This is a genomic window from Streptomyces sp. NPDC055287 (assembly GCF_053646035.1).
This window is the reverse complement of sequence record NZ_JBSHNE010000002.1, coordinates 453,633-509,910: the sequence shown is the minus strand read 5'-3', so window position 1 is coordinate 509,910 and position 56,278 is coordinate 453,633. Positions and strand designations below refer to the sequence as shown.

Here is a 56,278-nt window from a genome sequence, read left to right as displayed (position 1 = left end):
CGACCGCTACCGCCTGCTGGTCGCCCTCGCCCAGCGCAGCGTCACGATGCAGGGCATCAAGGAACGCCTGGCCCCGGTCCGCAAGGAGTGCGTCGACCTGCTCCGGCGCGGCGCGGCCGACGGCGTGTTCACCTCTCCGCTGCCCCCGGCCGCCCTCGGCTACGTACACGAGCAGACGCTCTTCGGCCTGATGGAGGCCGTCAACGACGGCGAGCTGGACGCGGCCGACGGCGGCCGCGCGGCGGCGTCGACCGCACTGCTCACGGCGGGTGTTCCGCTGGAGCGGGTGACCGGACTGCTGGCCTCGATCGAGCAGTAGAGCCACCGGAACGCGTACGGCGCAAGGGGCCCGGCCGTCACCGGCCGCGCCCCTTGCGCCGTAGGAAATCCGCCTGGAGTCCGGCTAGACCTTCACCTCCGCCTTGTCGCCGTCCCGCGCCTCCGGCAGGTCCTTCGGCTGTTCGCCGGCCGGACCGGCCGGGGCGTGGTCGTCGACCAGTGTCTTCTCGTCGAAGGGGACCAGGCCCGCCAGTACCTGGTCGACCCTCTCCTTGTCGATCTCCTTCGTCCATGTGCCGACCAGCACCGTCGCCACCGCGTTGCCCGCGAAGTTCGTCAGGGCGCGCGCCTCGCTCATGAAGCGGTCGATGCCGACGATCAGGCCGATGCCGTCGACCAGTTCCGGGCGGTGCGACTGGAGGCCGCCGGCCAGGGTGGCCAGGCCGGCGCCGCTGACACCCGCCGCGCCCTTCGACGCCACGAGGAGGAAGAGCAGGAGCGGGATCTGCTCCCCGATCGACATGGGGGAGCCCATGGCGTCGGAGATGAACAGCGAGGCCATGGTCATGTAGATCATGGTGCCGTCGAGGTTGAAGGAGTAGCCGGTCGGAACCGTGATGCCGACCACCGGCTTGCTGACGCCCAGGTGCTCCATCTTCGCGATGAGCCGCGGGAGGGCGGACTCGGAGGACGAAGTGGACAGGATCAGCAGGAACTCACGGCCGAGGTACTTGAAGAACGTGAGGATGTTGAGGCCCGCGACGAGGCGCAGCAGCGCGGCGAGCACGATGAAGACGAAGAGGAAGCATGTGACGTAGAAGCCCAGCATCAGCACCGCGAGGCTCTTGAGAGCGTCCAGACCGGCCGAGCCGGTGACAGCCGCGATCGCGCCGAAGGCACCGATCGGCGCCGCCCACATCACCATGGCCAGGATGCGGAAGACGAGCCGCTGGATGTGCTCGACCCCGCGCAGGACGGGCTGCCCGGCCGGGCCCATGGCCTGCAGGGCGAAACCGGCGAGCAGCGCCACGAGGAGGGTCTGCAGGACCTCGCCCGTGGTGAAGGCGGAGACGAACGTGGTCGGAATGATCCCGAGCAGGAACTCGACCGTGTCCTTGGCCTCCGCCGCGACCTGGCCCTGACCCGCCTCCTTGACCGCGTCGGTCACCGCCAGGCTGTCACCGGGGTGCAGCACGTTGCCGACGACCAGACCGATGGAGAGGGCGACCAGCGACATCACGGTGAAGTAGCCGAGTGCGATGCCACCGACCGCGCCGACCTTGGCGGCCTTGCGGACCGAGCCGATGCCCAGCACGATCGTGCAGAAGATGATCGGCGAGATCATCATCTTGATCAGATTGACGAAGCCGGTGCCGAGCGGCTTGAGCTCGACGGCCACACCGGGGGCGGCGAAGCCCACGGCGACGCCGAGCACTACGGCGACGATGACGGCGATGTACAGATAGTGCGTGCGGTCCCGTCTTGCGGCTGCTTTCCCTGCCACGGGGTCCTCCTCGGATTGTCCTGCGTTACCCACGTCCCGTTGGGTCCCGGCGACTATCCATCACGCTGTGACGGCCGTCACCGTTGCGTGCATTTCGTTCACGAGTTTTCGGCCACGCGCCCTCAGGCACACTTGCCGCATGCGCCTTCCCCGACCCCGCAGCCTGGCCGCCCAGCTCTTCGCGATGCAGGTCGTGCTGGTGGCGGCGATCGTCGCGGGGTGTGCGGTCTTCGCGTACGTCTCGGACCGGTCGCAGGCCGAGGAGACGGCGCGGCGCCAGGCCTTCGCGACCGCCACCGCCGTGGCGAAGTCCCCGGCGGTGATCGAGGCGGCCCGGTCCGACCACCCGACGGGTCTCCTCCAGCCGTACGCGGAAGCCCTGCGCAAGGAGGCCGGCGTCACCTTCGTCACGATCATGGCGCCGGACGGCACCCGCTGGACGCATCCGGAGGCGCAGCAGATCGGCAGGACATACCTGGGGCACACGGGCCCCGCCCTGGCGGGCCGCACGTTCGACGAGACGTACGTGGGGGTGCTGGGGCGGTCGGTGCGCGTTGTGGCACCGGTACGGGACACCGGGGCCCGGGGCGGGCGGATCATCGGCCTCGTCAGCGCGGGCATCACCATCGAGACGATCAGCGCGCAGATGCGGCAGCAGGTGGCGGCGCTGCTCGGCGTGGCGTCGGGCGCGCTCGCCCTGGGCGGCTTGGGTACGTACATCATCAACGCCCGGCTGCGGCGGCACACGCACGGCATGAACGCCGGCGAGCTCAGTCGGATGCACGACTATCACGAAGCGGCGCTGCACGCGGTGCGCGAGGGGCTGCTGATGCTGGACGGGCACCAGCGCATCGCGCTGATCAACGACGGCGGGCGTGAGCTGCTCGGGCTCGGACCGGACGCGGTCGGCCGCCCGGTGGCCGAAATGGATCTGCCGGGCCCACTGACAGCGGCGCTCCTCGCCTCCGAGCCGCGCGTGGACGAGGTGCATCTGACGGCGGACCGGGTGGTCGTCGTCAACAGCCGCCCGGTGAGCGGCGGGGAGAAGCGCGGTACGGTCGTGACCCTGCGCGACCACACCGAGCTCCAGGCCCTCTCCGGCGAGCTCGACTCGGAGCGGGGATTCACCCAGGCGCTGCGCTCGCAGGCCCACGAGGCGGCGAACCGCCTGCACACCGTCGTCTCACTGATCGAACTCGGTCGCGCGGACGAGGCGGTGGACTTCGCCACGGCGGAGCTGGAGCTGGCTCAGGCCCTGACCGACCAGGTCGTCGGCGCGGTCGGCGAGCCGGTCCTGGCGGCGCTGCTGCTGGGCAAGGCGGCGCAGGCGAACGAGCGGGGCGTGGCGCTCGTACTGGACGAGGACAGCATGATCGACGACGGCCTCCTGCCGGGCACGCTCCCCGCCCGCGACCTGGTGACGATCCTGGGCAATCTGATCGACAACGCCGTGGACGCGGCGCAGGGCAGCGACGGCGCCCGCGTCACGGTGACGGCCCGCTCCGACGAGGCCGGTGAGATGCTGCTGCGCGTCCGCGACACGGGGCCGGGGGTCGCCCCCGCGTCGGCGGACGCGGTCTTCGCCCGCGGCTGGTCGACGAAGAGCCCGGGGCGCGGGTTGGGGCTGGCGCTGGTCCGGCAGGCGGTGCACCGCGCGGACGGCACGATAGCGCTGACCGAAGCGCCGGACGGCGGCGCGCAGTTCACGGTACGCCTGCCGCTGCCCGCGGCGGCGAACGAGAGGGTGCATCCATGACTGCCGGTGCGCCGCCCCCGATCCGTGTCCTCGTCGTCGAGGACGACCCCGTCGCGGCCGACGCCCACGCCCTGTACGTCGGCCGCGTACCCGGCTTCGGCGTCGCCGGGGTGGCGCATTCGCGCGCGGCCGCCGTCCGGGCGCTCGACCGCGGTCCCGTCGATCTGCTGCTCCTCGATCTGTACCTCCCCGACGGCCACGGCCTTCAGCTCGTACGTTCCATCCGGGGCGCGGGCCACACCGCCGACGTCATCGCCGTCACCTCGGCCCGCGATCTCGCCGTCGTACGCGAAGGGGTGTCCCTCGGCGTCGTCCAGTACGTACTGAAGCCCTTCACCTTCGCCACCCTGCGCGACCGCCTCACCCGTTACGCCGAGTTCCGCGCCGCCGCCGGCGAGGCCAGCGGCCAGGACGAGGTGGACCGCGCGCTCGCCGCGCTCCGCACGCCCCAGCCGGCCGCGCTCCCGAAGGGGCTCAGCGCCCCGACGCTGGAGGCGGTGACCCGTGCCCTGCGCGAATCGCCCGCCGGGACCACCGCGGCGGCGGCCGCCGCCGCGCTCGGGATCTCGCGGATCACCGCCCGCCGGTACCTGGAACACCTGGTCTCGGCGGGCCGCGCCGAGCGCAGTCCGCAATACGGCCAGGTCGGGCGCCCTGAGCTGCACTACCGCTGGATCGCCGTACGACGAGGGCAAGTTGACGGCCCGCACGGGGATTGAGGGTGTTCCCGCGCGCCGCCCGCGGTCGCGCCGGGTGGAGCGGAAGGGGTGACCGGAGGGTAACCTGAGGGTGGCAGGAGCGATCGTAGGAACGTAGGACGTTCCTACGAGTTGTGATCTTGGGTGAACGCACCGTAGTCAAAGCGGCCCTCCCCTCCATACGGTGTGCCCGTGCACCCCTCTCCGCCTTTCAACTCTCTCGCCGCGCGCCAACTGCGCGAGGCCCTCGGCATGGCGCCCGGCCATGTCGCCTACGGACTCCGTGCGCAGTACGGCCTGAACATCGGCCCCGACCTCGTCGTCGCCTGGGAGCGCGGACAGCGCGCACCGGGCATGCAGGAGATCACCGCGCTCGCCGGAGTTCTCTGGTGCGCGGTCGGCGACCTGATCGCCGCCCCGGGCACGCTGCGCGAGCACCGGATGGCGCGGGGCCTGGCGGCGCCGGACCTCGCGCGGATGGTCGGCGTGGAGGCGAACGCGTACCAGCGCATGGAGGACGCGGGACGCTGGCGGGGCAACGAACGGCAGTCCGCGGCGCTCTCCGAGGTCCTCGGCCTCACGCCGCAGGAATTCGTGACGGCGACGGGCCGCGACGAGGACCTGGCCGAGGTGCTGGGCAGCGCGGTGACGACGCGCTGGCAGGCGTACGTGCGGCCGGCGGCCAAGCTGGTTCCCGTGCCGCGCCACCAACTGGAGGACGCGCTCCAGCGCTTGCACTCCGACTACCAGTCACGGATGGTGTCGACGCTCAGCTGGAGCGGCGGGGGCTCGGGGGACGGGGCGAACGGCCGGGAATTCATCGACGAGATCGTCAGCCACTTCTGGAAGCTGATGCCCTGACGGGCGGCCCTGATCGTCCACGAGGGGGTCGCAGGGACGCCCGGCCGGTGCGGCAGGCAGGTGGGCCGGCGAGGGCGGCGCGGCTCAGAAGACCGATTCGGCCTCGTACATCCGCTTCTCCGGAACCGTCTTCAGCTCCTCGACCCCCGCCGCCAGCGGCACCATCGTGATCTCGGTGCCGGTCAGCGCCGCCATGTTGCCGAAGTCGCCACGGTGCACCGCCTCCACCGCGTGCCAGCCGAAGCGGGTGGCGAGGACACGGTCGTACGCCGTGGGAGTGCCGCCGCGCTGGACGTGACCGAGGATGACCGGCCGGGCCTCCTTGCCGAGGCGCTTCTCCAGCTCGCTGGCGAGCCGGTTGCCGATGCCGGTGAAGCGCTCGTGGCCGAACTGGTCAATGGCGCCCTTTTCGTACGGCATGGAACCCTCCGCCGGACGCGCGCCTTCCGCGATGCAGACGACCGCGAACTTCTTGCCGCGCGAGAAGCGTTCCTCGACCATCTTCACGAGGTCGTCGACCTCGAAGGGCCGCTCGGGCAGGCAGATGCCGTGCGCGCCGCCCGCCATGCCGGACTCCAGCGCGATCCACCCCGCGTGCCGGCCCATGACCTCGACGACCATCACGCGCTGGTGCGATTCGGCGGTGGTCTTCAGACGGTCTATGGCCTCGGTCGCGACACCCACGGCCGTGTCGAAGCCGAAGGTGCGGTCGGTGCCGTTGATGTCGTTGTCGATGGTCTTCGGTACGCCGACGACCGGCATCCCCGCGTCGGACAGCATCCTGGACGCGGTGAGCGTGCCCTCGCCGCCGATCGGGATGAGCGCGTCGATGCCGGAGCGCTCCGCCAAGTCGTGCCAGTTCTCTGCCGCTTCGCGCAGCCGGTCGCGCTCCAGGCGCGCGGAGCCGAGGATCGTACCGCCGCGGGCGAGGATGCCGCTGACGGCGTTGAGGTCGAGGGGGCGGTAGTGGCCGTCGAGCAGTCCCTTGAAACCGTCTTCGAACCCGATGACTTCGTCGCCGTGACCCGCCACGGCACGGTGCACGACCGACCGGATCACTGCGTTCAGGCCGGGGCAGTCTCCGCCTGCGGTGAGAACTCCGATACGCATCGTGCTGTGTCTCCTGCTCGCTAGTGGTACATGTGAGCCAGAATCCGATTGTTTCACGGCTCGCATGGGCTCGGCGCTTTCGGCCACTCCTCATATCGGGGCCCGTCCCGGCCCGTCCGGAGACGCTTTGGAGACCGTGGCGATCCGCCCTTGCGAGGCCTGCGGTCCGGGGCCTCACAGGCCCTCCGCCCGGCGGGCGCCCTATCCACCCACACAGGTATTGTCAAGAGGGCAAGACCACCCTATCTGGACGGAGAGCACGCGTGACGCGCAGCGTGTACGTGACCGGGATCGACCGGGGAGACGGCCGGCAGGTCATTGAGCTGGGAGTCATGGAGCTCCTGACGCGCCAGGTGGACCGGGTGGGCGTGTTCCGCCCCCTGGTGCACGACGGCCCGGACCGGCTCTTCGACCTGCTGCGCGCCCGGTACCGGCTGTCGCAGGATCCGGCGACCGGGTACGGGATGTACTACCAGGAGGCCGCGGCTCTCCAGGCCGAGAAGGGTACCGACGAGCTGGTCGCGCGTATCGTCGACCGCTTCCATCAGGTGGCGCGGGACTACGAGGTCGTCCTCGTCCTCGGCACGGACTTCGCCGACACCCAGCTGCCCGAGGAACTGGCCCTCAACGCCCGCCTCGCCAACGAGTTCGGCGCCTCGGTGATCCCCGTGGTCGGCGGCAGGAAGCAGCCCGCCGACGCGGTCCGCGCCGAGACCCGCAACGCGTACCGCGCGTACGAGGCACTCGGCTGCCAGGTCCTCGCGATGGTCGCCAACCGGGTGGCCCCGATGGACCGCGCGGAGGTCGCCGAGCGCCTGGAGGCCCGCCTCCCGGTGCCCTGCTACGTCCTGCCCGACGAGCCCGCGCTGGCCGCCCCCACGGTCGCCCAGATCACCCACGCCCTCGGCGGCAAGGTGGTGCTCGGCGACGACGCGGGTCTGGCCCGCGACGCCCTGGACTTCGTCTTCGGCGGCGCGATGCTGCCGAACTTCCTGAACGCCCTGACCCCCGGCTGCCTCGTGGTGACCCCCGGCGACCGCGCCGACCTGGTGGTGGGCGCGCTCGCCGCGCACAGCGCCGGGACCCCGCCCATAGCGGGCGTACTCCTGACCCTCGACGAGCGCCCCGGCGACGAGGTGCTCACCCTGGCCGCACGCCTCGCGCCCGGCACCCCCGTGGTCTCGGTGGCCGGCGGCTCATTCCCCACTGCGGGCGAGCTCTTCGCCCTGGAGGGCAAGCTGAACGCCGCGACCCCCCGCAAGGCGGAGACCGCTCTCGGTCTCTTCGAGCGGTACGTCGACACCAACGACCTGCTGGAGCGCATGGCGGTGGCCCGCAGCGGCCGTGTCACGCCGATGATGTTCGAGCACGAGCTGCTGGAGCGGGCCCGCTCGAACCGCCGCCGTGTCGTGCTGCCCGAGGGCACCGAGGAGCGCGTGCTGCGCGCCGCCGACGTACTGCTGCGCCGCGACGTGTGCGACCTGACGCTGCTCGGTGACGTCGACGTCCTGCGCAAGAAGGCCGCCGACCTGGGCATCGATCTCACGAAGACGCAGCTCATCGACCCGCAGACCTCGGAGCTGCGCGGCCGCTTCGCCGAGACGTACGCGAAGCTGCGCGCCCACCGGGGGGTCAGCGTGGAGCTGGCGTACGACGTGGTCGCCGACGTCAACTACTTCGGCACGCTGATGGTCCACGAGGGCCTGGCCGACGGCATGGTCTCGGGCTCGGTGCACTCCACCGCCGCGACCATCCGCCCCGCCTTCGAGATCATCAAGACCAAGCCGGACGCCAAGATCGTCTCGTCGGTCTTCTTCATGCTGCTCGCCGACAAGGTGCTCGTGTACGGCGACTGCGCGGTCAACCCGGACCCGGACGCGGTCCAGCTGGCGGACATCGCCGTCCAGTCGGCGGCCACGGCCGAGAAGTTCGGTGTGGACGCCCGGATCGCGATGCTGTCGTACTCGACGGGCTCCTCCGGCACCGGCGCGGACGTCGACAAGGTGCGCGAGGCCACCGAGCTGGTGCGCGCCGGGCGCCCCGACCTGCTGGTCGAGGGGCCGATCCAGTACGACGCGGCGGTCGAGCCGTCGGTCGCCGCGACCAAGCTGCCCGGCTCCGAGGTCGCGGGTCAGGCTTCGGTGCTGATCTTCCCGGACCTGAACACCGGCAACAACACCTACAAGGCCGTGCAGCGCTCGGCCGGCGCCGTCGCCGTCGGCCCGGTCCTCCAGGGCCTGAACAAGCCGGTCAACGACCTGTCGCGCGGCGCCCTGGTCCAGGACATCGTCCAGACGGTCGCCATCACTGCGATCCAGGCCCAGGACGCGAGCGCATGACTTCCACCCCGACCCGAGAAGGCGCCGTACCCGTGACCGCTGCCACCCGCATCCTCGTCCTCAACTCCGGCTCCTCGTCGGTGAAGTACCAGCTGCTCGACATGCGCGACAGCTCGCGCCTCGCCGCCGGTCTGGTCGAGCGGATCGGTGAGGAGACCTCGCGCCTGGTGCACAGCCCGCTCGCCGGCCCCGGCGCCGAGGGCGGGAAGCGTGAGTACACCGGGCCGATCGCCGACCACGACGCCGCGCTGAAGGCCGTCGCGGAGGAGCTCTCGCGCGACGGGCTCGGTCTGGACTCCCCCCAGCTGGCCGCCATCGGCCACCGCGTGGTCCACGGCGGCCTGAAGTTCAGCGCGCCGACCGTGATCACCGACGAGGTCATGGCGGAGATCGAGCGGCTCGTCCCGGTCGCCCCGCTGCACAACCCGGCGAACATCACCGGCATCCGCACGGCCCAGGCGCTGCGCCCCGACCTGCCGCAGGTCGCGGTCTTCGACACCGCCTTCCACACGACGATGCCGGAGTCGGCGGCCCGCTACGCGATCGACGTCGAGACCGCCGACGCCCACCGCATCCGCCGCTACGGCTTCCACGGCACCTCGCACGCGTTCGTCTCGCGCGAGACGGCCAAGCTGCTGGGCAAGGACCCGTCCGAGGTCAACGTCATCGTGCTGCACCTGGGCAACGGGGCTTCGGCGTCCGCCGTGCGCGGCGGGGAGTGCGTGGACACCTCCATGGGGCTCACCCCCTTGGAGGGGCTCGTGATGGGTACGCGCTCCGGTGACATCGACCCGGCGGTGACGTTCCACCTCGAACGGGTCGCCGGGATGAGCACGGACGAGATCGACGTACTGCTGAACAAGAAGAGCGGGCTGGTCGGTCTGTGCGGTGACAACGACATGCGGGAGATCCGCCGGCGTATCGACGAGGGGGATCAGCGGGCTCTGCTGGCCTTCGAGATCTACATCCACCGGCTGAAGAAATACATCGGCGCTTACTACGCCGTTCTCGGCCGGGTCGACGCGGTGGTGTTCACTGCGGGTGTCGGCGAGAACGCGGCGCCCGTGCGCGCGGCCGCGGTCGCGGGTCTGGAGGAGCTGGGCCTGGTGGTGGACGCGGATCTCAATGGCGTACGGGCGGACGCGGCGCGGCTGATCTCGCCGGAATACGCCCGGGTCGCGGTCGCCGTCGTACCCACCGACGAGGAATTGGAAATCGCCCGGCAGACGTATGCGTTGGTCAACGCCTGAGCGGCCTCCCGCCCATTTGTACATTCCACCAGACGGAATATTCCGCAGCGAAACAAACCGATAGGATCCGCCTCATGCGCCGTTCCAAAATCGTCTGCACACTGGGTCCCGCCGTCGACTCCCATGACCAGCTCGTCGCTCTGATCGATGCCGGCATGAGCGTGGCCCGATTCAACTTCAGCCACGGCACTCACGCCGAGCACCAGAGCCGGTACGTCCGGGTCCGCAAGGCTGCGGAGGAGACCGGCCGTGCGGTGGGTGTACTCGCCGACCTCCAGGGCCCGAAGATCCGGCTGGCGAAGTTCGCCGAGGGGCCGGTCGAACTGGTCCGCGGGGACGAGTTCGTCATCACCTCCGAAGATGTCCCGGGCGACAAGTCGATCTGCGGCACGACCTACAAGGGTCTGCCCGGCGACGTGTCCAAGGGCGACCCGATCCTGATCAACGACGGCAACGTCGAGCTCAAGGTCGTCTCGGTCGAGGGCCCGCGGGTCCACACGATCGTGATCGAGGGCGGTGTCGTCTCCGACCACAAGGGCATCAACCTGCCCGGCGCGGCGGTCAACGTACCCGCCCTGTCCGAGAAGGACGTCGAGGACCTGCGTTTCGCCCTGCGGATGGGCTGCGACATGGTCGCGCTGTCCTTCGTGCGCGACGCCGACGACGTCAAGGACGTCCACAAGGTGATGGACGAGGAGGGCCGCCGGGTCCCCGTCATCGCCAAGGTCGAGAAGCCGCAGGCCGTCGAGCACATGGAGGGCGTCGTCATGGCGTTCGACGGTGTGATGGTCGCCCGTGGTGACCTGGCCGTCGAGTACCCGCTCGAAAAGGTCCCGATGGTCCAGAAGCGGCTCATCGAGCTGTGCCGCCGCAACGCCAAGCCGGTGATCGTCGCGACGCAGATGATGGAGTCGATGATCACCAACTCGCGCCCGACGCGCGCCGAGGCGTCCGACGTCGCCAACGCGATCCTGGACGGCGCGGACGCGGTCATGCTGTCCGCCGAGTCCTCGGTCGGGGCGTACCCGATCGAGACGGTCAAGACGATGTCGAAGATCGTCGTCGCGGCCGAGGAGGAGCTGCTCTCCAAGGGCCTCCAGCCGCTCGTACCGGGCAAGAAGCCCCGTACGCAGGGCGGTTCGGTCGCGCGCGCGGCCGCCGAGATCGCGGACTTCCTGAACGGCAAGGCGCTGGTCGCCTTCACCAAGTCCGGCGACACGGCCCGCCGGCTGTCCCGCTACCGCGCGGCGCAGCCGATCCTGGCCTTCACCACGGACGTCGGCACCCGCAACCAGCTCGCGCTGAGCTGGGGGGTCGAGTCCTTCGTCGTTCCGCACGTCGACAACACCGACGCGATGGTCGACCTCGTCGACGCCGAGCTGCTCAAGCTCCAGCGTTACAACAACGGCGACACCATGGTCATCACCGCCGGCTCGCCCCCCGGCGTACCCGGCACGACCAACATGGTCCGGGTGCACCACCTGGGCGGCGCGGAGCGGGCGTCGGACTGACGCCCGGCTCCAGCGGTACACGTACGGCGGTGGCCCGCCCCCTCGTTGCAGGGGGGCGGGCCACCGCCGTTATGACCGGTTCGCGGTACGGCCGCGCTCTCAGCCGGTGTAGAAGTTGTGCAGCCCGGGGACCTTCAGCGTGCCGCCGAACTGGCCGGCCTGGGTCACCTTGACCTTCGTGAACATGGCGATCGGGACATTCAGCGGGGGTGGGGTCTCCGGGCTGAACGTGATCGGGATGAGGCCGAAGAGGTTGCCCTTCAGCTCTTCCGTGTACATGGTCACCGTGCCGTCGCGGAGGGTCGAGGTGGACCCCTGCGCGGCCTGGACGTGGGCCGTGGTGCCGTTGGGGCCGACGACCTTCTGGTGAAGGTCCTTGATGTCGGTTTCCTTGGCGGTGAACTTCAGGACCTTCTTGATCTTGCCGCTGCCGGTCCGGACCTCGACGATGCCCTTGTAGTCGAGCCCGCGCAGGGTGAGCATCGAGCTCTCCAGGATCCACGGGTCGTCCGGCAGGTCCGGGATGCCCTGTTCGAGCTCGGCGTTGGCGAGCGCCTCGGGGTCCGCCGTCGGGCAGGGGAAGGGCTCCTTGCCGTCGGCGGCGGGGTCGTCCGCCTTGCCGTCCGCCGCGTCGTCCGCCGCGTCCTTTGCGTCCTCCGCGGTGCCCTTGGCCTCGTCGCCGAGCTCCTCGACCTCGGCGCCCGCCTTGTCCGCCGCGTCCCTGATGGCGTCCGCGGTCTTGTCGGCCGCGTCGCCCGCCGGGTCCTTCGGCTCGTCCGTGTCGGACTGCGCGTCGGGCTTTTCGGCGGCGGGCTTCTCCGGGGCAGGCTCGTCCGTGTCCGGCTCGGCGGCCGCACCGCCACCGTCGGCGGCCTCCGTCTCGGAGGGCTCCGGAGCAGCGGTTTCCTCGTCCGGCCCGTCGAGTACGTCCTTGATCGCGTCGCCCACGCCCAGCGGGTCGAGCGGGTTCTTGGTCTCGCTCTCCGTCGGATCCGGCGTCGGTGTCGCCGTCGGCGTCTTGGCCGTCGCCGGTTCCTTGGTGGGCTCGGTCGCCGGCGCGGTGGTGGTCGCGCTCGCGTCCGGGGTCTCGCCGGGCTTCGGCGTCCCGCCCGCATCCGGCGTCTCGGCCGGCTTGTCCGGTGTGGTGCCCGCGCTCGGGGTGGCCGTCGGTGTGGGCTTGGCCGAGGGGGACTTGGACTCGGAGGCGTCCGGGTCAGGAGTGTCCGAGCGGGTCACGCACGGGCCAGGGGCGAACGGGTTCGTCACCTGGTCGTCGGCGAGTGCCAGCTTCGGGGTGAGCCCCATGCCGACGAACACGGCCGTGGGCATCGCGGCCAGGGCCATCGCCTTGCCCGCGGGTATCTGCAGCTTCGTCAGCAGCGACTTCCTGGGGGCCGCGTGACGCGGCCCGCTTCTTTCACGGGTCCGGTCGCCTCCGGCCGCGGTCAGCTCCGCCTCGTCACCCCGCACTGTTCCTCCCGCCATTGGCGTCAACAGATGTGTCGGACATGTACGTGTAGTCCGTGCCGTCGGTGCTGGCGGCCGGCTCGTCGCCCGCGGGCGGAGCCTCGCCGGTCCTGGCGCCGTACTCGCCCGGCGCGTCCGGCTTGGCCGGCGCCCAGGAGATGGACAGGGCTCCGCCGGTCAGCGCCAGCAGGAAGCCGACGGCGAAGCCGCCCAGGTTGGACACGGGGATCGATACGAGCGCCAGCAGAATCGAGGCGACGCCCGCGAAGATCCGGACGATGTGGTGGTACCACATGGTCAGGCCGAGAGTGACGAGCAGTACGCCGATGATCAGCGAGCCCGCTCCCGCGGTGGTGGCCATGGCCATCGTGAGGTGGCCGATCTTGATTTCGGCGTACGGAAGCCAGGCGATCGGCACGCCGCCCAAGACGGTGAGGAGGCCCGCCCAGAACGGCCGGCCGCCCCGCCAGGCACGGAAGCGCAGCCGCCAGTAGTGGAAATCGCGGCTCGGACCCGAGGACTCGGCGCTCATGGAAAACAGCTCCCTGGAACCGGTGTTGCTGTGCAGAGATGAGGGAGGGGGAGCGGGCGGGACGACGTGTCACGTGTCCCGCCCGCAGAGGGAGTGCTTAGTAGCACTCCTTGACGCCCTTGTGCAGCTTCATGCTCAGACCACTGAGCTTGAAGGTGCCGGCCGTGGTGGCCCAGGCCTTCTGCTTCACGTTGGTCAGCACGGCCGAGTCGGCCTGCTGCGAGAAGCCGTACGGGTTGGCCCTGGTGCCCGGCTGGATACCCGGTCCCTTGGTGGCCTTGCCCGCCGCCACGCCGATGTCGATGTTCTTGAACTCGGCGTCGGCGCCGAGCTCCTCGACGTCCAGGTACAGGTTCTCTGCCTTGACAGGCGTACCGTTTCCTCCAGCGGTGAGCTGGAGGGAGATGTTGCCGAAGATCGGGACGTTGGGCGTCACGACCGACTGACACATCTTGGTGATCTCGGCGGTCTTGAACGCCGACACGGCGACCGGGTGGGCAGCCTTGTTGCCCTCGAGGTCGGTGCCTTCGGCCATTCCTCCGTACTGGAAGAAGCCCTTACCTTCGAGCTTCTCCGCGCTGACCTTGAAGCTCTGGCCAGAAACGCTGAACGACGCCGCGAGCGCGCCCTGTGCGAGGGCGACACCTATCGCGGCCGTCGCGGCCACACTCGGCACCATGACGACGGCGAACCGCTTCCATCTGGTCCCGCCACGAACTGCAGACTCCATGACTTTCCTCCTTCTCGGACGTACATCTCCGTTACGGGCAGGGGCCCGCAGGGGGATGGGAGAAGTGCTACGTCCTCGGGAAGGAGAGCGCCCGTATCGGAGGCGCGAACGACTTCCGAAACACCGGCGATCACCCCCGAGCGACAACCACTGGCCACGCATTCGCGCAACCTGCTGGACAGGCCCCGCCGTTCGGCAGAGACCCCCCTGTCCACGGCCGGCAAAGCACTGCCGCCGGCCGACTCGGTGGGGACCCACGGGACCGCGGCACCGATTGGCTGTCGGGCTGGTGCGGTATTGGACCGAGCGTGGCCGATCGTGGTCCATTCGCGGCCGGGGCACAAGGGGGTTCGTTACTCGCTAGTAACGGCCGTATAACCGAAGCGCGACCGCCCGGCATCGACGGGCCACGGACGGTTCCGTCAAGTGACGGGAAAAACGCAGTGATTGTCGCCCAGAAACGGGCAGAATACCTTGATCGACTTACTGCAAGTAACAGCGGCCGCGATTACCAAGTTTTGGTAAAGCGCGGCCGCTTCTTGTCACTGTGTCGCCAAATCAACGAGGGCAGCACCAGAGGCACCACCGGTCGGAACACCGTTCAAACGCTGGTGGAACAGCGCTCAGAACAGCACCCTCGCCAGCGCGGCTCGCGCCGGCGCCACGCGCGGGTCGTCTCCGCCGATCACCTCGAAGAGCTCCAGCAGCCGTACCCGCGCGGCGTCGCGGTCGTCACCGACCGTGCGCCGCACCGTCTCGACCAGACGCCCGAAGGCGTCCTCCACATGACCACCGACCAGGTCCAGGTCGGCCGCGGCGATCTGCGCGGCCACGTCGGCCGGGTTCTCGGCGGCGTCCTTGCGGACCTGCTGCGGGTCGAGGTCCTGGACGCGCGCGAGGAGTTCGGCCTGCGCGAGGCCCAGCTTGGCCTCGGTATTGCCGGGGTCGTCGACCAGCACGTTCTTGTACGCCTGGACCGCGCCGCCGAAGTCGTTCGCGTCCAGCGCCCGCGCCGCCGCTTCGAGCAGCGCGTCGTACGGGCCGGCAGGCACCTCGGCCGCCCCGGCCGGAGCCTCACCGGCGTCGGCCGCCGGGTCGACGGCGATGCCGGTCAGACCGAAGCGCTCCTCCGCGACCTGGATCAGCTGGTCCAGCGTCTCGCGGATCTGCGCCTCGGGGGCCGCGCCCTGGAAGAGGGGCAGCGCCTGTCCGGCGACCACCGCGAAGACCGCCGGGATCCCCTGGATCCCGAACTGCTGCATCAGCATCTGGTTGGCGTCGACGTCGACCTTGGCAAGGAGGAAGCGACCGTTGTACTGGACGGCGAGGCGCTCGAGGAGCGGGCCGAGCTGCTTGCACGGCTCGCACCATTCGGCCCAGAAGTCGATGACGACCGGTACTTCGGCGGAGCGCTGGAGGACATCGCGCTCGAATCCGGCCTCGTCTACATCGATCACCAGACTCGTCGGGGCAACGGCTCCGCCGCCGCCCCCGTTCCTGGCGGCCTCGGCGCGTGCCTGCTCCGCCTTCTGCCGGGCTTCGCCGGCTGCCTTCACCGCGGCGAGGTCGACGACGCCGCTCATGGACATATTCCTAGGCTGCATGCGTACATCCTCCCCCTTTCGCGCGCGGTAAAGAAAAACTTGTGCCGGTCGGTGGCCTGTACGTGCCGGTTCGGCCGCCGCACTGACACCGGATACACGAACCGCGCCCGTCCGCAGCCCCCCGCCGGTTGCGGGGCGTACGGACGAACACGGCCCGGGGTCCCGAGGAGGACCGGGTTCGGCGCGGGGTCCCCACCCTCGCGCCAATGGCGTGTCGCTCTGGTTGTCGCTCTTTCGCTACTGGTCGTAGCGTAACTCGAAAGCCGGCCGGTCCGGTGGCTGTACACGGTGATCTCGCTCACGGCGACCGGACACCTACCGACCGGTATGGTCGCGTCATGCCGCCCAGCCACCCCCCGCTCCCGCCTCCCACCCGCACCGGACGCCCGCGCAGCGTCGAGGCCCACGCCGCGATCCTCGAGGCGACCAGGGCGGCGCTGGTGGAACTGGGCTGGTCGAAACTGACGATGGGCGACGTGGCGAGCCGGGCGGGCGTCGCCAAGACGACCCTGTACCGCCGCTGGGCGAACAGGAGCGAACTGGTCGTCGACGCCGTGGCCGTCCTCTTCGACGAGCTGCGACTGCCCGACCGGGGCAGCCTGATGGCGGACGTCGAGGGGGTGGTGCTCCAGTTCGCCGCGCTGCTCGACCGGCCGGAGGCCAAGACCGCGCTGATGGCGGTGGTCGCGGAGTCGACGCGCGACGAGGCACTGCGCGAGCGCATCCGCTCGGCGATCGTCGACCGCCAGAAGTGCCTGGTGCTGCTGGGCCGCGAACGCGCCCAGGCCCGCGGTGAGCTGCCGTACGAGGACGACCCCGCCCAGGCGGCCCGTAGCGCCGACCTGATCTTCGACGTCATCGCCGGCGCCGTAGTCCACCGGGCACTGGTGAGCGCGGAACCCGTGGACCCGGAGTGGGCGCGCGACTTCTCGGTGCTCCTGGTGAACGGCCTGACGGCCGGCGCCGCTACGCCGCCCGGCGTTTCGGGGGCGGGCGACCAGGGGAACAAGCCCGCCGCGGGCGCCCGGTCGTGACCGGGCTCACGGACCGCACGAGAGGACGATCCCGTGGGCGAAAACAAGCGCCGCATGCTGGCCGGCGACTGGTACCTCCCCGACGACCCCGAACTCGCCGCCGACACCGAGCGCCGCGCCCGGCTGTGCGCGGAGTACGACGCGGCCTCCACGGCCACACCCGCCGAACGCGCCGCGATCCTGAACCAGTTGCTCGGCAAGGTGGACGGGACGGTCCGCATCCGCGCCCCGTTCCACTGCGACTACGGCCACCACATCGCCGTCGGCGCCGGTACGTTCGTCAATTTCGGCGCGGTCTTCCTCGACGCGGCGCCGATCACCATCGGCACGGACGTACAGATCGGCCCGAACGTCCAGCTCCTCACACCCTCCCACGAGCTGAACGCCGCACGCCGCCGGGCCGGCTGGGAGAAGGCCGACCCGGTGACGATCGGGGACAACGTGTGGCTGGGCGGAGGCGTCATCGTCTGCCCCGGCGTGACGATCGGTGCGAACACCGTGGTCGGCGCGGGTGCCGTGGTCACCAGGGACCTGCCGCCCGGCGTACTGGCCGTCGGAAACCCGGCGCGGGTGGTCCGCACCCTGTGACCCCGCGCCGGTGACGGCCCGGCCTCAGAAGCCGGGCGGCTCGGTGTAGATCCCCCATTCGTCCCGCAGTACTCCGCAGATCTCGCCCAGCGTCGCTTCCGCCCGCACCGCCGTCAGCATCGGCTCGATCATGTTCGAGCCGTCGCGCGCCGCCGCCAGCATCGCGTCCAGCGATGCCCGTACCTTCGCCTCGTCCCGCGCCGCCTTGCGCTCCGCCAGCGTGCTCACCTGCACGCGCTCCACCTCGTGGCTCACCCGCAGGATCTCCAGGTCGCCCGTCACCGACCCGTGGTGGCAGTTGACGCCCACCACCCGCTTGTCGCCCTTCTCCACGGAACGCTGGTACTGGAACGCCGACTCCGCGATCTCACCCGTGAACCAGCCGTCCTCGATCCCGCGCAGAATGCCCGAAGTCATCGGACCGATCGGGTGCTTGCCGTCCGGATGCGCCCGACGACCCCGCTCCTTGATCTGGTCGAAGATCTTCTCCGCGTCCGCCTCGATGCGGTCGGTGAGCTGCTCGATGTACCAGGAGCCGCCGAGCGGGTCCGCCACATTCGCGACGCCCGTCTCCTCCATCAGCACCTGCTGCGTCCGCAGCGCGATCTCCGCCGCCTGCTCGCTCGGCAGGGCCAGCGTCTCGTCGAGCGCGTTCGTGTGGAGGGAGTTCGTACCGCCGAGGACCGCCGCGAGCGCCTCGACCGCCGTACGCACCACGTTGTTGTACGGCTGCTGCGCGGTCAGCGAGACGCCCGCCGTCTGCGTGTGGAACCGCAGCCACTGCGCCTTGTCCGTCTGCGCGCCGTACACCTCCTTCATCCACCGGGCCCAGATCCGCCGCGCCGCACGGAACTTCGCGATCTCCTCGAAGAAGTCCACGTGCGCGTCGAAGAAGAAGGACAGGCCCGGCGCGAAGTGGTCCACGTCCATGCCCCGGCTGAGGCCCAGTTCGACGTAACCGAAGCCGTCCGCCAGCGTGTAGGCCAGCTCCTGCGCGGCCGTCGCTCCCGCCTCACGGATGTGGTAGCCGGAGACCGACAGCGGCTTGTACGCCGGGATGGAGCGCGCGCAGTGCTCCATCAGGTCGCCGATCAGGCGCAGATGCGGCTCGGGCTGGAAGAGCCACTCCTTCTGCGCGATGTACTCCTTGAAGATGTCGGTCTGGAGCGTGCCGTTGAGGAGCCCGGGGTCCACACCCTGGCGCTCGGCCGCCACCAGGTACATGCAGAAGACCGGGACCGCCGGACCGCTGATCGTCATCGACGTCGTGACATCGCCGAGCGGGATGTCCTTGAACAGGACCTCCATGTCGGCGGCGGAGTCGATCGCCACACCGCAGTGGCCGACCTCGCCCAGCGCCTTCGGCTCGTCCGAGTCGCGGCCCATCAAGGTCGGCATGTCGAAGGCCACGGACAGACCGCCGCCGCCGTTCGCCAGGATCATCTTGTAGCGCTCGTTCGTCTGCTCGGCGTTGCCGAAGCCGGCGAACTGGCGGATGGTCCAGGTCCGGCCGCGGTAGCCGGTCGGGTGCAGGCCGCGGGTGAAGGGGTACTCCCCCGGCCACCCGATCCGCTCGAAGCCCTCGTAGGTGTCGCCGGGGCGCGGCCCGTACGCGGGGTCCACCGGGTCCCCGGAGAGCGTGGTGAAGTCCGCGTCGCGCTTGCGGGCCTTGTCGTAACGGGCCTGCCAGCGGCGGCGGCCTTCCTCAATCGCTTCAGCGTCCATACCTTCGAATTTACTAGGACGTCCTAGTAAATGTCGATGGCTGACCGCCACAAGCCGTGCTTGTGGCGGTCAGAACACGTGAACGGTCAGGCCTTCGCCGTCGCCGGGCGCGCGTCCGCGATCAGCGGACGGACCTCACGGCTGATCTTCGGCTCGACAAAGAACGAGGCCACAGGGATGCAGCCGGCCGCGAGCACCCACAGCAGCTTGCCGAACGGCCACTTCGCCTTGGTACCGAGATCGAAGGCGAAGACGACATAGATGATGAACAGCACACCGTGGATCTGCGAGATCAGCATGGTGTCGCCGACGTGGAACACGTACTTCGCGATGATCGCCACGGTGAACACGAGCAGCCACACGGCGGTGATGTACGCCATCACCCGGTATCGGGACAGCACATTCGACTTCATGGCGTCGAGCGTAGCGGGACGGCTCGGGCGATCTTCGCGCGGGCTGCCGGTTCTGGGCCGTTTCGCCCCCGCCGCTCGCCTGCTTCTCGCCCTCGCCTACTTCTCCTCGAAGTCGTGCGCCGCCACGCGCAGCGGTCGCAGCATGGCGAAAATCTCCGCGCACTCCTCCGCGTCGTACGCGCCCAGCCCGAAGTCCATCGACATCAGGTCACGGGTGGCCGCCTCCACCACCTCGCGCCCCTTCTCGGTGATCGAGGCGAGCGTGCCGCGGCCGTCGTTCGGGTTCGGGCGCTTGTCGACGAGGCCGGACTTCACCAGCCGGTCGACGGTGTTGGTGACGGACGTGGGGTGCACCATCAACCGCTCGCCGATCTTGGACATCGGCAGCTCGCCCTGCTTGGAGAAGGTGAGCAGCACCAGCGCCTCGTACCGCGCGAAGGTCAGTCCGTACGGCTTGACGACGGAGTCGACCTCGGCGAGCAGGATCTGGTGCGCGCGCATGATCGACGTGATCGCGCCCATCGACGGCACGGGTCCCCAGCGCTGCTGCCAGAGTTCGTCGGCTCTGGCGATGGGATCGAACGGGAGGCTGAGCGGCTTCGACACGGCGTCGACCTTACCGGCCGGTCATATCGTGAACATCCCCGTCTCGCGCTTCGGTCGAATCCGGCCCTTCCCCGAGCCCTTCGGAAACCCCGACTGCGGCTGCGGCTTGGGCTTCGGTACGCCGGACCTCCGCCAGCAGCGCCAGCACACACACCGTGCCCACGATTCCGAACCCCGCCACGACGTGATGTACGGGAAGGAACTCCGCGGCCAGGCCCGCGGCCGCCATCCCCACCCCCTGAACCGTCATCATCCCCGCGGTCATCACGGTCATGGCCCGCCCGCGCAGTTCCTCCGGCACGGCGTTGACGAACCACTGGTCCAGGCCGAGCGTGTACGCCGACGCCAGCCCCGTCAGAACCAGCGCCCCCACGGCCAGCGGCACCCCGGGGCGGACGGCGTACAGCGCCAGCGGCAGCAGGCACACCGCCGCCACCGGTACGACGATCCGCTCGCGGGTACGGGGGCCGAGCGCGGAGCCGGCCCACACCTCCCCCACGATGTGGCCCACCGGCATCGCGCACATCAGCAGGCCGAGCGCGACGGTGCCGACGCCGATCCGGTCCGCGTACGGCGCGGCGAGCGCTTCCGGCGCCACGACGAACATCGGCGGCACCCAGAACATCAGCATCAGCGCGCGGATCCGGCGGTGGGCGAAGACCGCGCGCGCACCGGCGAGCGAGTCGCGCAGCAGCGTGCCGCCCCGGCCGCCGCGCGCCGGGCGGCGCCGGGTACCCAGTCGCAGGACCACCGCCGAGCCGAGGAACGTCAGCACGGTGATGCCGATGGCCGCCCGCGCGGGCATCAGCGCGAGCAGCACCCCGCCCGCACCGAACCCGACGAGCAGCGCGCTCTGCGAGACGATGCGCAGGAGAGAGCGCCCGAGGACGAAGAGGTCGCCGTCGCCGAGGACGTCGGCGAGCGTCGCGATCCGGGTTCCGTGGAACACGGGAGACACGGCGGCGACCGCGCAGCGCAGGGCGAGAAGTCCGGCGACGGGGGTGGCGGGCAGCACCATCAGGGCCGCGCAGCCGGCGCAGATCAGGTCGCAGACGACGAGCACGCGGCGGGCCGGACAGCGGTCGGCCGCTCCGGCCAGGAGCGTGCCGCCGAGGAGATAGGGGAGAAGGCCGACCGCGAAGGCGAGCGCGCTCATGAACGGGGACCCGGTGAGGTCGTACACGAGGACGGTGAGCGAGATCTCGCAGACCACGACGCCGAGGAGGGACATGAGGTGCGCGGCGAAGACGGCCCGGAACTCCCGCATCCGGAAGACGGCGCGGTAGCCGGCGGGCGCGAGCGGGGCCTGAGGACGGGATGGCATGCGAGCAGCCTGGCCGGGGCCCGGGGGCGTCCATAGACTTTCGGCCGGTGCCGAATCTTTCGGCCGCACGGGGGGAGGGACGAGGCGGTGGCGTACCGACTGCATTGCGGCGAGGCCGATCTGCTGCGCTGCCGGTTCGCGGTCTCGCCGCTCTGGGAGACGCAGGAGGCGGTACGGACCCTCGCGCGCCCGGAGCGGCACGGCTACCAGTTGCCCTGGCTGCGCCGGATCCGCGAGGCCACGGCCGGTCTCGACCTCGCACCGCTGTGGCTTCTGATGCCGCGGCGCGGGCACACACCGGACTGCCTGGGGCCGCCGCCGATCGGCCCCGCGGCCACCTTCGAGGAGGAGATCGCGGCCGTACGGGCGGCCGATCCGGTGGCGGCGCGCGACGACATCGCGCAGTCGCTGGCCTGCACCCCCGGGGCGGCGGACAGCGCTGCCGGGCGGGCGATGCTAGCGGACCCCGGGCGCGCGGTGCGGGACATCGCGGCGCTGCTGGAGCGGGCCTGGCGCGCTCTCGTCGAGCCCGACTGGCCCCGGCTGCGGGCGCTGCTGGAGGCGGATGTGGCGTTCCATTCGCGACGGCTGGCCGAGGTGGGCCTGGAGCGGCTGCTCGGCGAGCTGAACCCCCGGCTCGCGTGGTCGGGCGACGGCCGCACGCTCACGATCGACCGGCCCGGGGAGCACGAGCGGACGCTCGGCGGGCAGGGCCTGGTGCTGATGCCGAGCGTGTTCTGCTGGCCGGACGTGGTGAGCGGGTTCGAGCCGCCGTGGCAGCCGACGGTCGTGTATCCGGTGCGCGGCATCGGCGGGCTGTGGACGCGGGAGGCGGAGCGTACGCCCCAGGCGCTGGCGCGGTTGCTGGGACGGGGGCGGGCGGATGTCCTGTGCGCGCTGGACGAACCGGCCTCGACGTCGGCGCTCGCGCACACGCTGGGGCTGGCGCCGTCGACGGTGTCGGAGCACTTGTCGGTGCTGCGGGGGGCGGGTCTGCTGGTCCCACGGCGCTACGGCCACCAGGTGCTGTACGAGCGAACGCCGCTCGGGATCGCGCTGACCACGGCGCCGTAGGCCTCCGGCCCGGGTTGCGGGAGGCTCCGCCCCCGTCCCGCTCGCCTTCCCCCGGCGGGAGGAAGACGCCCCCCGGATTCCGGTCCTCGACGCGGGACGGGCCCGTGAGTCACCCCGCGCCCCCTGTCGCAGCGGTGTCGCAGCCAAATGATATATGGGCGTTATGCAACGATTGCCCGGTCCCTGTCCTCGCCCAGTCGAACCGTTCAAGGGGGCTGGATGTCCGGCCGCAGACCGACCCGCTCGCTCACCGCCGCGGTCATCGCCTTCTTCGCGCTCGGCGCCGCGGGCTGCTCCGACTCCGGCAGCTCCGGGCCCGAGCCAGGGCAGGCGGGCGATTCGGCCGTCGCGCGGAGCCAGGCCCCGGTCCGCGACTCCTCCCCGTACTGGGTCGACCCGGAGAGCGACGCCGCCCGCCAGGTCAAGGCGTGGGAGGCGCAGGGCCGCAGCGCCGACGCGGACGTCCTGCGGCGTATCTCCGAGCGGCCGGTCGCCGACTGGCCCGCCGGGAACGACCCGGCACCGGACATCAGGAACGCCGTACGCGGCGCCGCCAAGGACGGCCGGACCCTGGTACTCGTCGCGTACAACATCCCGCACCGCGACTGCGGCCAGCACTCCGCCGGCGGCGCCGCGGACGCCGACACCTACCGCCGCTGGATCGGCTCGTTCGCCGACAGCATCGGCTCCGCCCCGGCCATCGTGATCCTGGAGCCCGACGCCGTGTCGCACATCGTCGACGGCTGCACGCCGGCGGAGGAGCACGACGAGCGCACCGGGCTCCTCTCCGAGGCGGTCGACCGGCTGAAGCAGCAGCCGAAGACCAAGGTGTATCTGGACGCCGGCAATCCGGCCTGGATCGACGACCCCGGCAAGCTCGTGGAGCCCCTCGAGCGGGCCGGCGTCGACCGCGCCGACGGCATCTCGCTCAACGTCTCCAACTTCCACAGGGACGACGCCGTCAAGTCCTTCGGTGCCCAGCTCTCCGCGCTGCTCGGCGGCACCCACTTCGTGATCGACAGCAGCCGCAACGGCAACGGCCCCCTGTCCGGCGGCCGCAGCGACGCCTGGTGCAACCCCACCGGCCGCGCTCTCGGTACGCCGCCCAGCGACCGCACCGGAGACCCGCTGCTCGACGCGTACCTGTGGATCAAGCGGCCGGGCGATTCGGACGGTGAGTGCCGCGGCGGCCCGGCGGCGGGCACCTGGTGGCCGGACTACGCCCTGGGGCTGGCCCGCCGCGCCAAGGTCTGAACCGCGGCCGGGAAAGCCGCGGCAGCCGGGGCAGCCGGGAAAAGCGGACTCAGAGTACGTGGATCCACTTCGCCTCCGACGGTGTCCCCTCGCCGTCCGTGACGAAGAGCATGTACCAGCCGGGCGGCACCAGCGACTTGTCGCCCGGCACCTTCACCGTGATCTCGCCCCTGCCCTTCCTCAGGCCCAGTTCGATCGAGCGCTGCTCGACGTCCGTGGTGTGCGTGACCGCGCTCGGCCGCATCAGCCTGGCCCGCGCGATCCGCTCCGGATGCGCCGTCCTGAAAGTCGCCACCCCGGACGCCGCCAGCTCGCGCGGCCCCGCCCCGAGCGCCGGTCGCAGCGCCTTGTCCCGGAAGAGGTACGGCGGCGTATAGACCTCCATCCGCTGTTCGAACTTGCCGAGCTTGGTGTTGTCCTTGTCGCCGTACAGCGAATCCGAGCCGAAGGTCACCACCCGGCCGTCGGGCAGCAGCAGCGCCTCCGAGTGGTAGTTGCGGCCCACCGTCGGCTCGGCCGCCTCCTTGAAGGAGTTCGCCTTCGGGTCGTAGAACTGCGCCCTGAGGATGTTGCTGGCGCCGCGCCCCCGGTAGTCCGACGAGCCGCCGCTGGTGAAGACGGTGTCGTCCGGCATGATGACGCTGTTCAAGTAACGCGTCCCCTGCGGGAGTCGGGGGCCGGTCTTGAAGGCCGGGCTCTCCTCGTTCAGGTCGATGATCGCCGTACGCCCGGTCGCCTTGCCGGACTCACCGACTCCGCCGCCGCCGAGGATCATCACCCGCTGGTTCTGCGCGGGCGGCAGGACCAGTGAGGCCGCGGTCTCGGTCTGGTCGAGTTCGGTGAGGCCGCCGACCTTCTTGAAGGTGTTTCTCTCCAGGTCCCAGATGCCGGGCTCGCGACCCTTGTCGGCCGGCCCGTACCCGGCGTTCGCGCCGGAGTAGAAGACCTTGCCGCCCTTGGTGAGGAAGAGCGCGGGGTACGTCGGGAAGTACCGGAAGGGCGCCTTCGACCACTTCTTGGTCTTCGGGTCGTAGTACTCGTTGTCGCCCGCGAGGATCGCGCCGACGTCGTCGAGCCCGGAGACGGCGAGCACCTTGCCGTTCTGGAGGGTGACCAGCGTCGGGTACCAGCGGGCCTCCCGCATGGGGTCGACGGGTATGTACTTCTCCGCCTTCGGGTCGAACTCGTACGCCGCCCTGATCCCCTGGAAGTCCTGCTTGTCCATGGTGATCGCCTCGGCGATGCCGTACGTGTTGTCGGCGTCCTCGCCCTTGAGCCCGACGATCTCGTACTGCGCCGCCCGCTTCGTGACCGCCCGCGGGCCCTCCTCTGCGGCCTCGACGAAGACCCGGGCCTCGGCCGCCTTGATGCTGGTCTTCCAGGGCAGCATGCGCCCGCTCCTGGCGTACGAGATCTTGAATTCGCGCTTCGCCTTCGGCACCGTCACGTCGAACCTCGACACGTACGTCACCCCGGAGGGCGAGCGGAAGCGGGTGCCCTTCTTGAAGGTGATGGGCTTGTCCGGGTTCTCGTTCTTGACCCGCATCCGGCCGCCGGCCCGCATGACCTTGTCGCCCAGCACCTCGTAGCGCGCGGTGCCGCCGGCCACCAGCAGCCGCCCGTCGGGAAGTTGGGCATGCCCCGCGCAGAAGAAGTCCTCGGGGGTCGGGACCAGCTCGAACGAACCGTCCCGCGGGTCCCACAGGACGGTCTCGAAGGTGCCCTCGTCGAACTTCTTCTCCTCGTTGCCCGAGCCCGCGATGATCAGCACCTTGCCGGTGTGGAGCAGGGCCGCGTGGATGGCGTTCGTGCGGTACTTCTCGGGAATGCCGACGGTCGACCAGGAGCCGTACTGCGCCTTGTAGGCGGGCTGGGCGATCTTGTACGCGTGGTACTTCTCCTCCGCGAAGGACAGCGCCGCCGGGGCGTTGAGTCCTGCGAGCACCACGACGGCTCCGCCGCCCAGCAGCGTCTTCTTGAACCTCTGCGTCGGCCGGTAGGCCATGGGTCAGTTCCCTCCGGTCGTCGAGGCCAACGCGGGCTCCGGCTCCTCGCCCGGCACCGCGCCGCTGCCGGCGCCCTTGACTGCCCTCGCCCTGGAGGCCCTGGTCGCGGCACGCTCACGTGCGGAGGTCCAGCACCACACCGCGACCGGGGCGAGTGCGATGACCAGAGCCAGTACGGCCCATGTGCGCATCGCCGCGTGGGTGTGACCGAGGTGGACGGACGCGACCAGCGAGGCGACCAGCACCGCCGCCCAGGACAGGTGGATGCGGAACGTCAGCAGCCGGTCGGCACTCGCCTCGCCGCCCTTGGGCGTGACCACGAACCGGCCCCGGGTGCGCAGCACCGCCGAGCCGAGGGACTTGGCGTAGATCGGCGCGCAGAGCGCGGACATCGCCATGCCGGCCAGGCCGCCGGAGCCCTCGGGCTCGTGCGGCGAGACGTTGTGCCGGCGGTTCCACAGGTACAGCCCGACCTGGAGGGCCGCCGCGTCGCTGTAGAGCATCAGCCACACCGACGAGGAGACCTGGGTGCCGGACGCCCCGAACCACAGGAACAGCACGCAGCTGAGGATGCCGAGCAGCCAGTTGACGGCCGTCATCGGGTAGTAGCCGAGCATCAGGGTGTAGGTGAGCAGCCGGCCCGGCGGCACCCGGCAGGGCGCCCTCCAGAACTGCTTGAACAGCGTCTCGTACGTCCCGCGCGACCAGCGCAGCTGCTGGGTGAAGAAGTCGGTCCAGGAGGCCGGGCCCTCACCGACGGCCAGCACGTCCGGGGTGTAGACGGACCGCCAGAAGCGCCCGGTCTCCCGGTTCCTCCGGCAGTGCAGCTCGAAGCCGGTGGCCATGTCCTCGGTGATCGAGTCGTACAGACCGCCGACCTGCTTGAGGGCCCGCACGCGTACGACGTTGTTGGTGCCGACGAACATGGGCGCGCCGTAGCGGTTGCCCGCGCGCTGGATCAGGGCGTGGAACAGGAACTGCTGCGACTCCGCGGCCTTGGTGACGCACCTGTCGTAGTTGCCGTACACCTGCGGTCCGACGACAAAGGCGATGTCCGGGTCACGGAAGTAACCGAGCATCCGCTCCAGGAAGTTGGGGAGCGGTACGTGGTCGGTGTCGACGGAGGCGAAGAAGTCGTAGGCGTCGCCGTGCATGGCGAGCCAGGCGTTGTAGTTGCCGTGCTTGGTCCGCGCCCGGTGCGGGCCCTTCCTGGTGTTCCACTCCGGTACGCCGCTGCGGCTGAAATGCCGTACGCCCAGCTCCGCGCAGAGCGCCCTCGCCTGCCCGTCGTTGCCCTCGTCGAGCAGCCAGACGTCGAGCGGCCCGTCGTGCCGGAGGGCGACCGCTCCTTCGAGCGTGGCGCGCACCATGGACAGGGCTTCCTTGCCCGGTACGTACGTCGTGAGGAACGCGACCCGGGTGCCCGGCTCGGGAGTCACCGGTACCGGGTCCCTGGCGACCATCGTGGCGTGTGCGATCGACACCACGTTGACCAGCATGAAGAAACTGATCAGGCCGATCGAGACCAGCATCACCATGTCGAGGTGGACCAGCCAGCGGTCCCCGCCCTCGCGTTCGGTCCAGTGCGTGGGCCAAACGAGGTAGACCAGCAGGAGCGCCGAGAGCAGCGGGGCCAGCGTCATCAGCAGTACGGCGCGTATTCGGTGCGGTTCCTGCGCCATCAGGCTCCGGTACTGAACCCGGTACGCGGTGGTGCCGGGTTCGGTGAGGGGCCCGGCGAGTCGGCTGTGGGTGTCGTAGTCGTAGCCGTCCGGCCGCACTGTACCTCCCGCAGTCGAGAGCGTTAGATACCCCCACATAAAAGGACATTTGGCGGTGTGTCGAACCGAGTCGTCCGAGCGGGCGATTTTCGGCCTCCGGCCGTTTGAACGACGGAGCCCCCGACCGCGGGGTGGCGGTCGGGGGCTGTCGGACAGTCGGATCAGGCACCCAGGTGGCGCTCCACCGTCTCGACCTTGGAGGTCAGGCCGTCGGTGACGCCGGGCCGGATGTCCGCCTTCAGGACCAGCGAGACGCGCGGGGCACGGGCCTCCACGGCGGCGACGGCGCGCTTGACGACGTCCATCACCTCGTCCCACTCACCCTCGATGGAGGTGAACATCGCGTCGGTGCGGTTGGGCAGCCCGGACTCACGGACCACGCGCACGGCATCGGCGACGTACTCCCCGACGTCCTCGCCGACACCCAGCGGGCTGACCGAGAAGGCGACGATCACCCCTTGACCACGCTCTCCTGGCGGGCGCGGCCGGCGATGACCGCGTCCTCGGCCTCACGCTTGAGGCGCTTGTCGGCGAAGAAGCCGCCTGTCGGCAGGACCGACATGGCGAAGTAGAAGGCGGCCGTCCCGAGCGACCACTTGGCCCGGTTCCAGGCGTCGGCCCAGAACAGGACGTACAGGACGAAGAGCAGACCATGGATCGCGCCCATGACCGGGACGGCGTTGAATTCCGTGGTGCGCTTGAGCACCGAGCAGACGAGCAGCAGCAGGAAGGAGACCGCCTCGGGGGCGGACACCAGGCGGAGGCGGCGGAGTGCGGAAGCGGTCTTGATGTCCACGGAGGGGCAACCTTCGTCGTCGCAGGGAACGGTCGTCGATCTTGCGCTCTGCCTTCTGGCGGAGGCACCCCCCGGACCCCCTGACGCACAAGCTCGCGCCCCATTGTGGCAGCCCGCCCCCGCTGCCCTTTATCAGGGTCGGGGTCACGGGATACCGTCACTCACGTGGCTCAGTTCCGACTCCAAGGCAGCAAGGTGCTCGCCGTAGACATGACCGGCGACGCCGTCAAAGCGAAAAACGGCTCGATGGTCGCGTACGACGGCCAGATGACCTTCAAGAAGATGTCCGGCGGCGGTGAGGGCATGCGCGGCATGGTGACCCGCCGCCTCACCGGTGAGCAGATGACCGTGATGGAGGTGAAGGGCCACGGCACGTGCTATTTCGCCGACCGCGCGAGCGAGATCAACCTCGTCGCGCTGCACGGCGACAAGCTGTACGTCGAATCCAGCAACCTCCTGTGCACGGACGCGGGCCTGCGCACCGGCACCTCCTTCACCGGCCTGCGCGGCGGCGCGACCGGCAACGGCCTGTTCACCACGACCGTGGAGGGAACCGGCCAGGCGGCGATCATGTCGCACGGCCCGGCCGTCGTCCTGCGCGTCTCGGCCCAGTACCCGCTCCAGGTCGACCCGGGGGCGTACATCGCGCACCAGGGCAACCTCCAGCAGCACTTCCAGTCGGGTGTGAACTTCCGCACGCTCATCGGCGAGGGCTCGGGCGAGGCGTTCCAGATCCGCTTCGAGGGCGAGGGGCTCGTCTACGTGCAGCCGAGCGAGCGCAACACCGTCGGGGGCGACGTCTGATGCCGTTCCGCGAGATCAATTCGAAGATGGTCGAGGCGCGAGTCGTGCCCGGCCAGAAGATGTTCAGCCAGCGCGGCGCGATGCTCGCGTACCAGGGCGATGTGTCCTTCACGCCGAACATCCAGGGCGGTCAGGGCGGCGTGATGTCCATGATCGGACGCCGGGTCGCCAACGAGTCGACCCCGCTGATGACGGTCGAGGGCTCGGGCACCGTCATGTTCGGTCACGGCGGTCACCACATCCAGGTGATCAACCTGACCGGCGAAACCCTCTGCGTCGAGGCGGACCGCCTCCTCGCCTTCGACGGCACTCTCACCCAGGGCACCATGTTCATGGGCTCGCAGGGCGGCGTCATGGGCATGGTGCGCGGCCAGGTGACCGGCCAGGGCCTGTTCACCACCACCCTCAAGGGCCACGGCGCGGTCGCCGTGATGGCGCACGGCGGGGTGATCGAGATCCCGATCACGCCGCAGCGGCCGGTGCACGTGGACCCGCAGGCGTACGTCGCGCACCACGGCGACGTACGCAACAAGCTCTCCACCGCACTCGGCTGGCGCGACATGGTGGGTCGCGGCTCGGGCGAGGCGTTCCAGCTGGAGCTCTCCGGCCACGGCGCGGTGTACGTACAGGCCTCGGAGGAAAAGCTGTGACCACCCCCATGCCCGCAGGCCCTGTCGTCTTCGACCCGCACACGCTGCCCTCCGACGACAACGTCACTCCGTACACCTTCTGCGTCGAGCTCAAAGGGAGCCAGTGGTTCCTGCAGAAGGGGAAGATGATCGCCTACTACGGGCGCATCGACTTCAACGGCATCGGCCACGGCCGGTTCGAGCGCCTCCTGCGCACCAGCTTCCACTCGCCGCTGCACGCGAGCGACTGGGTGGTGGCGGAGGGCCAGGGCAAGATGCTGCTCGCGGACCGCGCGTTCGACGTCAACTCCTTCGACCTCGACAACGGCAACCTGACCATCCGGTCGGGCAACCTCCTGGCGTACGAGCCGACCCTCGCGCTCAAGCAGTCCATCGTCCCGGGCTTCCTCACCCTCATCGGTACGGGCAAGTTCGTGGCGGCCTCCAACGGCCCGGTGGTCTTCATGGAGCCGCCGATCCGGGTCGACCCGCAAGCACTCGTGGGCTGGGCGGACTGCCCGTCCCCGTGCCACCACTACGACCACCAGTACATGACAGGCGTCATGGGCGGGATCAGGTCACTCACCGGCATCGGAGGTACGTCGGGCGAGGAGCACCAGTTCGAGTTCGTCGGGGCCGGCACCGTGCTGCTGCAGTCCACCGAACTCCTTATGGCGGAGCAGGCCACGGGCGTCGTTCCGTCCCAGGCCGGGGTGCCCGGAGGCCATGGCACCGGGCAGGGACAGCCCGGCGGCACACCGCGCCTTCCCGGTCAGCTGGGGGACCTCCAGCGTCGCTTCGGCCTGTGAGCGGTAGTCTGCGGAGTGTGACGTCGAACGTCTGCGCCCTTGTCGCGTGCCGGGCGTCACATTCCGTAACTTCGTCCAGAATTCAACTTCTTAGGTAGAATCCATACATGGAGACCGAGACGGCCACCCCCTGGCTGACCGATGCCGAACAGTGCGCCTGGCGGACCTACCTGGACGCCAACAGGCTGCTGACCTATCAGCTCGAAAAGGATCTTCAGCCGTACGGGCTGACCATCAACGACTACGAGATCCTCGTCAATCTCTCCGAGTCGAAGGAGCGCCGGCTGCGGATGAGCGACCTCGCGGCGGCGACCCTCCAGTCCAAGAGCCGGCTCTCCCACCAGATCACGCGCATGGAGAACGCGGGACTGGTCCGCAGGGAGAACTGCGAGTCCGACCGCCGCGGCCTGTACGCGGTACTGACCGACCAGGGCAGCGAAACCATGCAGCAGGTCGCTCCCCACCACGTGGAGTCCGTACGCCGGCACTTCATCGGCATGCTCTCCCCCGAGTCGCTCGCCGACATGAAAGCCGCCCTCACCCCGGTGGTCGAACAGCTGCGCGGCCGACGCGGAAAGATCTAGCCGGCCGGCAGACGCAACGTGAAGAGGGCACCGCCGCGCTCTCCTTCACCCACGGTCAACGACCCGCCGTGGCGCGTCGCGACATCGCGCGCGATCGCCAGACCGAGCCCCGCGCCACCGTCGTCGCGGGTGCGCGCGTCGTCCAGCCGTACGAACCGCTCAAAGATCCGCTCACGCTCCCCCACCGGTACCCCCGCTCCGTCGTCGGCCACCTCAACCCTCACAGCGCCGCCCTCGGCCCGCAACCGGATTTCCACCGCACTCCGCGCGTGCCGCTGTGCGTTGTCGAGCAGGTTGCCGAGCACCCGTGCCAACTGCTGTCGTGACCCGGCCACTTCGAACGCGCCGGACCCCACGACCGCCACCGGCAGCCGGTCGGCCCGCTGCGAGACCTCCTCCCGCACCAGAGCGCCCACGTCGACGCGCCCCTGCCCCGGCCGCTCCCCCGCGTCCAGCCGCGCGAGCAGCAACAGATCGGCGGCCAGCGCCTGAAGCCGCACGGTGTCCCGCACCGCGCCCTCCACGTCCAGCAACTCCGGATGCGCGGACCCCACTTCCAGCTGAGTCCGCAGGGAAGCGATCGGACTCCGCAGCTCGTGCGAGGCGTCGGCGACGAACCGCCGCTGCCGCTCCACCGACGCCTCCAGCGCCGCGAGCGTCTCGTTGGTGGTCACGGCCAGCCGCGCCACCTCGTCGTGCGCGTCCGGTTCCGGCACCCGCCGCGACAGATCCTCGGAAGCGGTGATCGCGGCCATCTCGCGCCGGATGCCCTCCACGGGCCGCAGGGCCCGCCGTGTCACCAGCCACGTCACACCGCCCACCACGACGAGCAGCGCCGGCAGCCCGATCAGCATGGCCTCCCGCACCGTGCCGACGGCCCCCTGTTCGGCGGCCAGCGGCGCCCCCACGTACACGGTGACGGTCCGGCCCTGGGGAGACGTCGCCTCCAGGGCGGCGAACCGGTAGTCGGCACGCTCGCCGTCCACGGTGGCGCTGCCCGACGACATCGGCGGACCGTCGTCCGAGACCTCCCCACGTCCGGGGTCGTCGTCATCGTCGTCCCCCGGGGCGGCGCCTCCCACCTCGACCTCGGGGCTTCCCGTCCCGGAAACGGCATCCAGGTCCTCGCTCACCGCGACCACCTGCCCGCCTTCCTCGACCACCTGCACCGGCAGGTCGTCGGGCAGGTCCAGATCGCCGTACGCACTCCCCAGGGCCACCTGCGAGGCGACCTCCTGGGCGCCGACCTCGGCCTCCAGGCCGGCCTGGTCGATCAGGTTGGCCCGCAGCACCAGCAACACGGCCAGCCCGGCCGCCACCAGCGCCACCGCGACGACCGCGGTGGCCCCGAGCGCCGCTCTGGCCCGTACGGACCCGAAAAGCCGCCTCATCCCGTCACCAGCCGGTACCCGGCGCCGCGCACCGTCTGGATCCGTGCGGCCCCGAGCTTGCGCCGCAGGGCGCTCACGTACACCTCGACGATGTTGGGGTCACCGTCGTACGCGAAGTCCCACACGTGCTCCAGGATCTGCGCCTTGCTGACCACCTCGCCCGCCCGCACCGCGAGCTGCTCCAGCACGGCGAACTCCTTGGCGGTGAGGACGACCTCGTCGTCACCCGCGTACACCCGCCGGCTGGCGGTGTCCATCCGCAGATCCCCCACCACGACCACCGGCGAAGCCCCGGCGCTCGCCCGCCGCCGCAAGAGCGCCTTCACCCGGGCGACCAGCACCACGTACGAGAACGGCTTCGTCAAATAGTCATCAGCACCGGTATCGAGGCCCTCCGCCTCGTCGTACTCCCCGTCCTTGGCGGTCAGCATCAGGATCGGCACATCGTTCCCGGCGGCCCGCAGCGCACCGCACACCCGATAGCCGTTCATACCGGGCAGCATGATGTCGAGAAGGACCAGATCGTACGAGCCCTCCCCGGCCCGGTGCAGCCCTTCGAGCCCGTCGTGCACCACGTCCACGGCGAAGCCCTCGGCGGTGAGCCCCTTGGCCAGGGCCACCGCGAGCCGCCTCTCGTCCTCCACGATCAACAAGCGCATGCGCCAAGGTTCGCAAACCGAACCTGAAGAAGCCTTCAGCAGGCTTCAGGCCACCTTCAGCATCGCTCAGCGAGATTGATCCCCGTAGCAACCAACCGCTCGGGAGGAACCCTCATGAAGCGCAAGCTCGTCATCGCCACCACCGTCACGGCCCTGCTCATCGGCGGTGGCACCGCGACCGCCTTCGCCACCTCGGACGACGACTCCAAGCCGGCGCCGACCACGCGCACGGTCACCCTCGACGAGGCGTCGACGGCGGCCCAGAGGTCCACACCGGGCACGGTCACCGGCGCCGAACTCGACGACGACGAGCCGACGTGGGAGGTCGACGTCTACGGCAAGGACGCCAAGTGGCACGACGTGGACGTGGACGCGAAGACGGCGAAGATCGTGAACACCCACACCGATGACGGCGACGAGGACGACCGCGCCCCTCGCAGCACCCAGGTCACGATGAACGAGGCCGCGGCAGCGGCCCTGAAGGCGCAGCCCGGCGAGCTGACGTCCATCGACCTGGACGACGACGGCAGCTGGGAGGCGGAGGTCCGGTCCAAGGACGGCAAGCACCACGAGCTGAACGTGGATGCCGAGACCGCCAAGGCAACGCCGGACCGGGACGACCAGGACGACCAGGACGACGCCGCCGACGACGCCGACGCCGCCGACGACGCCACCGACAACGACTGACGACTGCCCGCAGGCCGCCGCCCACCGGCGCGTGGGGGCGGGACGCGCAGCGGGTGGTGGTGTTCGGGACGTAAGGCGTGACGTGCGGCAGGACGCGGGCTTCGCTTTCCAGAAGCTGTGCCTGCCCGCCCGGATCACACTCCCGGACGCCGCCCCCGGCGCGGCCCGCCCCCGGCACCGCCGGCAGAGCCGCCTACGCCTCGGTGATCCCCGCCACCAGTTCGTCCGCGGCCGCATAGGGATCAAGCTCGCCCGCCACGATCCGCTCCGCCAGCGCCCCCAGCCGCCGGTCGCCCCGCAGGTCGCCGATCCGCTCCCGCAGCGCGGTGACGGCGATCGTCTCGACCTCGTGCGCCGCCCGCTTGGCCCGCCGCTCGCCGAGCACCCCGCGCTCCTCCATCCACGCCCGGTGCTTCTCCAGCGCTTCGACGACCTCGTCGATGCCCTCGCCCCGCGCCGCCACCGTCTTCACGATCGGCGGCCGCCAGTCTCCCGGCCCGCGTGACTCTCCGAGCCCCAGCATGTGATTGAGCTCCCGGGCGGTCGCGTCTGCCCCGTCCCGGTCGGCCTTGTTGACGACGTACAGGTCACCGATCTCCAGGATCCCGGCCTTCGCTGCCTGGATTCCGTCGCCCATGCCCGGCGCCAGCAGCACCACCGACGTGTCGGCCTGCGAGGCGATCTCCACCTCGGACTGCCCCACGCCCACGGTCTCCACCAACACCACATCGCACCCGGCCGCGTCCAGGACCCGGATGGCCTGCGGCGCCGCCCAGGCCAGTCCGCCCAGGTGCCCACGCGTGGCCATGGACCGGATGTAGACCCCGGGGTCCGACGCGTGCTCGGACATCCGCACACGGTCGCCGAGCAGCGCGCCCCCACTGAACGGCGACGAGGGGTCCACCGCGAGCACACCGACCCGCTTCCCCGCCCGCCGGTACGCCGAGACCAGCGCCGACGTGGAGGTCGACTTGCCGACGCCCGGCGACCCCGTGAGGCCCACCACGTACGCGTTGCCGGCGAGCGGGGCCAGCGCCGCCATCACCTCACGCAGTTGCGGGGACGCCCCCTCGACCAGCGAGATCAGCCGGGCGACGGCACGCGGCCGGCCCTCTCGCGCCTGAGCCACCAGCTCGGGGACGTCCTGCATCACAACTCCGCTCCTCGATCAAGCACTACGGAAGGGTTACTTGCCCGCGACCTTGATGATCAGCGCATCACCCTGACCGCCGCCACCACACAGCGCGGCAGCGCCGACGCCGCCGCCCCGCCGCTTCAGCTCGAGCGCCAGGTGCAGCACCACACGCGCGCCGGACATCCCGATGGGGTGTCCCAGGGCAATCGCACCACCGTTGACGTTCACCTTTTCCGGGGACACCCCGAGGTCCTTCATTGACTGGACCGCGACCGCCGCGAACGCCTCGTTGATCTCAATGAGGTCGAGGTCCTCGACGCCCAGCCCTTCCTTCCCCAGCGCGTGCGTGATCGCGTTGGAAGGCTGCGACTGGAGCGAGTTGTCCGGCCCGGCCACGTTCCCGTGGGCCCCGATCTCGGCGATCCACTCCAGGCCGAGCTCCTCGGCCTTGGCCTTGCTCATCACGACGACGGCCGCCGCACCGTCCGAGATCTGCGAGGCGGTCCCGGCCGTGATCGTTCCGTCCTTCGCGAACGCGGGCCGCAGCTTGCCCAACGAATCCGCGGTCGTCTCGGGCCGGATCCCCTCGTCCTTCGAGAAGAGGACCGGGTCGCCCTTGCGCTGCGGGATCTCCACGGGTGTGATCTCCGCCTCGAAGAGGCCGTTCTTCTGCGCGACGGCGGCCCGCTGGTGCGACTGCGCGGCGAACTCGTCCTGCGGGGCGCGGGCGATCCCGAGCCGGGTGTTGTGCTTCTCGGTCGACTCCCCCATCGCGATGCCCTCGAAGGAGTCGGTCAGGCCGTCGTGCGCCATCGAGTCGAGCATCTCGATCGCGCCGTACTTGAAGCCGTCACGGGACTTCGGCAGGACGTGGGGCGCGTTGGTCATGGACTCCTGCCCACCGGCCACCACCACGTCGAACTCACCGGCGCGGATCAGCTGGTCCGCCAGCGCGATCGCGTCGAGCCCGGAGAGACAGACCTTGTTGATGGTCAGGGCGGGCACGTTCATGGGAATCCCGGCCTTCACAGCCGCCTGACGGGCGGGAATCTGGCCCGCCCCGGCCTGGAGGACCTGGCCCATGATCACGTACTGGACCTGGTCACCGCCGATACCGGCCCGATCGAGGGCCGCCTTGATGGCGAACCCGCCGAGGTCCGCTCCGGAGAAGGACTTCAGCGAGCCGAGCAGTCGGCCCATGGGCGTACGGGCACCTGCGACGATGACGGACGTGGTGCGGTTCGTTCCGGACATGAGGCACGGCCCCTTGGGATGAGGAGTGAACGAGGGTTTACCTCAATGTACTGAGCGGTACGGGCCCGGTCACCGGGCAGCAAGTGTGATCGCGCGCACGTTGCGTAACCGCCTCCAACCGCGCTGCACTGGACCCATGCTGACGCGAATCGACCACATCGGGATCGCCTGTTTCGACCTCGACAAGACCATCGAGTTCTACCGCTCGACCTATGGCTTCCAGGTGTACCACTCGGAGGTCAACGAGGAGCAGGGCGTACGTGAGGCCATGCTCAAGATCAACGAAACGTCCGACGGCGGCGCCACCTACCTCCAGCTCCTGGAGCCCACCCGCGAGGACTCCGCGGTGGGAAAATGGCTGGCCAAGAACGGTGAGGGGGTCCACCACATCGCGTTCGGAACCCCGGACGTGGACGCGGACGCGGCGGACATCCGGGACAAGGGCGTGCGGGTCCTCTACGACGAGCCGCGTATCGGTTCCATGGGCTCCCGCATCACTTTCCTGCACCCCAAGGACTGCCACGGCGTACTGACAGAACTGGTCACTTCTGCCCCCTCCTCCCCCTCTGAGCACTGACCGGAGCACTGTCCCCCGTATTCCACGCCGGTAGAGTGGGCGGTTCCGGTCCGGGGCCGGACCGGGGCCTGTGACCCATGCCTCACTGTTGATCTGAGACCATTCCCCCCGGGGGCCGCCCGAAGTCGGGCGGTGCTTGTTTCGGAGAGTTCGGAAGAGTTGCGACCAGGGGACGGATGGGACCGCGCAGTGCGGGGCTACGAACGGCACGAGCCTGACGACCATCTCTCGCGGTTCGAAGCCGAGATGGAGCGGCTGAAAACCGAGCGGGAGAAGGCGGTTCAGCACGCCGAGGACCTCGGCTACCAGGTCGAGGTTTTGCGCGCCAAGCTCCACGAGGCGCGACGCAACCTCGCGTCCCGTCCTGCCTACGACGCGGCTGACATCGGCTACCAGGCCGAGCAGTTGCTCCGTAATGCCCAGATCCAGGCGGACCAGCTGCGCACGGACGCCGAGCGCGAACTGCGCGACGCCCGGGCGCAGACCCAGCGGATCCTCCAGGAGCACGCCGAGCACCAGGCAAGGCTCCAGGCCGAGTTGCACACGGAGGCGGTCACCCGTCGCCAGCGGCTCGACCAGGAGCTCTCCGAGCGCCGGCAGACCGTCGAGGCCCACGTCAACGAGAACGTGGCGTGGGCCGAGCAGCTCCGCGCCCGTACCGAGGCACAGGCCCGGCGGCTCCTGGAGGAGTCCCGCGCCGAGGCCGAGCAGGCGCTGGCCGCCGCCCGCGCCGAGGCCGAGCGTGTCGCCCGGGAGGCCCGTCAGCGCCTCGGCTCCGAGGCCGAGAACGCCCGCACCGAGGCCGAGGCGATCCTGCTGCGCGCCCGCAAGGACGCCGAGCGGCTGCTGAACGCCGCGTCGAACCAGGCGCAGGAAGCCACGACCCACGCCGAGCAGCTGCGTACGTCGACGACCGCCGAGTCCGACCAGGCGCGTCGGCAGGCCGCCGAGCTGAGCCGCACCGCCGAGCAGCGGATGCAGGAGGCCGAGACCGCGCTGCGCGAGGCCCGCGCCGAGGCCGACAAGGTCCTCACCGAGGCCAAGGACGCGGCGGCCAAGCAGCTGACGACGGCCGAGTCCGTCAACGAACAGCGCACCCGTACGGCGAAGTCCGAGATCGCCCGGCTGGTCGGCGAGGCCACGAAGGACGCCGAAGCGCTCAAGGCGGAGGCCGAGCAGGCCCGCGCCGATGCCCGCGCCGAGGCGGAGCGGCTGGTGGCCGAGGCCGCCGAGAAGGCCCGTACGGCCGTCGCCGAGGATTCGGCGGCCCAGCTCGCCAAGGCGGCCCGTACCGCGGAAGAGGTCCTCACCAAGGCGTCCGACGACGCCAAGGAGACCACCCGCAAGGCGTCCGAGGAGGCCGAGCGGATCCGCCGCGAGGCCGAGGCGGAGATCGAGCGGCTGCGCAGCGAGGCGGCGGCCCAGGCCGACCAGCTCAAGGGCGCGGCGAAGGACGACACCAAGGAGTACCGGGCCAAGACGGTCGAGCTGCAGGAGGAGGCGCGCAGGCTGCGCGGCGAGGCCGAGCAGCTGCGGGCCGAGGCGGTCGCCGAGGGCGAACGCATTCGCGGCGAGGCCCGGCGCGAGGCCGTCCAGCAGATCGAGGAGGCGGCCAGGACCGCCGAGGAGCTGCTGACCAAGGCGCGGGGCGACTCCGACGAGCTGCGTACGTCCGCCTCCGCCGAGAGCGAGCGCGTGCGCGGCGAGGCCATCGAGCGCGCCACGACGTTGCGCAAGCAGGCCGAGGAGGCCCTGGAGCGCAGCCGCACCGAGGCCGACCAGCTGCGCGCCGACGCCGAGGAGCAGGCGCAGAAGACCACCGCCGACGCCGAGGATGCCGCCCGCGCGCTGCGCGAGGAGGCCGAGCGCGGCATCGCCGCCCGCCAGGTTGAGGCCGCCGAGGAACTGACCCGGTTGCACGCCGAGGCCGAGCAGCGCGTCACCGCCGCCGAGCAGGCACTGGGCGAGGCCAGGGCCGAGGCCGAGCGGCTGCGCCGGGAGGCCGGCGAGGAGATCGAGCGGCTGCGGAGCGAGGCGGCCGAGCGGGTACGTACGCTCCAGGCGCAGGCCGAGACCGAGGCGGAGCGGCTGCGGACCGAGGCGGCTGCCGATGCGTCGCAGTCGCGCGCCGAGGGCGAGGCCGTCGCCGTACGGCTGCGCAGTGAGGCGTCGAACGAGGCCGAGCGGCTCAAGACGGAGGCTCAGGAGAGCGCCGACCGGATGCGGGCGGAGGCCGCGGCCGCCGCCGAGCGCGTCGGGGCCGAGGCCGCCGAAGCGCTCGCCGCCGCCCAGGAGGAGGCCGCGAGGCGCCGCCGGGAGGCCGAGGAGACGCTGGCCGCGGCCCGCGAGGAGGCCGAGCGCGAGCGTACGCAGGCCCGCGAGCAGAGCGAGGAACTCCTCGCGTCCGCCCGCAAGCGGGTCGAGGACGCGCAGACCGAGGCCCAGCGCCTGGTCCAGGAGGCGGACTACCGGGCGACCGAGCTGGTCGCGGCCGCCGAGCAGACCGCGCAGCAGGTACGGGACGCGGTGGCCGGGCTCCAGGAGCAGGCCGAGGAGGAGATCGCCGGACTGCGCTCGGCCGCCGAGCACGTGGCGGAGCGTACGAAGACCGAGGCGCAGGAGGAGGCGGACCGGCTCCGCGCCGACGCGTACGAGGAGCGGGAGAGGGCCACCGAGGACGCGAACCGGCTGCGCCGCCAGGCGCACGAGGAGACGGACGCGGCGAAGTCGCTCGCGGAACGCACGGTCGGGGAAGCGATCACGGAGGCGGAGCGGCTGCGTTCCGAATCCTCCGAGTACGCGCAGCGGATTCGTACGGAGGCTTCCGACGCGCTGGCCACGGCCGAGCAGGACGCGTCCCGTTCGCGTGCCGAGGCCCGCGAGGACGCCAACCGCATCCGGAACGAGGCGGCGGCGCAGGCCGACCGGCTGATCGGCGAGGCGACGGGCGAGGCCGAGCGCATGGCCGCCGAGGCCGTGCAGTCGCTGACGGCCGCCGGGCAGGACGCCGCGCGTATGCGGGCCGAGGCCGAGGAGATCAAGGCGGACGGCGAGGCCGGGGCCGAGCGGCTGCGGGCCGAGGCGCGCGAAGAGGGCGAGCGGGTTCTCGACGAGGCGCGCAAGGCGGCCGACAAGCGGCGCGGCGACGCGGCGTCCCAGGCCGACAAGCTCGTCGCCGAGGCGAGCGGCGAGGCGGACAAGCTCGTCGCCGACGCGACCGGCGAGGCCGAGCGGCTGCGCGCGGAGGGTGAGCGCGTCCTGGACGAGGCACGCGAGGCCGCCGACAAGCGGCGCGGCGACGCTGCGGCGCAGGCCGACCAGCTCATCGCCGAGGCGAGCGGCGAGGCCGAGCGGCTGCGTGCCGAGGCCGCCGAGATGGTGGGCTCGGCCCAGCAGGCGGCGGAGCGCATCAGGTCCGAGGCCGAGAAGGTCAAGGCGGACGCCGAGGAGGCGGCCGAGCGGATGCGCGGCGACGCGCGCGCCGAGGCGGACCGGCTGCTCGACGAGGCCCGTCAGGCTGCGTCCAAGCGCCGCTCGGACGCAGCCGAGCAGGCCGACCAGCTGATGGCGAAGGCCCAGGAGGAGGCGCTGCTCGCCGCGACGCGCGCGGAGGAGCAGGCCGACACGATGGTCGGCGCCGCCCGCAAGGAGGCCGAGCGGCTGGTCTCGGAGTCGACGGTCGAGGGCAACTCGCTGGTGGAGAAGGCCCGTACGGACGCCGACGAGCTGCTGGTCGGGGCCCGCAGGGACGCGACCGCCATAAGGGAGCGGGCGGAGGAGCTGCGGGCCCGTACCGAGGCGGAGATCGAGGAGCTGCACGAGCGGGCCCGCCGGGAGACGTCCGAGCAGATGCGGACGGCGGGCGAGCGCGTCGACAAGCTGGTGAAGGCCGCGACGGAGCAGCAGGCCGAGGCCGAGGCGAAGGCGAAGTCGATGATCTCCGAGGCGAGTTCGGAGGCGGGCAAGGTCCGCATCGCCGCGGTGAAGAAGGCCGAGGCACTGCTCAAGGAGGCCGAGCAGAAGAAGGCGGAGTTGGTACGGGACGCCGAGCGGGTGCACGCCGAAGCCGAGGCCGAGGCCGCGCGGATGGTCGAGGAGGGTCGGCGCGAGCTGGATGTGCTCGTACGCCGCCGGGAGGACATTCAGGCCGAAATCTCGCGTGTCCAGGATGTACTCGAGGCGTTGGAGTCCTTCGAGGCACCTGCCGGGGGCGGCAAGGCGGCATCGAACAGCGGCTCCGGAACAGGCGGGGTCAAAGCGGGTGCGGCGGCGGGCGCAACTCGTTCGAGTGGCAAGTCATCCGACGGTTAGCCACTCAAAAGGGGTGTCATTCTCCAGATCAAACGGGCATTGACTCGATGACACGCCGCTTCGGCCCCTAGGATTCCCCCTAACACCTCACCGGTCACATTCGACAGGAACCCAGGAACCCCATGAGCGACACTTCCTCCCCCTTCGGCTTCGAGCTCGTGCGGCGTGGTTACGACCGCGGTCAGGTGGACGACCGCATTACCAAACTCGTCGCCGACCGTGACAGCGCTCTGGCCCGAATCACTGCTCTGGAAAAGCGCATCGAGGAACTCCACCTCGAGACGCAGAACGCCCAGGCCCAGGTGAGCGACGCGGAGCCGTCGTACGCCGGACTCGGTGCGCGCGTCGAGAAGATCCTCCGCCTCGCCGAGGAGGAGGCGAAGGACCTGCGTGAGGAGGCCCGTCGCGCCGCCGAGCAGCACCGCGAGCTCGCCGAGTCCGCCGCGCAGCAGGTGCGCAACGACGCCGAGTCGTTCGCCGCCGAGCGCAAGACGAAGGCCGAGGACGAGGGCGTTCGCATCGTCGAGAAGGCCAAGGGTGACGCCTCTACGCTGCGCAGCGAGGCCCAGAAGGACGCGCAGCAGAAGCGTGAGGAGGCGGACGCCCTCTTCGAGGAGACCCGCGCCAAGGCCGCCCAGGCCGCCGCGGACTTCGAGACGAACCTGGCCAAGCGCCGCGAGCAGTCGGAGCGCGACCTGGCTTCGCGTCAGGCCAAGGCGGAGAAGCGTCTCGCCGAGATCGAGCACCGCGCCGAGCAGCTGCGTCTCGAGGCCGAGAAGCTGCGTACGGACGCGGAGCGCCGGGCCCGTCAGACGGTTGAGACCGCGCAGCGCCAGGCCGAGGACATCGTCGCCGATGCCAACGCCAAGGCCGACCGGATCCGCAGCGAATCGGAGCGCGAGCTGGCGGCGCTCACCAACCGCCGCGACTCGATCAACGCGCAGCTGACCAACGTCCGCGAGATGCTGGCCACGCTGACCGGTGCGGCCGTCGCCGCCGCCGGCGCCCCGGCCGACGACGAGCCGATCACCCGCGGCGTCCCGGCCCAGCAGACCCGCTAGTTCCCGGGCCCGCCCCGGCGAGAAGCGGAAGCAACCAGGCCGCAAAGCCCCCCGTCATTCCAGTGGCGGGGGGCTTTGCGCGCCCTTAGCGTGGCCGCATGATTGAGCTGACGGGGCTGACGAAGCGTTACGGCGAGAAGGTGGCCGTCGATCATCTGACCTTCACCGTACGCCCGGGCATCGTGACCGGCTTCCTGGGCCCGAACGGGGCGGGCAAGTCGACGACCATGCGGATGATGCTGGGCCTGGACAACCCGACGGCGGGCGACGTCCGCATCGACGGCAAGCACTACGCCGGCCTCAAGGATCCACTGAAGTACATCGGCGCGCTCCTCGACGCCAAGGCGATGCACGGCGGCCGCAGCGCGTACAACCATCTGCTGTGCCTGGCCCAGAGCAACGGCATCCCGCGCAGCCGGGTCTCCGAGGTCCTGGAGACGGTGGGCCTGACCTCGGTCGCCAGGAAGCGCGCCAAGGGCTTCTCGCTCGGCATGGGGCAGCGCCTCGGCATCGCGGGGGCACTGCTGGGCGATCCCGAGATCCTGATGTTCGACGAGCCGGTCAACGGCCTCGACCCCGAGGGCATCCACTGGATCCGCAATCTGATGAAGTCGCTGGCGTCCCAGGGGCGTACGGTCTTCGTCTCCTCCCACCTGATGAGTGAAATGGCCCTCACCGCAGACCACTTGGTCGTCATCGGCCAGGGCAGACTGCTCGCCGACACGTCGATGGCCGGCTTCATCAAGGAGAACTCGCGCAGTTACGTACGCCTGCGCTCCCCGCAGCAGGAGCGGCTGCGCGACATCATGCACGAGGCCGGCATCACGGCCGTCGGCGCGGCCAACGGGTCGCTGGAAGTGGACGGCGTGAGCTCGGAGCAGCTCGGCGAGCTCGCGGCCAGGCATCAGCTCGTACTCCATGAGCTGAGCCCACAGCAGGCCTCGCTGGAAGAAGCCTTCATGCAGCTGACCGCCGAATCCGTCGAGTACCACGCGCATTCCGGCGGCGGGGAGAGCGCGCCGCCCGGGGCCGGCTGGGGTGCCGGCGTACAGCAGCAGAAGAAGTCGGGGGCCTGAACCATGGCTGCTACACAGGTACTCAAGTCGGAATGGACCAAGATCAAATCGGTTCAGTCCACAGTATGGACACTCGGCCTTGCCGCAATCGTCACCATCAGCCTCGGTGTACTCATCAGTATTCTTTCGAAGAACGAATTCAAGAAGATGAGCGCGGAGGACAAACTCGCCTTCGATCCCACGTTCGTGAGTTTCGCGGGGACGAGTCTTGGGCAGCTCGCAATGATCGTTTTCGGTGTGCTCGTCGTCTCGAACGAATACAGCACCGGGATGATCCGCATGTCGCTCGCCGCGGTCCCGCAGCGCGGCACCTTCCTCTTCAGCAAGATCGCCGTCGCCGCCGCGCTCGCGCTGGCCGTCGGGATGATCACGAGCTTCGCCGCCTTCTTCCTCGGCCAGGCCATGCTCGGCGACCTGGGGGCGGACATCGGCGACCCGGGCGTGCTGCGCGCGGTGATCGGCGGCGGCCTCTACATGACCCTGATCGCGCTGTTCTCGATGGGCGTGGCCTCGATGCTGCGCAGTCAGGTGCTCGCGCTCGGCGTACTGATGCCGTTCTTCTTCCTGCTCGCGCCGATCCTGGGCAATGTCTCCGCGACCAAGAAGGTCGGCCAGTACCTCCCCGACCAGGCCGGCAGCAAGATCATGCAGGTGGTCCCGCCGGTCGACGACAGCGCGCCGTACGGTCCGTGGGGCGGTCTGCTGATCATGGCCCTGTGGGTCGCCGCGGCCCTGGTGGGCGGATATGTCCTGCTCAAGAAGCGGGACGCGTAGCCCGGGCGCCGGACACGGTGCCGGCGTCCCGGCTTAGGAGGAACCGTCAGCCGCTGGTTATCCTCCTAACCCTTACGGGGGCGCGTTCGGCCATGAGGCCACAGCCCCGACGACCCGACCTGTCGATGGGGCTGCACACAATGATCGAGGCAGTCGGCCTGACGAAGCGCTACGGCGCCAAGACAGCCGTGTACAACCTTTCCTTCCAGGTGCGCCCGGGCACGGTGACGGGCTTCCTCGGCCCCAACGGCTCCGGCAAGTCCACGACGATGCGCATGATCCTCGGGCTCGACGAACCCACGTCGGGCCATGTCACCATCGGCGGTCACCCCTTCCGCAAGCTCCCCAACGCGCCCCGGCAGGTCGGCGCACTGCTGGACGCCAAGGCCGTGCACGGCGGGCGCAGCGCCCGCAGTCACCTCCTGTCGCTCGCGCAGCTCTCCGGCATCCCCGCCCAGCGGGTCGACGAGGTGCTCGGGGTCGTCGGCCTCCAGGACGTCGCCCGGCGGCGCTCCAAGGGCTTCTCGCTCGGCATGGGGCAGCGCCTGGGCATCGCTGCGGCGCTCCTCGGCGACCCGCAGGTGCTGCTCTTCGACGAGCCGGTCAACGGCCTCGACCCCGAGGGCATCCACTGGGTCCGCAACCTCATGAAGACGCTGGCCGCCGAGGGCCGCACGGTGTTCGTCTCCAGCCACCTCATGAGCGAGATGGCGGTCACCGCCGACCACTTGATCGTGATCGGGCGCGGGCAGCTGCTCTCCGACATGAGCGTCAAGGACTTCATCTCCGCCAACTCCGCGGACTTCGCCCGGGTGCGTACGCCGCAGACCGAGCCGCAGCAGCGCGAGAAGCTGTCCTCGGTACTGACCGAGGCCGGCGGCCACGTCATGACCGAGCAGGACGGAGCCATGCGCGTGACCGGGCTGCCGCTGCCCCGGATCAGCGACCTCGCGCACGACGCCGACGTACGGCTGTGGGAACTCTCGCCGCACCAGGCCTCGCTGGAGGAGGCGTACATGCGGATGACGCAGGGCGCCGTGGACTACCGCTCGACGGACGACCAGCTGGCCGGCTTCCAGCAGCCGCCGCAGCAGCCCGGCGGGTACGTCCAGCCCGTGGGCCAGCAGCAGGGCTGGTACGCCCCGCCGCCGCCCCAGGCCGGCGGACAGCCCTTCGGCGGCGCCCCGATGCCGGGCGGCCCCGCGCCTGCCCCGGGTCACCCCGCGCCGGGCCACAACCCGTACGCGGCGCCTGTCGCCCCGGCGGCGCCCCCCGCGCCCGCTGTGCCCGCCACGCCCGCGCCCGCCCCCGACCTGACCAAGAGCGACAGCGACAGCCCCGAGGACGCCCGATGACGACCCCGTACCAGCAGCAGGCCCCTCAGCAGTACGCGCCGCAGGGCGTCGCGCCGTACGTCTCGCCGATCCCGGTGCGCCGGGCGACGCTCGGGGACGCTCTCGCCTCCGAGTGGACGAAGATCCGGTCGGTGCGCTCCACTGTGTGGACGCTCGGCGTGATGATCGTGCTCGTGGTCGGCATCGGACTGCTCGCGGCGCTGGCCGTCAGCTCGTCGGGCGCGGACCTCGGTGAGACGCCGTTGCTCAGCCTCGGCTTCTTCGGTGTGCTGCTCGGCAGCATCCCGGTGATAACGCTCGGCGTGATGACGGTGGCGTCCGAGTACGGCACGGGCATGATCCGCACCACCCTCACCGCCTGCCCCAGTCGCGGCCGCGTGCTGACCGCCAAGGCGATCGTGTTCTTCCTGCTGGCCTTCGGCATCACGCTGGTCGCGACGGCGATCGTCGGAGCGCTCCATTCCGCCCTGCTGGACGGCATCACGCCCACCGGCGAGGACTGGCTGCGCGCGACGGCCGGCGTGAGCCTCTACGTCGCGACGCTCGGCCTGCTGTCGCTGGCCGTCGGCTCGCTCATCCGCCACTCGGCCGGCGCGATCACCATCATGATCGGTGTGGTGCTGCTGCCGCTCGTGCTGGCGATGTTCATGTTCTCCGAGACGCTGGCCGACCTCCAGCAGGCGCTCTTCGAGTACTCGATCCCCAACCAGCTCGGCGTCTTCTACGACGCCTCCGTCACCGATTCCGGGCCGTCCGGATGGGAACCGCTGTGGATCCTGCTGGGCGTGACGGCCGTGGCGCTGGGCGGCGCCTTCCTGGCCCTGGAGAAGCGCGACGTGTGACCGCGCGGACCGACCCCGGCCGCTTGCCGCCCGGCGACGCCGGTCGGTAACGCCGCTCAGTAGCGCGGAGCATTACGGGACCGCTGCACCTTCGTGGTGCGGCGGTCTCGCGCGTTCCAGCAGGCCTTGTGCCAGTGTCTGCGGTCGTCGACGCCGCCGTACTCCGGCCAGGCCACCAGGTGCGGCACGCCGGACGGGATCTCCTGGTCGCAGCCCGGGCAGCGATAGCGCTTGCCGGCCGCGCTCGCCCCGGCGACATGGCGCACCGACCACTCCTCGCCCTGCCACGACTCCGTGCTCTGGAGCCCGAACCTGTCCGAGGCCGCGGTACTTGGGGACTCGGCAGGGTTCTCGCCGCCCTTGGGGCGGTTGCGACGCGGGGACACCTGAAACCTCACGGGTCGGAACGGCACTGGTTTCTCCCAGCCTAGGGCCATCCGGCGGGGGTACGCGTACCGCATCGCGCACGGGGCCCGCGTCCCACCGGGCGCGGCTTACCGGAAAATCGCAACAACTTCGCGCGCGGCCGTGCCTTTGGCACGTGTCAGACGTTGTTGCCAGTAAGGGGGAAGCCGCGTCGGCCGCAAGGAGGCAATAGGCGATGCGTGTCGGAACGTTTGTACTGGCGGCCCAGTTCCCGGGCCAGGGCCAGGGGGAAGCGCTGCACCGGGCAGTGCGGTCGGCCGAGGTCGCCGAGCAAGCCGGGCTGGACTCGGTCTGGCTCGCGGAGCACCACTTCGTACCGTACGGCGTGTGCCCCTCGGCGGTGACACTCGCCGCGCTGCTGCTCGGACGCACCCGGCGCATCCGCGTCGGTACGGCGGTCAGCGTCCTGCCGACCGTGCACCCGGTCGCCCTGGGCGAGCAGGCCGCGCTGCTGCACCTCACCTCCGGCGGGCGCTTCACACTCGGCGTGGGGCGCGGCGGTCCCTGGGTGGACCTGGAGGTGTTCGGACAAGGTCTTTCGGCGTACGAGCACGGCTTCCCCGAGTCGCTGGACCTGCTGCTGCGCTGGCTGAGCGAACCGCGCGTCGAAGCGCGGGGTGAGCGGTTCGACTTCCGCGAAGTCGCCGTGGTACCGAGGGCGGACGAGCTGCTGCGCGAGGTGCCCGACGAATCGGGCGGGCCCGAGGTCGTGGTCGCCTGCACCTCCCCCAAGAGCGTACGGATGGCCGCCGAGCGCGGGCTGCCGATGCTGCTCGGCATGCACTGCGGCGACGAGGACAAAGCGGAGATGGTCGCGCTGTGGCGCAGGCTCGCACTCGCCGCGGGACATGAGCCGGAAACGATCGCGCGGGCCGGCCATGTTTCGGCCGGAGTGGCGCAGATCGCGAGCAGTGTGGCCGAGGGCACGGAGACGCTGACGAAGGCGATGCCCGGCTGGCTCAAGCAGGGACTCGACGCCCATGTGACGGTCGACGGGCGGCACCGCGCGATGCGGGACCCCGTCGCCTACACCGAGATGCTGTGCGAACTGCACCCGGTGGGCCCGCCGCGGCTGGCCGCCGACCGGCTGGCGGCCACCGCGGAGCGGACCGGCATCACGCGCTTCGCGCTGCTCGTCGAGGGATCGGGCGACCTCGCGGCCACCGAGGAGAACGTACGGCTGCTGGGGTCCGACGTACTGCCCCTTCTGTCCTGACCGTGGTCATGGCGGCATCCGCGGCGGGACGCCGCCGCCGCTCCGCATCAGTGCATCCACGGCGATGCGGAGCGGCAGCATTGCCTCAGCAGTCCCGAAGTTCCGGCGACTGGTTGAGCAGCTGGCCCCTGATCGAGGTGAAACGGCCCAGCCGCTCGTCCGACGAGGAGTCCAGCGGGAACACCGCTACGCGGTGGCAGTTCTGGAATGCAAGACGTACGCCGAAGTGCCGCTGCAGCGCACCGCGAATCGCGTCACTAGCGAGTGCGCGCAACAGCTGACCACGTGCCTGCTCGTCCGGCGGAGGCGTCTGGTTGTCGGCGAACTCGCCACCGTCGACCTTCAGCTGTGCCACCAGAGAGCTGATCATCTCCCATGCGTAAGGCAGGGAGGTCCGGACGCAGTCGACGAAAGCGGCTTCGTCGACATCGCCTCGCTCGGCCTGTTCCAACAGTGCCGGTGAGACGTCGAGCGACATGGGTTCTCCTCTCGCGACCCCGGGGCCGGGGTCTTACGGGCAGGGAAGACGGACGACGACGCAGAGTGCACGTACGACGACCTCCTGCATCCAAGTTAAGCGTGCGGTCCGGACCGCACCAGGAGATTGGGAACACAACCAGCCAACAACGAAGGGGGTCTTACTGGGCGAATCGCGTAGAGGACGCGTAGTCGAGTAGCGTTGCGCCCCATGCGTCTCGTCATTGCCCGCTGCTCCGTGGACTACGCGGGCCGGCTCACTGCCCACTTGCCCTCCGCTCCCCGTCTGATCCTGGTGAAGGCGGACGGCAGCGTCTCGATCCACGCCGACGACCGGGCGTACAAACCGCTCAACTGGATGTCGCCGCCGTGCACCCTCAAGGAGGGCACCGGCGACGATGCCGGCACCTGGACGGTGATCAACAAGGCGGGCGAGAAATTGATCATCACGATGGAGGAAGTCCTCCACGACTCGTCCCACGAACTGGGCGTCGACCCCGGGCTGATCAAGGACGGCGTGGAAGCGCACCTCCAGGAGCTGCTCGCGGACCGCATCGACACCCTCGGCGAGGGCTACTCCCTGATCCGCCGCGAATACCCCACGGCCATCGGCCCGGTCGACATCCTCTGCCGTGACGCGGACGGGGCGACGGTCGCGGTGGAGCTCAAGCGGCGCGGCGACATCGACGGCGTGGAGCAGCTGACGCGCTACCTGGAACTGCTCAACCGGGACCCGCATCTCGCGCCGGTGAAGGGCATCTTCGCGGCCCAGGAGATCAAGCCGCAGGCGCGCGTACTGGCGACGGACCGCGGGATCGGCTGCGTGGTCCTGGACTACAACGCGATGCGTGGCATCGAGGACGACAAGCTCCGCCTGTTCTGACGTGTCCGGCCGGCCCGGCCCCTCCGGTGACGGAGGCAGGGCCCCCGGTGCGGCGCCCCGGTTACGGGAGGGCGCGGTAGGGGAAATCCCCTCCCGCCCCCTCCCGCTGCACCGTGTTCCGGGAAACGCCTCGCTCTAGGAACCGGGTGCGCTGGACGAAGCGGGCGCACTGTCGCTCGGGCTGCTGCCGCCCGTGGTGGTGCCGTCCGTCGTGCCGCCGTCGGTGGTTCCGCCGGTCGTCCCGGTGGTCGTACCGCCGGTCGTACCGCCGTCCGTGGCCCCACCGTCGGTCGCGCCGCCGTCGGTCGTGCCCCCGTCGGTGCCACCGCCGTCCGTCGTGCCCCCGTCGGTGGTGCCGCCGTCCGTCGTGCCGCCCGTCGTGGGACCACCGGTCGTCGGGCCACCGGTGGTCGGACCGCCCGTCGTCGGACCGCCGGTGGTCGGACCGCCGGTCGTGGGACCGCCCGTGGTCGGACCGCCCGTCGTCGGACCGCCGGTGGTCGGACCGCCCGTAGTCGTACCGCCCGTGGTCGGCGGCTTGCTGCCCGGCGACGACGAATCGCCGTCCGTCGGCTTGCCGCTCTTCGACGGTTCGACCGGGGCCCCGCTGTCACCGCTCTCGCCCGGCTGCGGCTGTCCCGACGTACCGGGACCCGCCGGATCGCCCGGCCGCTTGGTCGAGCCCTGCGTCGGCTCGTCGGCCGTGAGCCCGTTCTCCCCGTCGTCCTCGTTCGCCGACTGCTCGGACGTGACCCTGTTCTGCGGCTCTTCGCCTTCGGACGTCGCGCCGAGCGTCACCACGGTGCCGAGTACGGCGACGAGCAGCGCGCCCGCGCCTGCCGCGACCATGTTGCGCCGGGCGCCGCTGAGCACGGCGAGACGCCCGAGGCCGCCACCGCCTCCGGCCTCCGGCGAGCGGTGCGTGACCAACGTGCTGTCATCACCCGCCCGTTCGGGCCTGCCCGGCAGCGACAGGGGTACGACCGCCGCCGGTACGCCACCGGGCGGCGACGCCGACTCCTCGTACCGGGCCGCCGGTACTTCCTCCCCGGCGGGCGTACGGGCACCGAGCACCAGCGCGCCCGCGCCCGGCCCCGAACGGTCCGCGACCAGCGCCAGGGCCCTGCGTCCGGCGACGGTGCCGCTCTTGTCGGCGACGGCGCCGCGCATCGCGATGGACGCCTCCAGCTCGGCCCGGGCCCGGTCAAGGTTGCCCGTACAGAGCGCGAGGACGCCCAACTCGTGGTGGAAGTAGGCCTCTTCGGCGACCTCCCCCGCGATGCGGGCGGCCTCGAGGCCCGTACGCAGCGCCCGCTCCCACGCGCCCCAGCACAGGCCGGCCGCGAAGGCGGGCGCCGCCGTGCGGGCCAGCAGAACAGCCGCGCTCGGATGCCCGGCCCCGGAGCCCGGCACCAGCGCACCCATCGCCGCCATGATCGCGTCGGCCTCGGCGGCCGCCCGCTCCGGCGAGACCGAGGGGTGCCCCGACCACCAGGCGTAGTGCTGGGCGGCGGTGTGCGCCTGCTCCGTCATGTCGTCGGCGAACCCGGCGGCCTCCAGCTGGACGGCCACCCCCGCCGCCAGCCGGAAACGCGCGCCCACCGGTGAGAGCAGGCCACAGCTCATGAGCTCGCCGAGCGCGGCGTCCGCGTGGGTGTCACCCACAAGGGCCGGCAGATGAGCCTGGTGCGGTACCTCTCCGCCGAGCGCGAGGGCGAAGCGCAGGGTGGCGCGGGCGGACTCGCTCAGCCGGGACGCGAGCAGCGCCACCGGCATGGCTCCCTCGGCCAGCGAGGGCAGGGGTACGTCGTGGCCGTCCTCCGCGTCGAAGGGCGCGTCGAACGGCTGCTCGTTGAAGTATCCGTACTCGTCGAAGGCGTTGGGATCGACGCGCAGCCGGTCGCGCTGCCGCAGCAGCGCACCCGCCTGTGTGAAGCGCAGCGGCAGCCCCTCGGACTCGAACCACAGGTCGCCCGCCCAGTTCGCCTCGTCCTCGGTGAGCGGCCGCTCCACGGCCCGCTCCAGGAGTTCCAGGCTGGCGCTGCGGCCGAGACCGCCGAGGAACACCTCCTCGACGTGCGACTCGGGTGACGGAGCCGCGACACCGGGCGTTGTGGCGAGCAGGAAGGCACACTCGGGCGTGGCCTCCAGCAGCTCGTCCAGCGCCGCCCCGCCGAACTCCAGGTCATCGAGGACGACGACGGCGCCGATCTCGTGGACCAGCCCGAGCAGCCCAGCCCGGTCGGGGCGGTGCAGGGGCGCGCTGTACACGGCAGCGAACAGGTCGTGGAGCAGCTCTTCGGGCGTGCGGTGGGCGCCGCAGAGCCGTACGACTCCGTCGGGTGCGAGATCCGCGCAGTCGGCGGCGACAGCGTCGAGCAGCGCCGTACGTCCGGATCCCGACGGCCCCGTCAGCCGCACGGAGCGGCCGCGCGCGAGCAGTCGTACGAGCCTCTCGCGCTCCTCCTGGCGCTCCAGGAGAGGCAGCTCGGGAACGACGGGGCCCGGCGGAACGGGCGGCCTCGCCGCGCGCAGCAGTTCGGCTCGGTCGTCGGCGCTGTGCCTGACCGGCCGCGAGGGCCGCTCGGCGGGCGGGCAGACTTCGATCTCGCTGCCGTCGACAGGGTTGACGGTGAGCAGGAAGTCGCCCGCGACGACCTGCACGGTACGGGCGGGTGCCGAGGAGGCCGACCCGCTCCCCTTGCTCTGAGCGCTCTGCGCAAGGGCCGGTGTCAGCGCGTCTCGTGGTGGTCGGCGCGATCCGTCACCGGTTTCGCTCTCGCCGAATCGGTCGTCGTCGTGGCCGTACTCTTCCGGTCCCCGGTTCATCGGGTCCATGGTCAAAGCCCCCCAGATGCGTTGCGTGCGGATGCCCCTCCCGGCCTTTCACACGCCCGCTGTCGCTTCTGGTCCGGTGCCCGCCGTACTCGGGTTCGTCAATCGGCAGGCGAGCCGAACCCTAGACCTTCGCACAGTATCGGGGAACCAGAGGGGTGCCACCCCGCCCGGGACGTCACAGTCTCGTGAGGATTGTGCGGCCGCCGTACGGATCGCGACGCTTCGCGCCGAACGCCGTGCCGCTCGCGCCCCAGCCGCCCCGGGCGGCCGCGAGAGTTCACACCGTGGGAGGCCCGGGCAGCGGCAGTCCCGGGCAGCGGCCGCTCAGACGCGCGGCAGCGACTCGGCGGCGATGCCGCCCTCGATGGCGAGAATGCGGTGCAGTCTGGTCGCCACCAGCAGGCGCTGCATCTGGGCCGGTACGCCGCGCAGCACGAGCCGGCGGCCCGCCCGCCCGGCCCGCCGGTGGGCACCCATGATCACGCCCAGCCCGGTGGCGTCCCAGGAATCCAGCTCGGTCAGGTCCAGCACGAGATCGCCGACACCGTCGTCGACGGCCGAGTGGAGGACCGTACGGGCGTCCGCCGCGCTGCGGACGTCGAGGCGGCCCCCGACGACCAGCTCGACGTGGTCGCCCCTGATGTGCATATGCGCTCCCCGAGAGTGCGTCAGTTCTCCGTGTCGTGTTTCATTCCCTGCACCCAACTGACTGCCTGACGGGCAAGGAAGTTGCCGTCCGTAAGCGAACCGATACCGAATTCACCCCTGGGAGTGACCCCAGGGGCTGACGCGGCATCAGTGCTTGTAGAAGCCCTGCCCGCTCTTGCGCCCGATGTCACCGGCATCAACCATCCGGCGCATCAGCTCCGGCGGCGCGAACTTCTCGTCCTGCGACTCCGTGTAGATGTTGCTCGTGGCGTGCAGCAGGATGTCGACGCCCGTCAGGTCCGCGGTGGCGAGCGGGCCCATGGCATGGCCGAAGCCCAGCTTGCAGGCGATGTCGATGTCCTCGGCCGAGGCGACGCCCGACTCGTACAGCTTCGCGGCCTCGACGACGAGCGCCGAGATGAGGCGGGTGGTGACGAAGCCGGCGACGTCGCGGTTGACGACGATGCAGGTCTTGCCGACCGACTCGGCGAACTCCCGCGTGGTGGCGAGGGTTTCGTCGCTGGTCTTGTACCCGCGCACGAGCTCGCAAAGCTGCATCATCGGTACGGGCGAGAAGAAGTGCGCGCCGACGACCCGCTCCGGACGCTCCGTCACTGCCGCGATCTTGGTGATCGGGATGGCGGAGGTGTTGGACGCGAGCACCGCGTCCTCCCGGACGATCTTGTCGAGCGCACGGAAGATCTCGTGCTTGACCTCGAGCTTCTCGAAGACGGCTTCGACGACGATGTCGGCGTCGGCGACCGCGTCGAGATCGGTGGTCGTCGTGATGCGGCCGAGCGCCGCCTCGGCGTCCGCGGCCTCCAGCTTCCCCTTGGAGACGAACTTGTCGTACGAGGCCTTGATGCCGTCACGGCCACGGGTCAGCGCGGCGTCGGTGACGTCGCGCAGGACGACGTCCCAGCCCGCCTGCGCCGAGACCTGCGCGATACCGGACCCCATGAGTCCGGCTCCGATGACGGCGAGCTTCCCAGCCACGACACACCCCTTGATTTCTTTGGCCTCGGCGCCTGTTCGGTTCAGGCTCTCCGGCGGAGATTAGCGTCCGTGAGGGGCCGTGTGGCGACGAAGAGATACGCGTCACGTCTCAAATGACGGACATCACACTGGTACGCCTCATTCGGCGCACCGCACCGCGTAGTTGAGCGCCTTCTCGCTCAGCAGCTCCTCCATCCCGTCGAGGAGCACAAGCGCCTCACGCGACACTTCGGCCGCTTTGCGCCCCTTGACCATCTCACCACCGATCCACCCCATCAGGGTGGACTGGAGCCAGGCGAGCTGGCCGGCCATCAGCGTGGGCAGCGGGTCGTCGTCCGCCGCGCCGGTGTCCTCCCGCAGGGCCTCCTCCAGCTTCCCGACGACCTCCTGCTGGATGGCCCAGAGGCGGGAGCGCAGGGTGTGCGCCTCCATGACGACGCGCATGAAGGCGGCGTAACCGTCGATCAGGCCGATGGACGGGGCGACCTCCTCGACCTCCCGCTGCAGTTCACGCAGGACGGCCGCGGCGGCGGACTCGCCCCGGCTGCGGCCCCGGACGTAACGGGGCAGCCGGTCGACGATGCCCGTACTGCGGTCGAAGAAGAGGTCCTCCTTCGCCGGGAAGTAGTTGTAGACGGTGTTGACGGAGACGTCGGCCGCCTGGGCGATCTCGGCGATCGTCACGGCGTCGAAGCCCCGCTCCAGGAAGAGTCCCGTGGCCACATCGGAGATGTGCTGCCTGGTCTGCCGCTTCTTGCGCTCTCTGAGTCCCTCGACCATGCCTGCATCGTAGCTTCGCCGAGTCACCTACATTTTTGGAGTCATTGCAAATTTTAAGTCACTCTGTTTTCCTGAGGGCATGGCAATCATCAGCACGGCCGGGCTCGCCCGGACCTTCACCACCAAAGCGGGCCCGGTCGAGGCCGTCCGGGGCATCGACCTCACCGTCGAGCGCGGCGAGATCCTCGGTTTCCTCGGCCCCAACGGCGCGGGCAAGACCACCACGCTGCGCATGCTCACCACGCTGCTGGCGCCCACGGGTGGCGCCGCGACCGTCGCCGGCTGCGATCTGACCGGCGATCCCCAGGGCGTACGGAGCAAGATCGGTTACGTCGCCCAGTCCGGCGGCCTCGACCCCAGCGTCTCCGTACGCGAGGAGCTCGTGACCCAGGGCCGCCTCTACCGGCTCTCCCGGACGGAGGCCGCCGCCCGCGCCGGTGAACTGGCCCGCGATCTGGACCTCACCGGCCTGATGGACCGCAAGTGCGCCGCCCTCTCCGGCGGGCAGCGGCGACGGCTCGACATCGCCATGGGCCTGGCCCACCGGCCCGACGTGCTGTTCCTGGACGAGCCCACGACCGGACTCGACCCCGGCAGCCGGGCCGACCTGTGGAACCTGGTGCGCCGACTGCGTGACGAGTACGGCACGACCGTCTTCCTCACCACGCACTACCTGGACGAGGCCGACGAGCTCTCCGACCGGCTCGTCGTCGTCGACCGGGGGGTCGTCGCCGCCGAGGGCACACCGAGCGCGCTCAAGCTCCGCTACGGCGGCTCGATCGACGCGCCCCTCCAGGACACCTTCCTCGCCATCACCGGGCGCAGCGCCGCGTCCGCCGACACCGTCCCCGTAGCCGTCTAGGAGCCGCTCCCATGTCCGTGTCCGCCTCGGAGTTCCTGTCCGACACCGCACTGCTCTACGGCCGGTACGCCCGCCAGTCGATGGCGTCGAGATTCCAGATGCTCTTCGGCGTCCTGATGCCCCTGCTGTACCTGCTCTTCTTCGGCCCGCTCCTCACCGGTCTGCCGCTCGGCTCCAAGGGCGACTCCTGGCAGGTGCTGGTCCCCGGCCTGTTGCTCCAACTGGGCCTGTTCGGCGCGCTGTTCGCCGGTTTCTCGATCATTATCGAGAAACAGTCCGGGGTGGTGGAGCGGATGCGCGTCACGCCGGTCAGCCGGCTCGCTCTGCTGATGGGCCGGGTGCTGCGCGACGCGACGCTCTTCGTCTTCCAGGCCGTACTGCTGGTGCTCGCCGCCCTGTTCATGGGCCTGCGGGCGCCGCTGGCCGGCGTCCTCATCGGCTTCGTGTTCGTCGGCGTACTGTCGATCGCGCTCGCCTCCCTCTCGTACGCCCTCGCCCTCAAGGTGTCCCGGCCGCACGAGTTCGGGCCCGTCATCAACGCCGTCTCCATGCCCTCGATGCTGCTGTCGGGCCTGATGCTGCCGATGGCGCTCGCTCCGGGCTGGCTGGACCTGCTGTCGCGCTTCGTCCCGTTCCGCTATCTGGTGGACGCGGTACGGGCGGCTTACGTGGGCGACTACGCGGGCACGGCCATGCTGTACGGCACCCTGATGGCGGCCGCGCTGGCACTGGTCTCCGTGACGGTGGGCACACGCGTCTTCCGGAGGGCCGGCGCGTAGCTACGCTCGACCCATGGTCAATCTGACGCGCATCTACACCCGTACCGGCGACAAGGGCACGACCGCCCTGGGCGACATGAGCCGCACCGCCAAGACCGATCTGCGGATCTCGGCGTACGCCGACGCCAATGAGGCCAATGCGGCCATCGGGACGGCGATCGCCCTCGGACAGCTCGACGAGGC

52 protein-coding genes (2 of these 52 only partly in view) are annotated in these 56,278 nt (G+C 70.6%); 28 read left to right on the top strand and 24 right to left on the bottom strand.

What is annotated here, in order from left to right; all coding sequences use genetic code 11:
• On the top strand, nt 1–319 hold the 3' portion of the coding sequence (locus tag ACWIHY_RS05635) for a TetR/AcrR family transcriptional regulator (protein ID WP_454374304.1). The gene continues 284 nt to the left of window position 1, outside the view; the window shows 319 of its 603 coding nt (coding positions 285–603); its start codon lies off the left edge, out of view; the stop codon is at nt 317–319.
• Between the two features lie 84 nt (nt 320–403).
• Here ACWIHY_RS05635 and ACWIHY_RS05630 read toward each other — a convergent pair whose 3' ends face one another.
• On the bottom strand, nt 404–1,783 hold the full coding sequence (locus tag ACWIHY_RS05630) for a cation:dicarboxylate symporter family transporter (protein ID WP_454374303.1): 1,380 nt from the start codon (nt 1,781–1,783) through the stop codon (nt 404–406).
• A 139-nt stretch (nt 1,784–1,922) separates the two neighbouring features.
• Between ACWIHY_RS05630 and ACWIHY_RS05625 the strand changes: the two genes are divergently transcribed.
• From ACWIHY_RS05625 to ACWIHY_RS05615, 3 genes are all read left to right on the top strand, one after another.
• A complete protein-coding gene (locus ACWIHY_RS05625; protein WP_454374302.1) occupies nt 1,923–3,539 on the top strand; it encodes a sensor histidine kinase in 1,617 nt (538 codons plus the stop codon).
• Nucleotides 3,536–4,258: a response regulator gene (locus tag ACWIHY_RS05620; protein WP_454374301.1), complete on the top strand. Its 723-nt coding sequence runs from the start codon at nt 3,536–3,538 to the stop codon at nt 4,256–4,258. The genes ACWIHY_RS05625 and ACWIHY_RS05620 overlap by 4 nt, the downstream gene beginning before the upstream one ends.
• Nucleotides 4,259–4,423: 165 nt before the next feature.
• Entirely contained in the window at nt 4,424–5,098 is a 675-nt protein-coding gene (locus tag ACWIHY_RS05615; RefSeq protein WP_454374300.1) for a helix-turn-helix domain-containing protein, read from the top strand.
• 84 nt (nt 5,099–5,182) lie between these two features.
• Here the strand turns inward: ACWIHY_RS05615 and ACWIHY_RS05610 are convergent, their stop codons facing one another.
• Nucleotides 5,183–6,208 (bottom strand): ATP-dependent 6-phosphofructokinase, encoded by a 1,026-nt coding sequence (locus ACWIHY_RS05610; RefSeq protein WP_454374299.1) that lies wholly within the window; start codon nt 6,206–6,208, stop codon nt 5,183–5,185.
• 263 nt (nt 6,209–6,471) lie between these two features.
• Here ACWIHY_RS05610 and pta point away from each other — a divergent pair, with 263 nt between their 5' ends.
• The 3 genes from pta to pyk all read left to right on the top strand — a co-directional run bounded on the left by pta (nt 6,472) and on the right by pyk (nt 11,308).
• Nucleotides 6,472–8,547, top strand: coding sequence for a phosphate acetyltransferase (gene pta / locus ACWIHY_RS05605; RefSeq protein ID WP_454374298.1), 2,076 nt, complete (start codon nt 6,472–6,474; stop codon nt 8,545–8,547).
• Nucleotides 8,544–9,797, top strand: a complete 1,254-nt coding sequence (locus ACWIHY_RS05600) for an acetate kinase (RefSeq protein WP_454374297.1) — start codon at nt 8,544–8,546, stop codon at nt 9,795–9,797. Before pta ends, ACWIHY_RS05600 begins: the two co-directional genes overlap by 4 nt.
• A 74-nt stretch (nt 9,798–9,871) precedes the next feature.
• On the top strand, nt 9,872–11,308 hold the full coding sequence (gene pyk, locus ACWIHY_RS05595; protein WP_454374296.1) for a pyruvate kinase: 1,437 nt from the start codon (nt 9,872–9,874) through the stop codon (nt 11,306–11,308).
• Nucleotides 11,309–11,407: 99 nt separating this feature from the next.
• Here pyk and ACWIHY_RS05590 read toward each other — a convergent pair whose 3' ends face one another.
• From ACWIHY_RS05590 to ACWIHY_RS05575, 4 genes are all read right to left on the bottom strand, one after another.
• On the bottom strand, nt 11,408–12,778 hold the full coding sequence (locus ACWIHY_RS05590) for a hypothetical protein (RefSeq protein WP_454374426.1): 1,371 nt from the start codon (nt 12,776–12,778) through the stop codon (nt 11,408–11,410).
• The gene (locus tag ACWIHY_RS05585; protein WP_454374295.1) at nt 12,768–13,307 is read right to left on the bottom strand and encodes a DUF6114 domain-containing protein; all 540 of its coding nucleotides are present in this window, start codon (nt 13,305–13,307) and stop codon (nt 12,768–12,770) included. Before ACWIHY_RS05585 ends, ACWIHY_RS05590 begins: the two co-directional genes overlap by 11 nt.
• A gap of 97 nt (nt 13,308–13,404) precedes the next feature.
• Nucleotides 13,405–14,037, bottom strand: a complete 633-nt coding sequence (locus tag ACWIHY_RS05580) for a DUF6230 family protein (RefSeq protein ID WP_454374293.1) — start codon at nt 14,035–14,037, stop codon at nt 13,405–13,407.
• Nucleotides 14,038–14,660: 623 nt separating this feature from the next.
• Nucleotides 14,661–15,641, bottom strand: a complete 981-nt coding sequence (locus ACWIHY_RS05575) for a tetratricopeptide repeat protein (protein ID WP_454374292.1) — start codon at nt 15,639–15,641, stop codon at nt 14,661–14,663.
• Nucleotides 15,642–15,979: 338 nt separating this feature from the next.
• On the opposite strand from ACWIHY_RS05575, the gene ACWIHY_RS05570 reads away from it, so the two are divergent.
• On the top strand, nt 15,980–16,675 hold the full coding sequence (locus ACWIHY_RS05570; RefSeq protein ID WP_454374291.1) for a TetR/AcrR family transcriptional regulator: 696 nt from the start codon (nt 15,980–15,982) through the stop codon (nt 16,673–16,675).
• 33 nt (nt 16,676–16,708) lie between these two features.
• Complete coding sequence (locus ACWIHY_RS05565) at nt 16,709–17,263, top strand: sugar O-acetyltransferase (protein WP_454374290.1); 555 nt, start codon at nt 16,709–16,711, stop codon at nt 17,261–17,263.
• Nucleotides 17,264–17,287: 24 nt separating this feature from the next.
• Here the strand turns inward: ACWIHY_RS05565 and ACWIHY_RS05560 are convergent, their stop codons facing one another.
• The 4 genes from ACWIHY_RS05560 to ACWIHY_RS05545 form a co-directional block, all read right to left on the bottom strand.
• A complete protein-coding gene (locus ACWIHY_RS05560) occupies nt 17,288–18,988 on the bottom strand; it encodes an acyl-CoA mutase large subunit family protein (protein WP_454374289.1) in 1,701 nt (566 codons plus the stop codon).
• Nucleotides 18,989–19,074: 86 nt separating this feature from the next.
• Nucleotides 19,075–19,401, bottom strand: coding sequence for a DUF3817 domain-containing protein (locus ACWIHY_RS05555; RefSeq protein ID WP_454374288.1), 327 nt, complete (start codon nt 19,399–19,401; stop codon nt 19,075–19,077).
• A 96-nt stretch (nt 19,402–19,497) separates the two neighbouring features.
• A complete protein-coding gene (locus ACWIHY_RS05550; RefSeq protein WP_454374287.1) occupies nt 19,498–20,007 on the bottom strand; it encodes a MarR family winged helix-turn-helix transcriptional regulator in 510 nt (169 codons plus the stop codon).
• Nucleotides 20,008–20,017: 10 nt separating this feature from the next.
• Nucleotides 20,018–21,331, bottom strand: a complete 1,314-nt coding sequence (locus ACWIHY_RS05545) for an MFS transporter (protein WP_454374286.1) — start codon at nt 21,329–21,331, stop codon at nt 20,018–20,020.
• Nucleotides 21,332–21,418: 87 nt separating this feature from the next.
• On the opposite strand from ACWIHY_RS05545, the gene ACWIHY_RS05540 reads away from it, so the two are divergent.
• Together ACWIHY_RS05540 and ACWIHY_RS05535 are read left to right on the top strand one after the other, a co-directional pair.
• Complete coding sequence (locus ACWIHY_RS05540) at nt 21,419–22,405, top strand: DUF5937 family protein (RefSeq protein ID WP_454374285.1); 987 nt, start codon at nt 21,419–21,421, stop codon at nt 22,403–22,405.
• Nucleotides 22,406–22,624: 219 nt separating this feature from the next.
• On the top strand, nt 22,625–23,659 hold the full coding sequence (locus tag ACWIHY_RS05535) for a glycoside hydrolase family 6 protein (RefSeq protein ID WP_454374284.1): 1,035 nt from the start codon (nt 22,625–22,627) through the stop codon (nt 23,657–23,659).
• Nucleotides 23,660–23,708: 49 nt separating this feature from the next.
• Here ACWIHY_RS05535 and ACWIHY_RS05530 read toward each other — a convergent pair whose 3' ends face one another.
• From ACWIHY_RS05530 to ACWIHY_RS05515, 4 genes are all read right to left on the bottom strand, one after another.
• A complete protein-coding gene (locus ACWIHY_RS05530) occupies nt 23,709–25,664 on the bottom strand; it encodes a galactose oxidase-like domain-containing protein (protein ID WP_454374283.1) in 1,956 nt (651 codons plus the stop codon).
• A gap of 3 nt (nt 25,665–25,667) precedes the next feature.
• A complete protein-coding gene (locus ACWIHY_RS05525) occupies nt 25,668–27,446 on the bottom strand; it encodes a glycosyltransferase family 2 protein (protein ID WP_454374281.1) in 1,779 nt (592 codons plus the stop codon).
• A 161-nt stretch (nt 27,447–27,607) separates the two neighbouring features.
• Complete coding sequence (locus tag ACWIHY_RS05520) at nt 27,608–27,901, bottom strand: MTH1187 family thiamine-binding protein (RefSeq protein WP_214899393.1); 294 nt, start codon at nt 27,899–27,901, stop codon at nt 27,608–27,610.
• Entirely contained in the window at nt 27,898–28,242 is a 345-nt protein-coding gene (locus ACWIHY_RS05515) for a DUF3817 domain-containing protein (RefSeq protein WP_454374280.1), read from the bottom strand. Before ACWIHY_RS05515 ends, ACWIHY_RS05520 begins: the two co-directional genes overlap by 4 nt.
• A gap of 165 nt (nt 28,243–28,407) precedes the next feature.
• On the opposite strand from ACWIHY_RS05515, the gene ACWIHY_RS05510 reads away from it, so the two are divergent.
• The 4 genes from ACWIHY_RS05510 to ACWIHY_RS05495 all read left to right on the top strand — a co-directional run bounded on the left by ACWIHY_RS05510 (nt 28,408) and on the right by ACWIHY_RS05495 (nt 31,068).
• Nucleotides 28,408–29,046 (top strand): AIM24 family protein, encoded by a 639-nt coding sequence (locus ACWIHY_RS05510; protein ID WP_454374279.1) that lies wholly within the window; start codon nt 28,408–28,410, stop codon nt 29,044–29,046.
• The gene (locus ACWIHY_RS05505) at nt 29,046–29,696 is read left to right on the top strand and encodes an AIM24 family protein (protein WP_454374278.1); all 651 of its coding nucleotides are present in this window, start codon (nt 29,046–29,048) and stop codon (nt 29,694–29,696) included. Before ACWIHY_RS05510 ends, ACWIHY_RS05505 begins: the two co-directional genes overlap by 1 nt.
• A gap of 8 nt (nt 29,697–29,704) precedes the next feature.
• Nucleotides 29,705–30,484: an AIM24 family protein gene (locus ACWIHY_RS05500; protein WP_454374425.1), complete on the top strand. Its 780-nt coding sequence runs from the start codon at nt 29,705–29,707 to the stop codon at nt 30,482–30,484.
• 107 nt (nt 30,485–30,591) lie between these two features.
• A complete protein-coding gene (locus ACWIHY_RS05495; protein ID WP_454374277.1) occupies nt 30,592–31,068 on the top strand; it encodes a MarR family winged helix-turn-helix transcriptional regulator in 477 nt (158 codons plus the stop codon).
• Here the strand turns inward: ACWIHY_RS05495 and ACWIHY_RS05490 are convergent.
• Both ACWIHY_RS05490 and ACWIHY_RS05485 read right to left on the bottom strand, forming a co-directional pair.
• Nucleotides 31,065–32,459, bottom strand: coding sequence for an ATP-binding protein (locus ACWIHY_RS05490; RefSeq protein ID WP_454374276.1), 1,395 nt, complete (start codon nt 32,457–32,459; stop codon nt 31,065–31,067). The two genes, ACWIHY_RS05495 and ACWIHY_RS05490, sit on opposite strands and share 4 nt — an antisense overlap.
• The gene (locus ACWIHY_RS05485; protein ID WP_454374275.1) at nt 32,456–33,118 is read right to left on the bottom strand and encodes a response regulator transcription factor; all 663 of its coding nucleotides are present in this window, start codon (nt 33,116–33,118) and stop codon (nt 32,456–32,458) included. Before ACWIHY_RS05485 ends, ACWIHY_RS05490 begins: the two co-directional genes overlap by 4 nt.
• Nucleotides 33,119–33,232: 114 nt before the next feature.
• On the opposite strand from ACWIHY_RS05485, the gene ACWIHY_RS05480 reads away from it, so the two are divergent.
• Nucleotides 33,233–33,805, top strand: coding sequence for a PepSY domain-containing protein (locus tag ACWIHY_RS05480; protein ID WP_454374274.1), 573 nt, complete (start codon nt 33,233–33,235; stop codon nt 33,803–33,805).
• A gap of 193 nt (nt 33,806–33,998) precedes the next feature.
• Here ACWIHY_RS05480 and meaB read toward each other — a convergent pair whose 3' ends face one another.
• Together meaB and ACWIHY_RS05470 are read right to left on the bottom strand one after the other, a co-directional pair.
• A complete protein-coding gene (meaB, locus tag ACWIHY_RS05475; RefSeq protein ID WP_454374273.1) occupies nt 33,999–34,955 on the bottom strand; it encodes a methylmalonyl Co-A mutase-associated GTPase MeaB in 957 nt (318 codons plus the stop codon).
• 36 nt (nt 34,956–34,991) lie between these two features.
• Complete coding sequence (locus ACWIHY_RS05470) at nt 34,992–36,194, bottom strand: acetyl-CoA C-acetyltransferase (protein ID WP_454374272.1); 1,203 nt, start codon at nt 36,192–36,194, stop codon at nt 34,992–34,994.
• A gap of 136 nt (nt 36,195–36,330) precedes the next feature.
• Here ACWIHY_RS05470 and mce point away from each other — a divergent pair, with 136 nt between their 5' ends.
• The 7 genes from mce to ACWIHY_RS05435 all read left to right on the top strand — a co-directional run bounded on the left by mce (nt 36,331) and on the right by ACWIHY_RS05435 (nt 46,190).
• The gene (gene mce / locus ACWIHY_RS05465) at nt 36,331–36,771 is read left to right on the top strand and encodes a methylmalonyl-CoA epimerase (RefSeq protein ID WP_454374271.1); all 441 of its coding nucleotides are present in this window, start codon (nt 36,331–36,333) and stop codon (nt 36,769–36,771) included.
• 189 nt (nt 36,772–36,960) lie between these two features.
• A complete protein-coding gene (gene scy / locus ACWIHY_RS05460; protein WP_454374270.1) occupies nt 36,961–41,082 on the top strand; it encodes a polarized growth protein Scy in 4,122 nt (1,373 codons plus the stop codon).
• A 122-nt stretch (nt 41,083–41,204) separates the two neighbouring features.
• Complete coding sequence (locus ACWIHY_RS05455) at nt 41,205–42,143, top strand: cellulose-binding protein (RefSeq protein WP_454374269.1); 939 nt, start codon at nt 41,205–41,207, stop codon at nt 42,141–42,143.
• 98 nt (nt 42,144–42,241) lie between these two features.
• Entirely contained in the window at nt 42,242–43,219 is a 978-nt protein-coding gene (locus ACWIHY_RS05450; protein WP_454374268.1) for an ABC transporter ATP-binding protein, read from the top strand.
• Nucleotides 43,220–43,222: 3 nt separating this feature from the next.
• Entirely contained in the window at nt 43,223–43,993 is a 771-nt protein-coding gene (locus ACWIHY_RS05445) for an ABC transporter permease subunit (protein WP_454374267.1), read from the top strand.
• 140 nt (nt 43,994–44,133) lie between these two features.
• Nucleotides 44,134–45,348: an ABC transporter ATP-binding protein gene (locus tag ACWIHY_RS05440; RefSeq protein ID WP_454374266.1), complete on the top strand. Its 1,215-nt coding sequence runs from the start codon at nt 44,134–44,136 to the stop codon at nt 45,346–45,348.
• Complete coding sequence (locus ACWIHY_RS05435) at nt 45,345–46,190, top strand: ABC transporter permease (RefSeq protein ID WP_454374265.1); 846 nt, start codon at nt 45,345–45,347, stop codon at nt 46,188–46,190. The genes ACWIHY_RS05440 and ACWIHY_RS05435 overlap by 4 nt, the downstream gene beginning before the upstream one ends.
• A gap of 56 nt (nt 46,191–46,246) precedes the next feature.
• Here ACWIHY_RS05435 and ACWIHY_RS05430 read toward each other — a convergent pair whose 3' ends face one another.
• Complete coding sequence (locus ACWIHY_RS05430; protein WP_454374424.1) at nt 46,247–46,576, bottom strand: ATP/GTP-binding protein; 330 nt, start codon at nt 46,574–46,576, stop codon at nt 46,247–46,249.
• 215 nt (nt 46,577–46,791) lie between these two features.
• On the opposite strand from ACWIHY_RS05430, the gene ACWIHY_RS05425 reads away from it, so the two are divergent.
• Complete coding sequence (locus ACWIHY_RS05425; protein WP_454374264.1) at nt 46,792–47,832, top strand: LLM class flavin-dependent oxidoreductase; 1,041 nt, start codon at nt 46,792–46,794, stop codon at nt 47,830–47,832.
• 85 nt (nt 47,833–47,917) lie between these two features.
• Here ACWIHY_RS05425 and ACWIHY_RS05420 read toward each other — a convergent pair whose 3' ends face one another.
• On the bottom strand, nt 47,918–48,310 hold the full coding sequence (locus ACWIHY_RS05420; RefSeq protein WP_355262395.1) for an SCO5389 family protein: 393 nt from the start codon (nt 48,308–48,310) through the stop codon (nt 47,918–47,920).
• 210 nt (nt 48,311–48,520) lie between these two features.
• On the opposite strand from ACWIHY_RS05420, the gene nucS reads away from it, so the two are divergent.
• Nucleotides 48,521–49,192: an endonuclease NucS gene (gene nucS / locus ACWIHY_RS05415; RefSeq protein ID WP_028813196.1), complete on the top strand. Its 672-nt coding sequence runs from the start codon at nt 48,521–48,523 to the stop codon at nt 49,190–49,192.
• A 135-nt stretch (nt 49,193–49,327) separates the two neighbouring features.
• Here the strand turns inward: nucS and ACWIHY_RS05410 are convergent, their stop codons facing one another.
• The 4 genes from ACWIHY_RS05410 to ACWIHY_RS05395 all read right to left on the bottom strand — a co-directional run bounded on the left by ACWIHY_RS05410 (nt 49,328) and on the right by ACWIHY_RS05395 (nt 54,454).
• Entirely contained in the window at nt 49,328–52,030 is a 2,703-nt protein-coding gene (locus ACWIHY_RS05410) for an ATP-binding protein (protein WP_454374263.1), read from the bottom strand.
• Nucleotides 52,031–52,354: 324 nt separating this feature from the next.
• On the bottom strand, nt 52,355–52,678 hold the full coding sequence (locus tag ACWIHY_RS05405; protein ID WP_214899360.1) for an STAS domain-containing protein: 324 nt from the start codon (nt 52,676–52,678) through the stop codon (nt 52,355–52,357).
• A gap of 147 nt (nt 52,679–52,825) precedes the next feature.
• Entirely contained in the window at nt 52,826–53,674 is an 849-nt protein-coding gene (locus ACWIHY_RS05400; RefSeq protein ID WP_454374262.1) for a 3-hydroxyacyl-CoA dehydrogenase family protein, read from the bottom strand.
• A 138-nt stretch (nt 53,675–53,812) separates the two neighbouring features.
• Nucleotides 53,813–54,454, bottom strand: a complete 642-nt coding sequence (locus tag ACWIHY_RS05395) for a TetR/AcrR family transcriptional regulator (RefSeq protein ID WP_454374261.1) — start codon at nt 54,452–54,454, stop codon at nt 53,813–53,815.
• 79 nt (nt 54,455–54,533) lie between these two features.
• On the opposite strand from ACWIHY_RS05395, the gene ACWIHY_RS05390 reads away from it, so the two are divergent.
• The 3 genes in view from ACWIHY_RS05390 to ACWIHY_RS05380 are tightly spaced (at most 13 nt apart) and all read left to right on the top strand, a layout consistent with a single transcriptional unit that may run on beyond the window.
• The gene (locus ACWIHY_RS05390) at nt 54,534–55,316 is read left to right on the top strand and encodes an ABC transporter ATP-binding protein (protein ID WP_454374260.1); all 783 of its coding nucleotides are present in this window, start codon (nt 54,534–54,536) and stop codon (nt 55,314–55,316) included.
• Between the two features lie 11 nt (nt 55,317–55,327).
• Nucleotides 55,328–56,095 (top strand): ABC transporter permease, encoded by a 768-nt coding sequence (locus tag ACWIHY_RS05385; protein WP_454374259.1) that lies wholly within the window; start codon nt 55,328–55,330, stop codon nt 56,093–56,095.
• A 13-nt stretch (nt 56,096–56,108) separates the two neighbouring features.
• Nucleotides 56,109–56,278 carry the beginning of a cob(I)yrinic acid a,c-diamide adenosyltransferase gene (locus ACWIHY_RS05380; RefSeq protein WP_454374258.1) on the top strand. 403 nt of this gene lie beyond the right edge of the window, so the window shows 170 of its 573 coding nt (coding positions 1–170); the start codon lies at nt 56,109–56,111; its stop codon lies beyond the right edge, outside the window.

Excerpts from the sequence above, each read along its gene's own strand:
- ACWIHY_RS05425 (WP_454374264.1), top strand. The coding sequence starts at position 46,792 with ATGCGTGTCGGAACGTTTGTACTGGCGGCCCAGTTCCCGGGCCAGGGC.
- ACWIHY_RS05435 (WP_454374265.1), top strand. The coding sequence starts at position 45,345 with ATGACGACCCCGTACCAGCAGCAGGCCCCTCAGCAGTACGCGCCGCAG.
- ACWIHY_RS05410 (WP_454374263.1), bottom strand. The coding sequence starts at position 52,030 with ATGGACCCGATGAACCGGGGACCGGAAGAGTACGGCCACGACGACGAC.
- ACWIHY_RS05500 (WP_454374425.1), top strand. The coding sequence starts at position 29,705 with ATGCCCGCAGGCCCTGTCGTCTTCGACCCGCACACGCTGCCCTCCGAC.
- ACWIHY_RS05420 (WP_355262395.1), bottom strand. The coding sequence starts at position 48,310 with ATGTCGCTCGACGTCTCACCGGCACTGTTGGAACAGGCCGAGCGAGGC.
- ACWIHY_RS05450 (WP_454374268.1), top strand. The coding sequence starts at position 42,242 with ATGATTGAGCTGACGGGGCTGACGAAGCGTTACGGCGAGAAGGTGGCC.
- ACWIHY_RS05480 (WP_454374274.1), top strand. The coding sequence starts at position 33,233 with ATGAAGCGCAAGCTCGTCATCGCCACCACCGTCACGGCCCTGCTCATC.
- ACWIHY_RS05490 (WP_454374276.1), bottom strand. The coding sequence starts at position 32,459 with ATGAGGCGGCTTTTCGGGTCCGTACGGGCCAGAGCGGCGCTCGGGGCC.
- nucS (WP_028813196.1), top strand. The coding sequence starts at position 48,521 with ATGCGTCTCGTCATTGCCCGCTGCTCCGTGGACTACGCGGGCCGGCTC.
- ACWIHY_RS05530 (WP_454374283.1), bottom strand. The coding sequence starts at position 25,664 with ATGGCCTACCGGCCGACGCAGAGGTTCAAGAAGACGCTGCTGGGCGGC.
- ACWIHY_RS05555 (WP_454374288.1), bottom strand. The coding sequence starts at position 19,401 with ATGAAGTCGAATGTGCTGTCCCGATACCGGGTGATGGCGTACATCACC.
- ACWIHY_RS05625 (WP_454374302.1), top strand. The coding sequence starts at position 1,923 with ATGCGCCTTCCCCGACCCCGCAGCCTGGCCGCCCAGCTCTTCGCGATG.
- ACWIHY_RS05575 (WP_454374292.1), bottom strand. The coding sequence starts at position 15,641 with ATGCAGCCTAGGAATATGTCCATGAGCGGCGTCGTCGACCTCGCCGCG.
- ACWIHY_RS05385 (WP_454374259.1), top strand. The coding sequence starts at position 55,328 with ATGTCCGTGTCCGCCTCGGAGTTCCTGTCCGACACCGCACTGCTCTAC.
- ACWIHY_RS05470 (WP_454374272.1), bottom strand. The coding sequence starts at position 36,194 with ATGTCCGGAACGAACCGCACCACGTCCGTCATCGTCGCAGGTGCCCGT.
- ACWIHY_RS05505 (WP_454374278.1), top strand. The coding sequence starts at position 29,046 with ATGCCGTTCCGCGAGATCAATTCGAAGATGGTCGAGGCGCGAGTCGTG.
- pyk (WP_454374296.1), top strand. The coding sequence starts at position 9,872 with ATGCGCCGTTCCAAAATCGTCTGCACACTGGGTCCCGCCGTCGACTCC.
- meaB (WP_454374273.1), bottom strand. The coding sequence starts at position 34,955 with ATGCAGGACGTCCCCGAGCTGGTGGCTCAGGCGCGAGAGGGCCGGCCG.
- ACWIHY_RS05485 (WP_454374275.1), bottom strand. The coding sequence starts at position 33,118 with ATGCGCTTGTTGATCGTGGAGGACGAGAGGCGGCTCGCGGTGGCCCTG.
- ACWIHY_RS05405 (WP_214899360.1), bottom strand. The coding sequence starts at position 52,678 with ATGCACATCAGGGGCGACCACGTCGAGCTGGTCGTCGGGGGCCGCCTC.
- mce (WP_454374271.1), top strand. The coding sequence starts at position 36,331 with ATGCTGACGCGAATCGACCACATCGGGATCGCCTGTTTCGACCTCGAC.
- ACWIHY_RS05560 (WP_454374289.1), bottom strand. The coding sequence starts at position 18,988 with ATGGACGCTGAAGCGATTGAGGAAGGCCGCCGCCGCTGGCAGGCCCGT.
- ACWIHY_RS05610 (WP_454374299.1), bottom strand. The coding sequence starts at position 6,208 with ATGCGTATCGGAGTTCTCACCGCAGGCGGAGACTGCCCCGGCCTGAAC.
- ACWIHY_RS05600 (WP_454374297.1), top strand. The coding sequence starts at position 8,544 with ATGACTTCCACCCCGACCCGAGAAGGCGCCGTACCCGTGACCGCTGCC.
- ACWIHY_RS05580 (WP_454374293.1), bottom strand. The coding sequence starts at position 14,037 with ATGGAGTCTGCAGTTCGTGGCGGGACCAGATGGAAGCGGTTCGCCGTC.
- ACWIHY_RS05535 (WP_454374284.1), top strand. The coding sequence starts at position 22,625 with ATGTCCGGCCGCAGACCGACCCGCTCGCTCACCGCCGCGGTCATCGCC.
- ACWIHY_RS05585 (WP_454374295.1), bottom strand. The coding sequence starts at position 13,307 with ATGAGCGCCGAGTCCTCGGGTCCGAGCCGCGATTTCCACTACTGGCGG.
- ACWIHY_RS05445 (WP_454374267.1), top strand. The coding sequence starts at position 43,223 with ATGGCTGCTACACAGGTACTCAAGTCGGAATGGACCAAGATCAAATCG.
- ACWIHY_RS05395 (WP_454374261.1), bottom strand. The coding sequence starts at position 54,454 with ATGGTCGAGGGACTCAGAGAGCGCAAGAAGCGGCAGACCAGGCAGCAC.
- ACWIHY_RS05495 (WP_454374277.1), top strand. The coding sequence starts at position 30,592 with ATGGAGACCGAGACGGCCACCCCCTGGCTGACCGATGCCGAACAGTGC.
- ACWIHY_RS05620 (WP_454374301.1), top strand. The coding sequence starts at position 3,536 with ATGACTGCCGGTGCGCCGCCCCCGATCCGTGTCCTCGTCGTCGAGGAC.
- ACWIHY_RS05455 (WP_454374269.1), top strand. The coding sequence starts at position 41,205 with ATGAGCGACACTTCCTCCCCCTTCGGCTTCGAGCTCGTGCGGCGTGGT.
- ACWIHY_RS05390 (WP_454374260.1), top strand. The coding sequence starts at position 54,534 with ATGGCAATCATCAGCACGGCCGGGCTCGCCCGGACCTTCACCACCAAA.
- ACWIHY_RS05440 (WP_454374266.1), top strand. The coding sequence starts at position 44,134 with ATGATCGAGGCAGTCGGCCTGACGAAGCGCTACGGCGCCAAGACAGCC.
- ACWIHY_RS05570 (WP_454374291.1), top strand. The coding sequence starts at position 15,980 with ATGCCGCCCAGCCACCCCCCGCTCCCGCCTCCCACCCGCACCGGACGC.
- ACWIHY_RS05545 (WP_454374286.1), bottom strand. The coding sequence starts at position 21,331 with ATGCCATCCCGTCCTCAGGCCCCGCTCGCGCCCGCCGGCTACCGCGCC.